62 protein-coding genes (2 of these 62 cut by a window edge) are annotated in these 54,972 nt (G+C 69.8%); 6 read left to right on the top strand and 56 right to left on the bottom strand.

The features are described 5' to 3' along the window. On the bottom strand, positions 1-174 hold the 5' end (the start) of the coding sequence (locus AB0N63_RS11460; protein WP_365527271.1) for a hypothetical protein. It extends 621 nt beyond the left edge of the window; 174 of the gene's 795 nt are visible here — the first part of the coding sequence; it begins with the start codon at positions 172-174; its stop codon lies beyond the left edge, outside the window. 242 nt (positions 175-416) lie between these two features. Between AB0N63_RS11460 and coaA the strand changes: the two genes are divergently transcribed. Then, positions 417-1,385, top strand: coding sequence for a type I pantothenate kinase (coaA, locus tag AB0N63_RS11455; RefSeq protein WP_365527594.1), 969 nt, complete (start codon positions 417-419; stop codon positions 1,383-1,385). A gap of 42 nt (positions 1,386-1,427) precedes the next feature. Then, complete coding sequence (locus tag AB0N63_RS11450; RefSeq protein ID WP_365527269.1) at positions 1,428-2,384, top strand: DUF389 domain-containing protein; 957 nt, start codon at positions 1,428-1,430, stop codon at positions 2,382-2,384. Positions 2,385-2,426: 42 nt separating this feature from the next. Here AB0N63_RS11450 and glmM read toward each other — a convergent pair whose 3' ends face one another. The 3 genes from glmM to rplM form a co-directional block, all read right to left on the bottom strand. Beyond that, complete coding sequence (gene glmM, locus AB0N63_RS11445; RefSeq protein WP_365527266.1) at positions 2,427-3,785, bottom strand: phosphoglucosamine mutase; 1,359 nt, start codon at positions 3,783-3,785, stop codon at positions 2,427-2,429. A 190-nt stretch (positions 3,786-3,975) separates the two neighbouring features. Next, positions 3,976-4,488, bottom strand: a complete 513-nt coding sequence (rpsI, locus tag AB0N63_RS11440) for a 30S ribosomal protein S9 (RefSeq protein ID WP_146463584.1) — start codon at positions 4,486-4,488, stop codon at positions 3,976-3,978. A gap of 42 nt (positions 4,489-4,530) precedes the next feature. Next, entirely contained in the window at positions 4,531-4,974 is a 444-nt protein-coding gene (gene rplM / locus AB0N63_RS11435; protein ID WP_365527263.1) for a 50S ribosomal protein L13, read from the bottom strand. 380 nt (positions 4,975-5,354) lie between these two features. Between rplM and AB0N63_RS11430 the strand changes: the two genes are divergently transcribed. After that, positions 5,355-6,221 carry a hypothetical protein gene (locus AB0N63_RS11430; protein ID WP_365527261.1) on the top strand — a complete coding sequence of 289 codons (867 nt, stop codon included), beginning with the start codon at positions 5,355-5,357 and terminating at the stop codon, positions 6,219-6,221. A 30-nt stretch (positions 6,222-6,251) separates the two neighbouring features. Here AB0N63_RS11430 and AB0N63_RS11425 read toward each other — a convergent pair whose 3' ends face one another. From AB0N63_RS11425 to AB0N63_RS11255, 35 genes are all read right to left on the bottom strand, one after another. Continuing rightward, positions 6,252-7,565: a UDP-glucose/GDP-mannose dehydrogenase family protein gene (locus AB0N63_RS11425; RefSeq protein WP_365527258.1), complete on the bottom strand. Its 1,314-nt coding sequence runs from the start codon at positions 7,563-7,565 to the stop codon at positions 6,252-6,254. A gap of 111 nt (positions 7,566-7,676) precedes the next feature. Next, positions 7,677-8,531, bottom strand: a complete 855-nt coding sequence (truA, locus tag AB0N63_RS11420) for a tRNA pseudouridine(38-40) synthase TruA (protein ID WP_365527255.1) — start codon at positions 8,529-8,531, stop codon at positions 7,677-7,679. A 141-nt stretch (positions 8,532-8,672) separates the two neighbouring features. Then, positions 8,673-9,167 carry a 50S ribosomal protein L17 gene (rplQ, locus tag AB0N63_RS11415; protein ID WP_365527253.1) on the bottom strand — a complete coding sequence of 165 codons (495 nt, stop codon included), beginning with the start codon at positions 9,165-9,167 and terminating at the stop codon, positions 8,673-8,675. Positions 9,168-9,358: 191 nt separating this feature from the next. Further along, on the bottom strand, positions 9,359-10,381 hold the full coding sequence (locus AB0N63_RS11410; protein WP_003966937.1) for a DNA-directed RNA polymerase subunit alpha: 1,023 nt from the start codon (positions 10,379-10,381) through the stop codon (positions 9,359-9,361). Between the two features lie 343 nt (positions 10,382-10,724). Then, complete coding sequence (gene rpsK, locus AB0N63_RS11405; protein WP_003956432.1) at positions 10,725-11,129, bottom strand: 30S ribosomal protein S11; 405 nt, start codon at positions 11,127-11,129, stop codon at positions 10,725-10,727. Positions 11,130-11,194: 65 nt separating this feature from the next. Further along, positions 11,195-11,575: a 30S ribosomal protein S13 gene (gene rpsM / locus AB0N63_RS11400; RefSeq protein WP_365527251.1), complete on the bottom strand. Its 381-nt coding sequence runs from the start codon at positions 11,573-11,575 to the stop codon at positions 11,195-11,197. Positions 11,576-11,776: 201 nt separating this feature from the next. Further along, positions 11,777-11,890 carry a 50S ribosomal protein L36 gene (rpmJ, locus tag AB0N63_RS11395; RefSeq protein ID WP_003998809.1) on the bottom strand — a complete coding sequence of 38 codons (114 nt, stop codon included), beginning with the start codon at positions 11,888-11,890 and terminating at the stop codon, positions 11,777-11,779. A gap of 64 nt (positions 11,891-11,954) precedes the next feature. Beyond that, positions 11,955-12,176, bottom strand: coding sequence for a translation initiation factor IF-1 (gene infA / locus AB0N63_RS11390; RefSeq protein ID WP_003948620.1), 222 nt, complete (start codon positions 12,174-12,176; stop codon positions 11,955-11,957). A 244-nt stretch (positions 12,177-12,420) separates the two neighbouring features. Then, a complete protein-coding gene (gene map, locus AB0N63_RS11385) occupies positions 12,421-13,257 on the bottom strand; it encodes a type I methionyl aminopeptidase (RefSeq protein ID WP_365527248.1) in 837 nt (278 codons plus the stop codon). A 148-nt stretch (positions 13,258-13,405) separates the two neighbouring features. Next, entirely contained in the window at positions 13,406-14,068 is a 663-nt protein-coding gene (locus AB0N63_RS11380) for an adenylate kinase (protein WP_365527246.1), read from the bottom strand. Beyond that, on the bottom strand, positions 14,068-15,381 hold the full coding sequence (gene secY / locus AB0N63_RS11375) for a preprotein translocase subunit SecY (RefSeq protein WP_009190147.1): 1,314 nt from the start codon (positions 15,379-15,381) through the stop codon (positions 14,068-14,070). The genes AB0N63_RS11380 and secY overlap by 1 nt, the downstream gene beginning before the upstream one ends. A gap of 181 nt (positions 15,382-15,562) precedes the next feature. Beyond that, complete coding sequence (rplO, locus tag AB0N63_RS11370) at positions 15,563-16,018, bottom strand: 50S ribosomal protein L15 (RefSeq protein WP_009190146.1); 456 nt, start codon at positions 16,016-16,018, stop codon at positions 15,563-15,565. A gap of 2 nt (positions 16,019-16,020) precedes the next feature. Beyond that, positions 16,021-16,203 carry a 50S ribosomal protein L30 gene (rpmD, locus tag AB0N63_RS11365; RefSeq protein WP_009190145.1) on the bottom strand — a complete coding sequence of 61 codons (183 nt, stop codon included), beginning with the start codon at positions 16,201-16,203 and terminating at the stop codon, positions 16,021-16,023. 2 nt (positions 16,204-16,205) lie between these two features. Beyond that, a complete protein-coding gene (gene rpsE, locus AB0N63_RS11360; RefSeq protein ID WP_003992370.1) occupies positions 16,206-16,811 on the bottom strand; it encodes a 30S ribosomal protein S5 in 606 nt (201 codons plus the stop codon). Between the two features lie 41 nt (positions 16,812-16,852). Continuing rightward, positions 16,853-17,236 carry a 50S ribosomal protein L18 gene (gene rplR / locus AB0N63_RS11355; RefSeq protein ID WP_019980869.1) on the bottom strand — a complete coding sequence of 128 codons (384 nt, stop codon included), beginning with the start codon at positions 17,234-17,236 and terminating at the stop codon, positions 16,853-16,855. Between the two features lie 3 nt (positions 17,237-17,239). Further along, positions 17,240-17,779: a 50S ribosomal protein L6 gene (gene rplF, locus AB0N63_RS11350; protein WP_009190142.1), complete on the bottom strand. Its 540-nt coding sequence runs from the start codon at positions 17,777-17,779 to the stop codon at positions 17,240-17,242. A 24-nt stretch (positions 17,780-17,803) separates the two neighbouring features. Beyond that, the gene (gene rpsH / locus AB0N63_RS11345; RefSeq protein WP_009190141.1) at positions 17,804-18,202 is read right to left on the bottom strand and encodes a 30S ribosomal protein S8; all 399 of its coding nucleotides are present in this window, start codon (positions 18,200-18,202) and stop codon (positions 17,804-17,806) included. 213 nt (positions 18,203-18,415) lie between these two features. Then, a complete protein-coding gene (locus AB0N63_RS11340; protein ID WP_003948630.1) occupies positions 18,416-18,601 on the bottom strand; it encodes a type Z 30S ribosomal protein S14 in 186 nt (61 codons plus the stop codon). 5 nt (positions 18,602-18,606) lie between these two features. Continuing rightward, a complete protein-coding gene (gene rplE / locus AB0N63_RS11335) occupies positions 18,607-19,164 on the bottom strand; it encodes a 50S ribosomal protein L5 (protein WP_009190140.1) in 558 nt (185 codons plus the stop codon). After that, complete coding sequence (gene rplX, locus AB0N63_RS11330; protein WP_009190139.1) at positions 19,164-19,487, bottom strand: 50S ribosomal protein L24; 324 nt, start codon at positions 19,485-19,487, stop codon at positions 19,164-19,166. Before rplX ends, rplE begins: the two co-directional genes overlap by 1 nt. A gap of 2 nt (positions 19,488-19,489) precedes the next feature. Next, positions 19,490-19,858 carry a 50S ribosomal protein L14 gene (gene rplN / locus AB0N63_RS11325; RefSeq protein ID WP_003998823.1) on the bottom strand — a complete coding sequence of 123 codons (369 nt, stop codon included), beginning with the start codon at positions 19,856-19,858 and terminating at the stop codon, positions 19,490-19,492. A gap of 188 nt (positions 19,859-20,046) precedes the next feature. Continuing rightward, entirely contained in the window at positions 20,047-20,331 is a 285-nt protein-coding gene (gene rpsQ / locus AB0N63_RS11320) for a 30S ribosomal protein S17 (RefSeq protein WP_365527239.1), read from the bottom strand. Further along, a complete protein-coding gene (gene rpmC, locus AB0N63_RS11315) occupies positions 20,328-20,552 on the bottom strand; it encodes a 50S ribosomal protein L29 (protein ID WP_018564811.1) in 225 nt (74 codons plus the stop codon). Before rpmC ends, rpsQ begins: the two co-directional genes overlap by 4 nt. After that, positions 20,552-20,971: a 50S ribosomal protein L16 gene (gene rplP, locus AB0N63_RS11310; RefSeq protein ID WP_009190136.1), complete on the bottom strand. Its 420-nt coding sequence runs from the start codon at positions 20,969-20,971 to the stop codon at positions 20,552-20,554. The genes rpmC and rplP overlap by 1 nt, the downstream gene beginning before the upstream one ends. A 5-nt stretch (positions 20,972-20,976) precedes the next feature. Continuing rightward, positions 20,977-21,807 (bottom strand): 30S ribosomal protein S3, encoded by an 831-nt coding sequence (gene rpsC, locus AB0N63_RS11305; protein WP_009190135.1) that lies wholly within the window; start codon positions 21,805-21,807, stop codon positions 20,977-20,979. Continuing rightward, positions 21,807-22,154, bottom strand: coding sequence for a 50S ribosomal protein L22 (gene rplV, locus AB0N63_RS11300; protein ID WP_027757868.1), 348 nt, complete (start codon positions 22,152-22,154; stop codon positions 21,807-21,809). The genes rpsC and rplV overlap by 1 nt, the downstream gene beginning before the upstream one ends. Before the next feature lie 44 nt (positions 22,155-22,198). Beyond that, a complete protein-coding gene (gene rpsS, locus AB0N63_RS11295; RefSeq protein ID WP_086726223.1) occupies positions 22,199-22,480 on the bottom strand; it encodes a 30S ribosomal protein S19 in 282 nt (93 codons plus the stop codon). A gap of 12 nt (positions 22,481-22,492) precedes the next feature. Continuing rightward, positions 22,493-23,329 (bottom strand): 50S ribosomal protein L2, encoded by an 837-nt coding sequence (rplB, locus tag AB0N63_RS11290; protein ID WP_009190132.1) that lies wholly within the window; start codon positions 23,327-23,329, stop codon positions 22,493-22,495. 40 nt (positions 23,330-23,369) lie between these two features. Next, complete coding sequence (rplW, locus tag AB0N63_RS11285; RefSeq protein WP_019980875.1) at positions 23,370-23,789, bottom strand: 50S ribosomal protein L23; 420 nt, start codon at positions 23,787-23,789, stop codon at positions 23,370-23,372. Continuing rightward, complete coding sequence (gene rplD / locus AB0N63_RS11280; protein WP_365527233.1) at positions 23,789-24,445, bottom strand: 50S ribosomal protein L4; 657 nt, start codon at positions 24,443-24,445, stop codon at positions 23,789-23,791. Before rplD ends, rplW begins: the two co-directional genes overlap by 1 nt. 8 nt (positions 24,446-24,453) lie before the next feature. Then, positions 24,454-25,098, bottom strand: a complete 645-nt coding sequence (gene rplC, locus AB0N63_RS11275) for a 50S ribosomal protein L3 (protein ID WP_009190129.1) — start codon at positions 25,096-25,098, stop codon at positions 24,454-24,456. A gap of 16 nt (positions 25,099-25,114) precedes the next feature. After that, positions 25,115-25,423, bottom strand: a complete 309-nt coding sequence (rpsJ, locus tag AB0N63_RS11270; protein WP_003948644.1) for a 30S ribosomal protein S10 — start codon at positions 25,421-25,423, stop codon at positions 25,115-25,117. Between the two features lie 491 nt (positions 25,424-25,914). Continuing rightward, positions 25,915-26,526 (bottom strand): hypothetical protein, encoded by a 612-nt coding sequence (locus tag AB0N63_RS11265; RefSeq protein WP_365527230.1) that lies wholly within the window; start codon positions 26,524-26,526, stop codon positions 25,915-25,917. Between the two features lie 105 nt (positions 26,527-26,631). Then, on the bottom strand, positions 26,632-27,345 hold the full coding sequence (locus AB0N63_RS11260; RefSeq protein ID WP_365527228.1) for a serine/arginine repetitive matrix protein 2: 714 nt from the start codon (positions 27,343-27,345) through the stop codon (positions 26,632-26,634). 123 nt (positions 27,346-27,468) lie between these two features. Then, positions 27,469-28,011 (bottom strand): MarR family winged helix-turn-helix transcriptional regulator, encoded by a 543-nt coding sequence (locus AB0N63_RS11255; protein WP_365527226.1) that lies wholly within the window; start codon positions 28,009-28,011, stop codon positions 27,469-27,471. Positions 28,012-28,276: 265 nt separating this feature from the next. Here AB0N63_RS11255 and AB0N63_RS11250 point away from each other — a divergent pair, with 265 nt between their 5' ends. Then, positions 28,277-29,803, top strand: coding sequence for an MFS transporter (locus tag AB0N63_RS11250; protein WP_365527223.1), 1,527 nt, complete (start codon positions 28,277-28,279; stop codon positions 29,801-29,803). A 235-nt stretch (positions 29,804-30,038) separates the two neighbouring features. Here the strand turns inward: AB0N63_RS11250 and gdhA are convergent, their stop codons facing one another. The 11 genes from gdhA to AB0N63_RS11195 all read right to left on the bottom strand — a co-directional run bounded on the left by gdhA (position 30,039) and on the right by AB0N63_RS11195 (position 42,627). Then, complete coding sequence (gene gdhA / locus AB0N63_RS11245) at positions 30,039-31,397, bottom strand: NADP-specific glutamate dehydrogenase (RefSeq protein ID WP_365527221.1); 1,359 nt, start codon at positions 31,395-31,397, stop codon at positions 30,039-30,041. 300 nt (positions 31,398-31,697) lie between these two features. Next, the gene (locus AB0N63_RS11240; protein WP_365527218.1) at positions 31,698-32,162 is read right to left on the bottom strand and encodes a hypothetical protein; all 465 of its coding nucleotides are present in this window, start codon (positions 32,160-32,162) and stop codon (positions 31,698-31,700) included. A 126-nt stretch (positions 32,163-32,288) separates the two neighbouring features. Continuing rightward, positions 32,289-34,094 carry an alpha/beta hydrolase gene (locus tag AB0N63_RS11235; protein WP_365527216.1) on the bottom strand — a complete coding sequence of 602 codons (1,806 nt, stop codon included), beginning with the start codon at positions 34,092-34,094 and terminating at the stop codon, positions 32,289-32,291. Positions 34,095-34,103: 9 nt separating this feature from the next. Continuing rightward, a complete protein-coding gene (locus tag AB0N63_RS11230; protein ID WP_365527214.1) occupies positions 34,104-34,544 on the bottom strand; it encodes a hypothetical protein in 441 nt (146 codons plus the stop codon). Positions 34,545-35,083: 539 nt separating this feature from the next. Further along, the gene (mycP, locus tag AB0N63_RS11225) at positions 35,084-36,481 is read right to left on the bottom strand and encodes a type VII secretion-associated serine protease mycosin (RefSeq protein ID WP_365527212.1); all 1,398 of its coding nucleotides are present in this window, start codon (positions 36,479-36,481) and stop codon (positions 35,084-35,086) included. 164 nt (positions 36,482-36,645) lie between these two features. Beyond that, positions 36,646-38,205 (bottom strand): translation initiation factor IF-2, encoded by a 1,560-nt coding sequence (locus AB0N63_RS11220; protein WP_365527209.1) that lies wholly within the window; start codon positions 38,203-38,205, stop codon positions 36,646-36,648. A 58-nt stretch (positions 38,206-38,263) separates the two neighbouring features. Continuing rightward, on the bottom strand, positions 38,264-38,752 hold the full coding sequence (locus tag AB0N63_RS11215) for a hypothetical protein (RefSeq protein ID WP_365527592.1): 489 nt from the start codon (positions 38,750-38,752) through the stop codon (positions 38,264-38,266). A gap of 257 nt (positions 38,753-39,009) precedes the next feature. Then, entirely contained in the window at positions 39,010-39,303 is a 294-nt protein-coding gene (locus tag AB0N63_RS11210; protein WP_365527206.1) for a hypothetical protein, read from the bottom strand. A gap of 284 nt (positions 39,304-39,587) precedes the next feature. Continuing rightward, positions 39,588-41,657, bottom strand: coding sequence for a hypothetical protein (locus AB0N63_RS11205; protein WP_365527203.1), 2,070 nt, complete (start codon positions 41,655-41,657; stop codon positions 39,588-39,590). A gap of 135 nt (positions 41,658-41,792) precedes the next feature. Continuing rightward, entirely contained in the window at positions 41,793-42,251 is a 459-nt protein-coding gene (locus AB0N63_RS11200) for a hypothetical protein (RefSeq protein ID WP_365527201.1), read from the bottom strand. 43 nt (positions 42,252-42,294) lie between these two features. After that, positions 42,295-42,627: a hypothetical protein gene (locus AB0N63_RS11195; RefSeq protein WP_365527198.1), complete on the bottom strand. Its 333-nt coding sequence runs from the start codon at positions 42,625-42,627 to the stop codon at positions 42,295-42,297. Positions 42,628-42,986: 359 nt separating this feature from the next. On the opposite strand from AB0N63_RS11195, the gene AB0N63_RS11190 reads away from it, so the two are divergent. Together AB0N63_RS11190 and AB0N63_RS11185 are read left to right on the top strand one after the other, a co-directional pair. Further along, positions 42,987-43,964 (top strand): LysR family transcriptional regulator, encoded by a 978-nt coding sequence (locus tag AB0N63_RS11190; RefSeq protein WP_365527196.1) that lies wholly within the window; start codon positions 42,987-42,989, stop codon positions 43,962-43,964. Positions 43,965-44,287: 323 nt separating this feature from the next. Next, positions 44,288-45,688: an alpha-lytic protease prodomain-containing protein gene (locus AB0N63_RS11185; RefSeq protein ID WP_365527193.1), complete on the top strand. Its 1,401-nt coding sequence runs from the start codon at positions 44,288-44,290 to the stop codon at positions 45,686-45,688. A 198-nt stretch (positions 45,689-45,886) separates the two neighbouring features. Here the strand turns inward: AB0N63_RS11185 and AB0N63_RS11180 are convergent, their stop codons facing one another. The 6 genes from AB0N63_RS11180 to AB0N63_RS11155 form a co-directional block, all read right to left on the bottom strand. Beyond that, positions 45,887-47,131: a hypothetical protein gene (locus tag AB0N63_RS11180; RefSeq protein ID WP_365527191.1), complete on the bottom strand. Its 1,245-nt coding sequence runs from the start codon at positions 47,129-47,131 to the stop codon at positions 45,887-45,889. Positions 47,132-47,493: 362 nt separating this feature from the next. After that, a complete protein-coding gene (gene tuf, locus AB0N63_RS11175) occupies positions 47,494-48,687 on the bottom strand; it encodes an elongation factor Tu (RefSeq protein WP_365527188.1) in 1,194 nt (397 codons plus the stop codon). Between the two features lie 157 nt (positions 48,688-48,844). Further along, positions 48,845-50,971, bottom strand: a complete 2,127-nt coding sequence (fusA, locus tag AB0N63_RS11170; RefSeq protein ID WP_365527185.1) for an elongation factor G — start codon at positions 50,969-50,971, stop codon at positions 48,845-48,847. A 39-nt stretch (positions 50,972-51,010) separates the two neighbouring features. After that, a complete protein-coding gene (gene rpsG / locus AB0N63_RS11165; RefSeq protein WP_003998848.1) occupies positions 51,011-51,481 on the bottom strand; it encodes a 30S ribosomal protein S7 in 471 nt (156 codons plus the stop codon). 2 nt (positions 51,482-51,483) lie between these two features. Continuing rightward, the gene (rpsL, locus tag AB0N63_RS11160) at positions 51,484-51,855 is read right to left on the bottom strand and encodes a 30S ribosomal protein S12 (protein WP_003948652.1); all 372 of its coding nucleotides are present in this window, start codon (positions 51,853-51,855) and stop codon (positions 51,484-51,486) included. Between the two features lie 822 nt (positions 51,856-52,677). Further along, positions 52,678-54,972, bottom strand: partial view of a DNA-directed RNA polymerase subunit beta' gene (locus AB0N63_RS11155; RefSeq protein WP_365527182.1) — the 3' portion only. Its footprint extends 1,605 nt past the window's final position; only the last 2,295 of its 3,900 coding nucleotides appear in the window; the start codon falls outside the window, past its right edge; it ends in the stop codon at positions 52,678-52,680.

Here is a 54,972-nt window from a genome sequence, read left to right as displayed (position 1 = left end):
CAGCGGCTCGGCGGCGGCCGGCGCGGCGGACGCGGACTTGTCGGCCTGCGCGGTCGTGGCGTCGCCGCCCTTCTTGCCGTCGTCGTCGGAGGACCCGCCGCAGGCGGTGGCGAACAGGGCGAGGGCGGCGGCGGACGCGACCAGACACGTACGGCGGACCAGCGGAGAACTCACTCGGAGGGCTCTTTCTCTTCAGAACACGCAGACCCGCGGAGCGACCCTCCGCGGCGCTTTACCCGCACTTTACGTGTCACCGTCAACTACATGATCACGCCTTCCACCACCCGGTATCCGACCGTGACACCCACGTGATCTCCACAGCCGCCGCACAGCCCGCGCGGCACGCGTGACGCACCCCACCCCCCGCCCCGTTCGAACTCCGTTAACAATGGACTGTGATCTCACCGGTCCCCTCGATGCCCCGGAGCGCCCACCGGTCCAAGCCGGAGGCGACTCCCTACGTCGACCTCACCCGAGCCGAGTGGAGCGCGCTGCGTGACAAGACGCCGCTCCCGCTGACCGCCGAGGAGGTGGAACGGCTGCGCGGCCTGGGCGACGTCATCGACCTCGACGAGGTCCGCGACATCTATCTGCCGCTGTCCCGCCTGCTCAACCTCTACGTCGGCGCCACCGACGAACTGCGCGGCGCACTGAACACCTTCCTCGGCGAGCAGGGCTCCCAGTCGGGCACCCCCTTCGTGATAGGGGTGGCCGGCTCGGTGGCCGTGGGCAAGTCCACCGTCGCCCGGCTGCTCCAGGCGCTGCTGTCCCGCTGGCCCGAGCACCCCCGCGTCGAACTGGTCACCACCGACGGGTTCCTGCTGCCCACCCGGGAGCTGGAGGAGCGCGGGCTGATGTCCCGCAAGGGCTTCCCGGAGTCGTACGACCGCCGGGCGCTGACCCGGTTCGTCGCCGACATCAAGGCCGGCAAGGCGGAGGTCACCGCCCCGGTCTACTCCCACCTCATCTACGACATCGTCCCCGGCGAGAAACTCACCGTGCGCCGCCCGGACATCCTGATCGTGGAGGGACTCAACGTCCTCCAGCCCGCCCTGCCCGGCAAGGACGGCCGCACCCGGGTCGGCCTCGCCGACTACTTCGACTTCAGCGTCTACGTCGACGCGCGCACCGAGGACATCGAGCGCTGGTACCTGAACCGGTTCCGCAAGCTGCGCGACACGGCCTTCCAGGACCCGTCCTCCTACTTCCGCAAGTACACGCAGGTGGCGGAGGAGGAGGCGCTCGACTACGCGCGCACCATGTGGCGCACCATCAACAAGCCCAACCTGGTGGAGAACATCGCGCCCACCCGCGGCCGCGCCACGCTCGTGGTGCGCAAGGGACCCGACCACAAGGTGCAGCGGCTGAGCCTGCGCAAACTCTGACCGGACCGGACCGGACGCCCGGCGGCGTCTACGCTGCCGGGCATGCTGCATCTGCGACTGATCACCCCCGCCGACCGGACCGACGACGTGGTCGCCGCGGTGCGCAAGACCGTCGGCACCGCCCATCTGGTGGTGCTGCCGGGCGCGGCCCGTGACCCGGTCGGGGATGTGGTGATGTGCGACATCGCCCGTGAGGCCGCGGACGAACTCCTCGGCGCACTACGGGCGCTGGGCGTCGACCGGGCCGGTTCGATCGCCGTGGAGAGCATCGGCCTGTCGCTGTCGAAGCGGGCCGACCGGGCCGAGCGGGAGGCCCCGGGCGAGGCCGCGGACGCGGTGCTGTGGGAGGAGCTGACGGAGGCCACCCACGAGGAGTCGACGCTGTCGGTCACCTATCTGGCGTTCATCACGCTGGCCACGATGATCGCCGCCTGCGGTGTGGTGCTGGACAACGCCGTGCTGGTCGTCGGGGCGATGGCGGTGGGCCCGGAGTTCGGTCCGCTGGCCGGCATCGCCACCGCCCTGGTGCGCAAGGCGCCGCGGCTGGCCCTGCGGTCGCTGGTCGCGCTGCTGGCGGGATTCGCGCTGGCGATGGCCGTGACCGCCGGCTTCAGCGTCCTGATGGACGCGCTCGGCCTGTTCAGCAAGGCCCGGCTGGAGGGACCGCGGCCCAACACCGACTTCGTCTACGCGCCCGACGCGTTCTCGTTCGTCGTGGCGGTCCTGGCCGGCACCGCGGGGACGCTCTCGCTGACCTCCGCCAAGTCGGGCGCCCTGGTCGGGGTGGCCATCTCCGTGACGACGGTACCGGCCGCCGCCAACGCGGCCGTCGCCCTCGCCTACGGCGACACCGCGCAGACCTGGGGCTCCACCGCCCAGCTCCTGCTGAACCTGTTCGGCATCGTCCTGGCCGGCACCCTCACCCTGCTGGTCCAGAAGTACCTCTGGTCCAGGCAACGCGACCGCGCCCCGGCGGAGGTCCGCCGGAGCGCGTCCTGAGGGCGCCCGGCCCCGGAGACCGGGCCGCGCCCGGTCAGCCGACTATCCCAGCGCCGACTTCACCGCGTCGGCCAGCCGCCCCGCCACCGAGCGGGCCTGCTCGATGTCCGCGGCCTCGACCATGACGCGCACCAGCGGCTCGGTGCCCGACGGACGCAGCAGCACCCGCCCGGTCCCCCCCAGCTCCCGCTCGGCCTCGGTCACGGCGGCGGCCAGGTCGGCGGAGGTCCTCACCCGCGACTTGTCCACGTCGGGGACGTTGACGAGGACCTGCGGCAGGCGCTCCATCACGGCCGCCAGGTCCCGCAGCGTACGGCCGGACTCGGCGACCCGGGCGGCCAGCAGCAGACCGGTCAGCGTGCCGTCGCCGGTGGTGGCGTGGTCGAGGATGATGACGTGCCCGGACTGCTCGCCGCCGAGGGCGTAGTCCTTGTCCTTCATCTCCTCCAGGACGTACCGGTCGCCCACGGCGGTCTGCACGAGGTGGATGCCCTCGCGCTCCATGGCCAGCTTGAAGCCCAGGTTCGACATCACGGTCGCGACGACGGTGTCGGAGCGCAGTGCGGAACGCTCCCGCATCGCCAGCGCGAGCACGGACAGGATCTGGTCGCCGTCCACCTCCTCGCCGGTGTGGTCCACGGCCAGGCAGCGGTCGGCGTCACCGTCGTGCGCGATGCCCAGGTGGGCGCCGTGCTCGACGACGGCGGCCTTCAGCTTGTCCAGGTGGGTGGAGCCGCAGCCGTCGTTGATGTTGAGGCCGTCCGGCTCGGCGCCGATGGTGACGACCTCCGCCCCGGCCCGCTCGAACGCCGCCGGGGAGACGCGGGCGGCGGCGCCGTGCGCCTCGTCCAGCACGATCTTCAGCCCGTCGAGGCGGTTGGGCAGCGCGTTCAGGAGATGGGCGACGTACGCGTCGAAGCCCTCCTCGTAGTCGCGGACGCGGCCGACGCCCGAACCGGTGGGACGGTCCCAGGGAGCGCCGGTGCGGTGCTCGTCGTAGACCTTCTCGATCCGGTCCTCCAGGTCGTCGGCGAGCTTGTGGCCGCCGCGGGCGAAGAACTTGATGCCGTTGTCGGGCATCGCGTTGTGGCTGGCCGACAGCATCACGCCGAGGTCGGCGCCGAGCGCGCCGGTCAGGTGCGCCACGGCGGGCGTCGGCAGCACGCCGACGCGCAGCACGTCCACGCCCGCGCTCGCCAGGCCCGCCACCACGGCGGCCTCCAGGAACTCACCGGAGGCACGCGGATCCCGGCCGACCACCGCCGTCGGACGGTGGCCCTCGAAGGTGCCCGCCTCGGCCAGTACGTGCGCCGCGGCGACGGAGAGGCCGAGCGCCATCTCGGCGGTCAGGTCCGCGTTGGCGACACCGCGCACGCCGTCCGTGCCGAAGAGTCGTCCCACTTGTCCTCCTGAGAAAGCGTCAGTTCGAGAAGCCGTGCCAGTGTGTCCGTCGTCCTGGCATCCGATCACATCAGCGTGTGAGCACCTTGTGCCGTTATACGCCCAAGTCCTGTGATATACGAACGCCCCGGAGGCACAGTGGCGTGCCGCCGGGGCGTTCGGAGTAGGCCTGTCCGCAGGCAGCTGCTGATTAGCGCTTGCTGTACTGCGGAGCCTTGCGGGCCTTCTTGAGACCGGCCTTCTTGCGCTCGACCGCACGGTCGTCGCGGCGGAGGAAGCCGGCCTTCTTGAGCGGGCCGCGGTTGTTGTCGACGTCGGCCTCGTTCAGGGCGCGGGCGACACCGAGGCGCAGGGCGCCGGCCTGACCCGAGACACCGCCACCGGCGATGCGGGCGACGACGTCGTAACGGCCCTCGAGCTCCAGCACCTTGAAGGGCTCGTTGACTTCCTGCTGGTGCACCTTGTTCGGGAAGTAGTCCTCGAGGGTGCGACCGTTGATCTTCCACTTGCCGGTGCCCGGGACGATCCGGACGCGGGCGATGGCGTTCTTGCGGCGGCCCAGGCCGGCGGCCGGCTGCGGCTCGCCGAAGCGGGAGGCCAGGGACTCCGAGGTGTACTCGCCCTCGACGGGGACCTCGGACTCGGTGGTGTAGCTGTCGATGTCAAGCTCTTCGAGCGGCTGCTCGGCAGTGGTCTCGGCCACGATTCTCCTCAGATTCTCTTCAGTCTTAGGGGGTGGCCGGACTTACTGCGCGACCTGGGTGATCTCGAACGGCACCGGCTGCTGGGCGCCGTGCGGGTGCTGGTCACCCTTGTAGACCTTCAGCTTCGAGAGCATCTGACGGCCCAGGGAGTTCTTGGGGAGCATGCCCTTGACGGCCTTCTCGATGGCCTTCTCGGGGTTGTTCGCGAGCAGGTCGTCGTAGCGGACGGACCGCAGACCGCCCGGGTAGCCGGAGTGGCGGTACGCCATCTTCTGGGTCCGCTTGTTGCCGGACAGGTGCACCTTGTCGGCGTTGATGATGATGACGAAGTCACCAGCGTCGACGTGCGGCGCGTAGATCGGCTTGTGCTTGCCCCGCAGAAGGGTGGCAGCGGTGGACGCCAGGCGGCCGAGGACGACGTCCTGGGCGTCGATGACGTGCCACTGGCGCGTGATGTCGCCGGGCTTGGGGCTGTACGTACGCACGGTTCGTAGCCTTCGCTTCTTCAGTGAATGGTCCTGACAAGGTCACCGAAGACGATCACGACAGCCCTGACCGCACAGCGGTGACGCAAACCGCGTGCTGGTCGCTGGTCATCGGCCCGGTGGACCGGTGTAAGGGCCGGGTCCGTGAGAAGAGCCAAGCCAATACACAACGAACATGCAGAGTACCTGCGCGGCCCTCCGGGGGTCAAAACGGGGTTGCCGGCGCGGTCCCCTGCGTGTTCCGCACCCAGTGTACGGGGCGCCGCGTCCCGAAGGCCCCACCCCATACCCGCCGCAATCGTCCTGAACGCCCCCGAGCCCTTGTCCCGCCTGCCTCGCGGGGCGGGGAGCCCACCCGGACGGCGTCTAAGATGCGCCCCATGAGTTTTGGGCAGGGGGGCTCGCAGTCCCAGTGGGATCCCTGGAAACCGCACTCCCAGCAGCCGTGGAACGGCGGCGGCGGTGACGGGACTCCGGACTGGGCCGCGCTGGCCGAAGCGTCGGAGAGCCGGAACAAGCGGCGCCGACTGCTGTTCGTCGGCGGCGGTGTGCTGGCCACGGTCGCCGTCGGCGCGGCCGTCGCCATGGCCGTGATGTCCGCCGGCGGGGACGACGACGCCCGCGGCGGCCCGGCCCAGCCGTCCGCGTCGGCGAGCGGCTCGGCCGCGCCCTCCTTCGCGCCCACCACCGCGCCGCCCCCGCTGGACCCGAAGGACTTCATAGCCAGCGCCAAGAAGGACACCGCCCCGCTCAGCGCGGACACCCTCTTCCCCGGCGCGCAGCTGACCATGACGGGCAACGTGTACAAGAAGGGCCCCACGGCCGACACGAAGAACTGCGCCTCGGCCGCGCAGGGCACCCTCGCCAAGATCCTCACCGACAACGGCTGCAGCCGTCTGCTCCGCGCCACCTACACCAAGGACGGCGTCGCGGCGACCGTCGGCGTCGCCGTCTTCGACACCGAGGCGCAGGCCACCAAGGCCAAGGGCCAGGCCGACAAGAAGAGCATCGTCCGGCCGCTGACCGGCGGCGGTGTCAAGGCGTTCTGCAACGGCGCGGTCTGCCGCTCCACCACCAACTCCTACGGCCGCTACGCCTACTTCACCATCAGCGGCTTCCCCGGCGGCAAGGACGTCACCACCAAGGACACCTCGGTCTTCCGCACCGGCGACGACCTCGCCGCCTTCGCCTTCGGCCAGATCCGCCGCCGCGGCGAGGCCCAGGCCTCGGCTGCGGCGAGCCAGTAGCCCCGGGCCCGCAGGTCACCCCGCGCGGTCCTACGACCGTGCGGGCGGACCCGGCGGCGCCGCCGGGCTCCCCAGCGCCCGGAACCACCAGCCCGCCGCGCGCCAGCGGTCCGCGTCCAGGGCGCCCCGGCCGTCCACCACGCGCGGGCACCGGACCAGGGCGGCCGCCCGGCGGGGGTCCAGGTCGCGGAACTGGGACCACTCGGTCAGGTGCAGCACCAGCTCGGCCCCACGCAGGGCCTCCTCCACCGAGAGGGCGTAGCCGAGCAGCGGGAACGCCTTGCGGGCGTTGTCCATCGCCTCGGGGTCGTAGACCGTCACGTCCGCGCCGTCCAGGTCCAGCCGGGCGGCCACGTTCAGCGCGGGCGAGTCGCGGATGTCGTCCGAGTCCGGTTTGAAGGCCGCGCCCAGGACCGCCACCCGCGCCCCGAGGACGCTCCCGCCGCACGCCTCCCGGGCCAGGGCGATCACCCGGTCCCGCCGCCGCATGTTGATCGCGTCCACCTCGCGCAGGAACCCCAGGTCCACGCCCAGTTCGGCGGCGCGGTGCGCGAAGGCGCGGATGTCCTTGGGCAGGCACCCGCCGCCGAACCCCACCCCGGCCCGCAGGAACGCCCGCCCGATCCGCTCGTCGTACCCCAGCGCCTCCGACAGCCGCCGCACGTCGCCGCCGGTCGCCTCGCACACCTCGGCCATCGCGTTGATGAAGGAGATCTTGGTGGCCAGGAAGGAGTTCGCGGCCGTCTTGACCAGCTCGGCGGTGGCGAAGTCGGTGACGACCAGCGGCGTCCCCGCGGCCAGCACGTCCCCGTACACCCGGCGCAGCAGCCGCTCGGCGCGCGCCGTGCGCACCCCGAACACCAGCCGGTCCGGCGCCAGCGTGTCCGCGACGGCGAAGCCCTCCCGCAGGAACTCGGGATTCCAGGCGATCTCCACCCGGTGCTCGCCGGCGAGCCGCGCCGCGGTGCCGACCGGCACGGTCGACTTGCCGACCAGCAGGGCCCCCTTGCGCGCGTGCCGGGCGATGGCCGCGAAGGCGCTCTCGACATACGTGAGGTCCGCGCCCTCGCCGTCCCGCCGCTGCGGGGTGCCCACGCACACGAAGTGCACCTGCCCGAAGGCCCCCGCCTCCTCGTAGGAGCCGGTGAACCGCAGCCGCCCGCTCGCCGTGTGCCGGGCGACCAGCTCCGCCAGCCGCGGCTCGTGGAACGGCGCCCGTCCCGCCCGCAGCGCGGCGACCTTGCCCGCGTCGCTGTCCACGCCGAGCACCTCGTGCCCCAGCTCCGCCATGCAGGCGGCGTGCGTGGCACCGAGGTACCCGGTGCCGATGACGGTGAGCCGCATGGTTCAGCCCCTCTCGCCGTACGTCCCTGCCGAGCCGTACGGCGCGCAGGTGCAGCGGCGAGTTCCCCGCCGGACCGCACCCGTACCGTCACCGACGGTGACCGGCGGGCCTCAGCAGCAGCCGGCCGTCGGCAGCGACCGCTTGTTGCGGGCCTCGCGGCTGCGCGCGGCCAGCAGCTCGTCGGCCGGGTAGCCGACCTCCTCCAGCGTCAGCCCGTGCGGCCGTACGACGTGCACGGCGGAGTCCCGCACGCCCGCCGCCAGCACCTTCCCAGGCCAGTCCGGTGTGCGGTGGCCGTCGCCCACGAACAGCAGCGCGCCGATCAGCGAGCGCACCATGTTGTGGCAGAAGGCGTCCGCGCGCACGGTGGCCGTGACGATGCCGTCGGCGCCGCGCCGAAGGCTCAGCTCCTGGAGGGTGCGGATGGTGGTCGCGCCCTCGCGCTTCTTGCAGTACGCGGCGAAGTCGTGCTCGCCGAGCAGGTGCCGGGCGGCCTCGTTCATGGCGTCCACGTCGAGCGGCCAGTCGTGCCACAGGACGTGCCCGCGCAGCAGCGGGTCCACGCCGCCCGGGTTGTCGGTGACCCGGTAGGCGTAGCGGCGCCAGACGGCGGAGAACCGGGCGTTGAAGCCGCTGGGGGCGGGCCGCAGCGCCCACACCCGCACATCGCGCGGCAGCCGGCCGGCGAGCCGCTTCAGCAGCTTCTCGTGGTGCTCGCGCCACACCTGCTCGGGCAGGTCCACATGGGCCACCTGCCCCCGCGCGTGCACCCCGGCGTCGGTCCGCCCGGCGACGGTCAGCTCGTACGTCTGCGGGGACCGCGTGACCGTGCGCAGCGCGTCCTCGATCTCCCCCTGTACGGTCCGCTTCCCGCCGGCCTGCTTGGCCCAGCCGTGGAAGCCGGAACCGTCGTAGGACAGATCGAGACGGACACGGACATGACCGGGCTGTACTTCGTCACTCACACACAGATCCTCTCAGGTACAGGAAAGCGGGCCCGCCCCCCGAAGGGAACGGGCCCGCCAACACCCTCAAGGGGCGCGGGGATCCGCGCGACCGGCCACGACGGAGCCGCAGCCGCCGGCCGGCGGTCCCCGGAAGAACGCTTACGCGTCCTTCGACTCCTCGGCGGGAGCCTCAGCGGCCTCGGTGGCCTCGGCCTGCTCGGCCTTGGCCTCGTCGGCCTCCTTGACCGCGCGCTTGGTGGCGGCCTCGGCCTCACCCACGGCGTTCTGCTGCACCGTCAGCGCCTCGACCAGCTCGATGACGGCCATGGGCGCGTTGTCGCCACGGCGGTTGCCGACCTTGGTGATGCGGGTGTAGCCACCGGGACGGTTCTCGTACCGCGGGCCGATCTCGGTGAAGAGCGTGTGGACGATGCCCTTGTCCGTGATGACCTGGAGCACCTGACGGCGGTTGTGAAGGTCGCCCTTCTTCGCCTTGGTGATCAGACGCTCGGCGTAGGGACGCAGACGGCGCGCCTTCGCCTCGGTGGTGGTGATGCGGCCGTGCTCGAAGAGCGACTTCGCGAGGTTCGCGAGGAGCAGCTTCTCGTGCGCGGCACTGCCGCCCAGACGGGCACCCTTGGTGGGCTTCGGCATGGTTCTTCTCCTGTGTGTCTGCCCCGGCCGTATCAGGTACCGAGGTCAGTATCCGAGCAGGCGGTCGCCTGTCGGAGATCCGGGGTTCTTCTCGACTCCGGAAGGTCCCGCGCCCCAGAGGGGCGCGGGGCGGTGCCGGTATGCGACTCCGTCGCGTGGGCGCGACCAGCCACAGCGGACCGGCGGCCGCGTCAGTACTGCTCGGTCTCCACGAAACCGGCGTCGGCGTCGTCGTCGGCGCCGAACGCGTCGGCCGCGGCGGTCGGGTCGAACCCGGGAGGCGAGTCCTTGAGCGCGAGGCCCATACCCGCCAGCTTCGCCTTGACCTCGTCGATCGACTTCGCACCGAAGTTGCGGATGTCGAGCAGGTCGGCCTCGGACCGGGCGACGAGCTCACCCACGGAGTGGATGCCCTCGCGCTTGAGGCAGTTGTACGACCGAACGGTGAGCTCCAGCTCCTCGATCGGCAGCGCCAGGTCGGCGGCCAGGGCGGCGTCCGTCGGGGACGGGCCCATGTCGATGCCCTCGGCGTCGATGTTCAGCTCGCGGGCGAGACCGAACAGCTCGACCAGCGTCTTGCCGGCGGAGGCCATGGCGTCACGCGGACGCATCGCCTGCTTGGTCTCGACGTCGACGATCAGCTTGTCGAAGTCGGTGCGCTGCTCGACACGCGTGGCCTCGACCTTGTACGTGACCTTGAGCACCGGCGAGTAGATGGAGTCGACCGGGATGCGGCCGATCTCCTGGCCCACCTGCTTGTTCTGCACGGCGGAGACGTAGCCGCGACCGCGCTCGACGGTCAGCTCCATCTCCAGCTTGCCCTTGCCGTTGAGCGTGGCGAGGACGAGGTCGGGGTTGTGCACCTCGACACCGGCCGGGGGCGCGATGTCGGCGGCGGTGACCAGACCCGGGCCCTGCTTGCGCAGGTACATCACGACCGGCTCGTCGTGCTCCGAGGAGACGACCAGCTGCTTGATGTTCAGGATCAGGTCGGTGACGTCCTCCTTGACGCCCGGCACGGTGGTGAACTCGTGCAGGACACCGTCGATGCGGATGGACGTGACCGCCGCACCCGGGATCGAGGAGAGGAGCGTACGGCGCAGGGAGTTGCCGAGGGTGTAGCCGAAGCCCGGCTCCAGCGGCTCGATGACGAACCGGGAGCGGAACTCGTCGACGACCTCTTCGGTCAACGAGGGTCGCTGAGCGATCAGCATCTGTGGATCAGATCCTTCTTTCGTGGACGCCCGCTATTTGACGTCCGACGGAACCGCGCCCGAGGGAGCGCGGGTACTGCAAGAGTACGGGCGGCACGCCCCGAAGGAGCCGTACCGCCCGACAGGCCTTGCGAAGCGACGTCAGACGCGACGACGCTTCGGCGGGCGGCAGCCGTGCTGCGAGATGGTGGGGGACGACCCCCACACCCCCAGCCGGAGACCGGACCGCCGAGACACCGACGTCAGACGCGACGACGCTTCGGCGGGCGGCAGCCGTGCTGCGAGATAGTGGGGGACGACCCCCACACCCCCAGCCGGAGACCGGACCGCCGAGACACCGACGTCAGACGCGACGACGCTTCGGCGGGCGGCAGCCGTTGTGCGGGGTCGGGGTGACGTCCTGGATGGAGCCGACCTCGAGACCGGTCGCCTGGAGCGAACGGATCGCGGTCTCACGACCGGAACCCGGACCCTTCACGAACACGTCGACCTTGCGCATGCCGTGCTCCTGGGCGCGGCGGGCGGCCGACTCGGCGGCCATCTGCGCGGCGAACGGCGTGGACTTCCGGGAGCCCTTGAAGCCGACGTGGCCGGCGGAGGCCCAGGAGATCACGTTGCCGCTCGGGTCGGTGATCGAAACGATGGTGTTGTTGAACGTGCTCTTGATGTGCGCGTGGCCGTGAGCGACGTTCTTCTTTTCCTTGCGGCGCACCTTCTTGGCAGCGCCCTGACGTCCCTTGGGGGGCATGTCTTCTCCTACGGGAGGTGGTCGGTCCTACAGCGAAGACCGCTGGACGGCGAGTCCGCTGCGGACTACTTCTTGCCCGGCTTCTTCTTGCCGGCGATGGCGCGACGCGGGCCCTTGCGGGTACGGGCGTTCGTGCTGGTGCGCTGACCGCGGACGGGCAGACCGCGGCGGTGCCGCAGACCCTGGTAGCAGCCGATCTCGACCTTGCGGCGGATGTCGGCCTGGATCTCGCGACGGAGGTCACCCTCGGTCTTGATGTTGTTGTCGACGTACTCGCGGATCGCGACGAGCTGCTCTTCGGTCAGGTCGCGGACGCGGGTGTTCGGGTCGATGCCCGTGGCGTCCAGCGTCTGCTGGGACAGGGTCCGGCCGATGCCGAACACGTAGGTGAGGGCGACTTCCACGCGCTTTTCGCGCGGGATGTCAACACCGGAAACGCGTGCCATTCAATGGCTCCAGTTGATCTTCGGAGGTCTTCCACAGGACCGGCTCCCGGCCGCCGTACGAGGTACGAACCGGGTCCCCGGCCTCCGAACCGGGGGTGTCGAACAGCAGTGCATGCCGCTCGGGACCTGCGTATGAACATGTTCAGCTCGCGTCGCGCGAAACTCTGCGATAGAGGTGCAGAGGGTGCGGTCGGTCGTGCGTCAGCCCTGGCGCTGCTTGTGGCGCGGGTTCTCGCAGATGACCATGACCCGGCCGTGACGGCGGATCACCCTGCACTTGTCGCAGATCTTCTTGACGCTCGGCTTGACCTTCATTGGGTGAGGTTCTCCGGGTCAGTTGCCGGCGACCCCGCGGTAGGACACGGGGCCTGGGCAAGATCTACTTGTACCGGTAGACGATCCGGCCACGCGTCAGGTCGTACGGAGACAGCTCCACCACGACCCGGTCGTCAGGGAGGATGCGGATGTAGTGCATACGCATCTTGCCGCTGATGTGTGCCAGGACCTGGTGGCCGTTCTGGAGCTCGACCTTGAACATGGCGTTCGGCAGAGACTCGACGACAGTGCCCTCGATCTCGATGGCACCTTGCTTCTTGGCCACGCTTCGCCCTTCGAATCGACTACCTTGATCGACTCTCCTGCTTCCCTTACGGGCGCATGCGGACATGCGGGTGCACGAGAGCCGACGAGTCAGTCTACGTCAGCGCACCCGGAAACACGAATCGGGAAAGCCTGCCCAGGCCGGAGATCGTTATGCCGGCGGGCCGGGAACGGCCGTGCCGCCGTGTTCGGCGAACTCGGCCCCGCCACCGGCTTCCGGCCGGCGGCTGCTAGCGGGCCGATCGTCAGGCGAGCGGGTCCGGCGCCGCGCTGATGCCGTGCTCCGCGAGCTTGGCCCTGCCGCCGTCCGGGGCGGTCAGGACCAGCGGGCCCTGCTCGGTCAGGGCGACTGAGTGCTCCCAGTGGGAGGACCAGGTGCCGTCGGTGGTGATGACCGTCCACTCGTCCTCCAGCACCCGCGTCTTCGGGGTGCCGAGGGAGACCATGGGCTCGATGGCCAGGCAGAAGCCGGGGACCAGCTTGGGGCCCTTGCCGCGCCGGCGGTCGACGTAGTTCAGCAGGTGCGGGTCCATGTGCATCTCGGTGCCGATGCCGTGGCCGCCGTAGTCCTCGATGATGCCGTAGCGGCCGCCGCCGGGCTTGGGCTGACGGCGGATGTACGTCTCGATCGCGCGGGAGATGTCCATCAGCCGGTTGCCCAGTCTCATGGCGGCGATGCCGGCCCACATCGACTCCTCGGTCACCCGGGACAGCTCGACCAGCTCCGGGGAGTGACCCGAACCGACGAAGGCGGTGTACGCCGCGTCGCCGTGCCAGCCGTCCACGATCGCGCCGCAGTCGATGGAGATCACGTCGCCGTCCTTGAGGACGACGTCGTCGGAGGGGATGCCGTGGACGACGACCTCGTTCACCGAGGTGCAGATGGTGGCCGGGAAGCCGCCGTAGCCGAGGAAGTTCGGCTTGGCGCCGTGCTCGGCGAGCACCTTGCGGGCCACCTGGTCCAGGTCCTTGGTGGTCGCCCCGGGCACGGCCGCCTCCCGGGTGGCCGCGTGGATCGCGGCGACGACCAGCCCCGCCGCACGCATCTTGGCGATCTGCTCGGGGGTCTTGATCTGCACCATGAGGACGGGGGCCTTTCTGGGACCGGAAGCGGGGTCGGCTACTACAACGATACGGGGACGCCCGGCGCCCCGTGGGCGGGTGCGCCCCGCCCACAGCTCAGCCGCGGCCCCTCGGGGGGAACCGCGGCTGCAGCCGGCGTACTACGGGTTACTGGGTGGCGTCCTCGCGCTTGAGCGCCTCCAGGGCGCGCCGGGTGATCTCGTCCACCGGGCCGAGCGCGGAGATCGTGACGACCAGGCCCTGGGCCTTGTAGTAGTCGATGATCGGCTCGGTCTGCGAGTGGTAGACCTCCAGCCGCTTGCGGACCGTGTCCTCGTGGTCGTCGTCGCGCTGGTACAGCTCGCCGCCGCAGACGTCGCAGACGCCCTCCTGCTTCGGCTTGCTGTACGTCACGTGGAAGACGTGACTGGAGTCGTTGCGGCAGATGCGCCGGCCGGCGATCCGCTTGACGACCTCGTCCTCGGGGACCTCCAGGTCCAGCACCGCGTCCAGCGTGATGCCCTCGCCGCTCAGCAGCTCGTCCAGCGCCTCGGCCTGCGAGACGTTGCGCGGGAAGCCGTCCAGCAGGAAGCCGCCCTCGGCGTCCGGCTGCTCCATGCGGTCCTTCGCCATGGCGATGGTGACCTCGTCGGGTACGAGCTCGCCGGCGTCCATGTAGGACTTCGCCAGCTTGCCCAGCTCCGTCTGCCCGCTGATGTTCGCGCGGAACAGGTCGCCCGTGGAGATGTGGGGGATCGACAGCTTCTCGGCAAGGCGTACGGCCTGCGTTCCCTTACCGGCGCCCGGCGGCCCGACGAGGACGATTCGCATCAGCGGAGGAACCCTTCGTAATTGCGCTGCTGGAGCTGGCTCTCGATCTGCTTCACCGTCTCCAGGCCGACACCCACGATGATCAGGATGCTCGTCCCGCCGAACGGGAAGTTCTGGCTTGCCCCGAAGCCAACCAACGCCATCGTCGGTACGAGAGCGATCAGACCCAGGTACAGCGAACCCGGCCAGGTGATCCGGTTGAGCACGTACGAGAGGTACTCAGCGGTCGGCCGGCCAGCCCGGATGCCCGGGATGAAGCCACCATACTTCTTCATGTTGTCCGCGACTTCCTCGGGGTTGAAGGAGATCGCCACGTAGAAGAACGCGAAGAACACGATGAGCAAGAAGTACAGAGTGATGTAAATCGGGTGATCACCCTTGGTCAGGTTCTGGGTGACCCACGTCTTCCAGCCGGCGTTGCCCCCCGCGAACTGCGCGACCAGGGCCGGGATGTAGAGCAGCGACGAGGCGAAGATGACGGGAATCACACCCGCCTGGTTCACCTTGAGCGGGATGTACGTGGACGTGCCGCCGTAGGACCGGCGGCCGATCATGCGCTTGGCGTACTGCACCGGGATGCGGCGCTGGGCCTGCTCCACGAAGACGACCAGACCGACCATGACCAGGCCGACCAGGATGACGGTGCCGAACTCGATCCAGCCGCCGGCCAGCTTGCCGGACTTCTTGATCGCCCACAGCGCGGACGGGAAGGTGGCGGCGATCGAGATGAACATCAGGATCGACATGCCGTTGCCGATGCCGCGGTCGGTGACCAGCTCGCCGAGCCACATGACGACGGCCGTGCCGGCGGTCATGCAGATGACCATCGTGATGGTCGTGAAGATCGCCCGGTCCGGGACGATGTTGCCGGCGACCGAGCAGCCGTTGAACAGGGCGCCGCTGCGGGCGGTGGCCACCAGGCCGGTGCCCTGGAGGATCGCTAGCGCCACCGTCAGGTACCGGGTGTACTGGGTGATCTTCGCGGTGCCGGCCTGGCCCTCCTTCTTGAGGGCTTCCAGGCGCGGGATCACGACGGTCAGCAGCTGGAGGATGATGCTCGCCGTGATGTACGGCATGATCCCCAGCGCGAAGACGGTGATCTGCAGAAGCGCGCCGCCGCTGAACATGTTGACGAGACCGAAGAGACCCTGGTTGCCGGAGGCCTCGGTCACGCACTGCTGGACGGCCTTGTAGTTGACGCCCGGGATCGGGATGTGGGTACCGACGCGGTACACCACGATGATGCCGAGCGTGAAGAGCAGCTTCTTGCGCAGGTCGGGCGTCCTGAACGCCCGGGCGAAGCCGGTGAGCACGGTGCCTCCTGCGACCCCCGCGCAAGTGCGTCAGGGTGACGGGTCTTGAGGTTCGACGAAAAAGAACAGTGCAGGCCACCTTACCGGCGACCATGCCCCCCATGGAACGACCAACCGGGGATACCTCATTGTGAGGCATCCCCGGTCGGGTTCGTCTACGTCATCGAGACGCCTGAGGGAATCAGACGAGCTCGGTGACGGTGCCGCCGGCGGCGGTGATCTTCTCCTTGGCGGAGCCGGAGACGGCGTCGACCGTCACCTGCAGCGCCACGGAGACCTCGCCCTGGCCCAGGACCTTGACCAGGCTGTTCTTGCGAACGGCGCCCTTGGCCACCAGGTCCTCGACGGTGACCTCGCCACCCTCGGGGTACAGCGCGGTCAGCTTGTCGAGGTTCACGACCTGGTACTCGGTCTTGAACGGGTTCTTGAAGCCCTTCAGCTTCGGGAGGCGCATGTGGAGCGGCATCTGGCCACCCTCGAAGCGCTCCGGAACCTGGTAACGGGCCTTCGTGCCCTTCGTACCACGACCGGCCGTCTTACCCTTCGACGCCTCACCACGACCCACACGGGTCTTGGCGGTCTTGGCGCCCGGGGCGGGACGGAGGTTGTGGATCTTGAGCGGGTTCTGCTCCGCCATGATCAGTCGACCTCCTCGACCGTCACGAGGTGGCGGACGGTGTGCACCATGCCGCGGAACTCGGGGCGGTCCTCCTTGACGACCACGTCACCCAGGCGCTTGAGGCCCAGGGAACGCAGGGTGTCGCGGTGGTTCTGCTTGCTGCCGATGTAGGACTTCGTCTGCGTGATCTTGAGCTGCGCCATGATTACGCACCCGCCCCGGCACGCGCACGCAGGAGAGCCGCGGGGGCGACGTCCTCGAGGGGCAGACCGCGGCGGGCCGCGATCTCCTCGGGACGCTGCAGGCCCTTGAGGGCCGCCACGGTGGCGTGCACGATGTTGATGGCGTTGTCGGAGCCGAGCGACTTCGACAGCACGTCGTGGATGCCGGCGCACTCGAGCACGGCGCGCACCGGACCACCGGCGATAACGCCGGTACCGGGGGACGCGGGCTTGAGCAGCACGACGCCGGCAGCCTTCTCACCCTGGATCGGGTGCGGGATGGTGCCCTGGATGCGGGGGACCTTGAAGAAGTGCTTCTTGGCCTCCTCAACGCCCTTGGCGATGGCGGCCGGCACCTCCTTGGCCTTGCCGTATCCGACACCCACGGTGCCGTCACCGTCGCCCACCACGACCAGCGCGGTGAAGCTGAAGCGACGACCACCCTTCACAACCTTGGCGACGCGGTTGATCGCGACGACGCGCTCAACGTACGCGGTCTTCTCGGCGGCAGCTGCGCCGCCGTCACGGCCCTTCCGGTCCCGCCGCTCGCCGCCACCGGCACCGCCACCGCGGCGCTGGGGTCCAGCCATTGGAATTACCTCTCTCTGTCTCCGCTAGCTACGGAACCGACTCAGAACTTGAGTCCGGCTTCGCGGGCGGCGTCCGCCAGGGCGGCGATGCGCCCGGCGTACTGGTTGCCACCACGGTCGAACACGACGGCCTCGACACCGGCGGCCTTGGCGCGCTCGGCGACCAGGGCGCCGACCTGCTTGGCCTGCGCGGACTTGTCGCCCTCGCCGCCGCGGATCGACGTGTCCAGGGTGGACGCCGACGCCAGGGTGTGGCCCTTCAGGTCGTCGATCACCTGCGCCACGATGTGGCGGTTCGAGCGGGTCACGACCAGACGGGGGCGCTCCGCCGTACCGGAGATCCGCTTGCGGATCCGGATGTGACGGCGCTTGATCGCGGCGCGCTTGTAGGCGTCGCCCTTGAGGATCTTCTGCCCGTATGCCATGGCTTACTTACCCGCCTTTCCGACCTTGCGGCGGATGACTTCGCCCTCGTACTTGACGCCCTTGGCCTTGTACGGGTCGGGCTTGCGCAGCTTGCGGATGTTGGCCGCAACCTCGCCGACCTTCTGCTTGTCGATGCCCTCGACCGAGAAGCGGGTGGGGGCCTCCACCTTGAAGGTGATGCCCTCGGGCGCCTCGACGGTGATCGGGTGGCTGTAGCCCAGCGCGAACTCGAGGTTCGAGCCCTTGGCCGTCACGCGGTAACCGACACCGCTGATCTCGAGCTTCTTCACGTAACCCTGGGTCACGCCGGTGATCATGTTCGCCACCAGCGTGCGGGACAGGCCGTGCAGGGCCTTGTTCTGACGCTCGTCGTTCGGGCGGGTGACGTTCAGAACGCCGTCCTCACCCTTGACGATCTCGATCGGCGCGGCGACGGTGTGGGTCAGTTCGCCCTTGGGGCCCTTGACCTTGACCGTGCGGCCGTCGATGGTGACGTCCACGCCGGCGGGAACCGTGATGGGGAGCTTGCCAATACGCGACATAGCTGTTTCCTCCGTTCCCTTCCGTTACCAGACGTAGGCGAGGACTTCCCCACCCACGCCCTTCTTGCCGGCCTGCTTGTCGGTGAGGAGCCCGTGCGACGTGGAGATGATCGCCACGCCGAGGCCGCCGAGCACCTTCGGCAGGTTGGTGGACTTCGCGTAGACCCGGAGACCGGGCTTCGAGATCCGCTTGATGCCCGCGATGGAGCGCTCACGGTTCGGGCCGTACTTCAGCTCGAGGACGAGGTTCTTGCCGACCTCGGCGTCCTCGGTCTTCCAGCCGGTGATGAAGCCCTCCTGCTGGAGGATCTCCGCGATGTGCGACTTGATCTTCGAGTGCGGCATGGTCACGGTGTCGTGGTATGCCGAGTTCGCGTTCCGCAGACGCGTGAGCATGTCTGCGATCGGATCAGTCATGGTCATGAATTGGCCTTCGGCCTCTCTCGCCGGGGTTTCCTGGTGCGCCATCCCTCTCCCCGATCCGAGACGGGACGGGTGCGGCGCGGTGGACCTACGGCGTAGTAAGTCGTTTAGGGCGCGGCAGGCGCCCAACCCCACAAGCCTAAGGCATGGGGGATGGGCCGCCTGCCGACCCCGGTTGCTTACCGAGAGTCCTGATTCAACCCAAGTGGGTTGTTACCAGGAGCTCTTGGTCACGCCCGGCAGCTCGCCACGGTGAGCCATCTCACGAAGGCACACGCGGCACAGGCCGAACTTGCGGTACACGGAGTGCGGACGGCCGCAGCGCTGGCAGCGGGTGTAGCCGCGCACACCGAACTTGGGCTTGCGAGCAGCCTTCGCGATGAGAGCCTTCTTCGCCATCTCGCTCACGCCTCCTTGAACGGGAAGCCGAGGTGACGGAGAAGGGCACGGCCCTCTTCGTCGTTGGTCGCCGTGGTGACCACGGTGATGTCCATACCCCGGACACGGTCGATCTTGTCCTGGTCGATCTCGTGGAACATGACCTGCTCCGTGAGACCGAAGGTGTAGTTGCCACGGCCGTCGAACTGCTTGGGGGACAGGCCGCGGAAGTCGCGGATGCGCGGGAGCGCCAGCGACAGGGTGCGGTCCAGGAACTCCCACATGCGGTCGCCACGGAGCGTGACGTGGGCACCGATCGGCTGACCCTCACGCAGCTTGAACTGCGCGATGGACTTACGGGCCTTGGTGACCGCCGGCTTCTGGCCGGTGATCGTGGTGAGGTCGCGGATGGCGCCCTCGATCAGCTTGGAGTCGCGGGCGGCGTCGCCCACACCCATGTTGACCACGATCTTGACGAGGCCCGGGATCTGCATGACGTTCTCGTACTTGAACTCGTCACGCAGCTTGGGGGCGATCTCGTCGCGGTACTTCTGCTTCAGACGCGGGGCAGTGGTGGTAGCCATCAGATGTCCTCACCCGTCCGCTTGGCAACGCGGATCTTGTTGCCGTTCTCGTCGAAGCGGTAACCGACGCGCGTGACGACCTTGTTGCCGTCCTTCTCCACGACCAGCTGGACGTTGGAGACGTGGATCGGGGCCTCGGTGGTCACGATGCCGCCGGCCTGGGAACCGCTGGCGGTCGGGCCGGCCTTGGTGTGCTTCTTGACCCGGTTGACACCCTCGACCAGGACGCGGTCCTCGCGGGGGTAGGCCGCGATGACCTTGCCCTGCTTGCCCTTGTCCTTACCGGTGATGACCTGGACCAGGTCGCCCTTCTTGATCTTCATGCTCACAGCACCTCCGGCGCGAGGGAGATGATCTTCATGAACTTCTTCTCGCGCAGCTCACGGCCCACGGGGCCGAAGATACGGGTGCCGCGAGGGTCGCCGTCGTTCTTCAGAATGACGGCGGCGTTCTCGTCGAAGCGGATGTACGAGCCGTCCGGACGGCGGCGCTCCTTGACGGTGCGAACGATGACCGCCTTGACGACGTCACCCTTCTTCACGTTGCCACCGGGGATCGCGTCCTTGACGGTGGCGACGATGACGTCACCGATGCCCGCGTAGCGGCGACCGGAGCCACCGAGCACACGGATGCAAAGGATTTCCTTCGCACCAGTGTTGTCGGCGACACGCAGCCGCGACTCCTGCTGGATCACGTCTATCTCCTGGATGTCTGCCGGTTCCCGGCGGGCTCCGTGAACGACTCACGGAGCCCACCGAGCCTGGCGGAACTGTCCTGCGGTTGGTCCCCGCAGGAATTACAGGCCGGGGGCGGCGCCCACCGGCCCGAAGGTCCGGGGGCGAAGCCCCCAGCGGGGGTCAGCGGGGGCGAGGCCCCCGCTTGCTACTTCGCCTTCTCGAGGATCTCGACGACGCGCCAGTGCTTGCTGGAGGACAGCTTCCGGGTCTCCATCAGGAGGACGCGGTCGCCGATGCCGGCAGCGTTCTGCTCGTCGTGCGCCTTGAGCTTGCTGGTGCGGCGGATGACCTTGCCGTACAGCGCGTGCTTGACGCGGTCCTCGACGGCGACGACGACGGTCTTGTCCATCTTGTCGCTGACGACGTAACCCTCACGCGTCTTGCGGGCGTTCCGCTCAGTCTTCTGCTCAGTCACGTTGTTCTCGCTCATGCGTTCTCCACCGTCTCGATGCCCAGCTCACGCTCGCGCATCAGGGTGTAGATCCGCGCGATGTCCTTGCGGACCGCCTTCAGACGGCCGTGGTTCTCGAGCTGGCCCGTCGCCGCCTGGAAACGGAGGTTGAACAGCTCTTCCTTGGCCTCGCGGAGCTTGCCCAGAAGCTCCTCGTTGCCCAGCTCGCGCAGCTCGGACGCCTTGGTACCGGCCGACATCACGCTTCACCTGCCTCGCGCTTGACGATCCGGCACTTCATCGGCAGCTTGTGGGCCGCACGGGTCAGCGCCTCACGGGCGATCTTCTCGTTCGGGTAGGACAGCTCGAACATCACCCGACCGGGCTTGACGTTCGCGATCCACCACTCCGGCGAACCCTTACCGGAACCCATGCGGGTCTCGGCGGGCTTCTTGGTCAGCGGACGGTCCGGGTAGATGTTGATCCAGACCTTGCCGCCACGCTTGATGTGGCGGGTCATCGCGATACGAGCCGCCTCGATCTGGCGGTTCGTCACGTAGGCCGGGGTCAGCGCCTGGATGCCGTACTCGCCGAACGCAACCTGCGTTCCACCCTTGGACATACCGTTGCGCTTCGGGTGGTGCTGCTTGCGGTGCTTGACCCTACGGGGGATCAGCATTTCGGTCAGGCCTCCGTTCCGGTGCTCTCAGCCGGAGCGGCAGCGGCCGGAGCCTCGGCCTTGGGGGCCTCGGCGGCCGGAGCCGACTGCTGCTGCGGCTTGCGACCGCGCCGCTCGCCACCGCGGCCACCACGGGCCGGGCGGTCGGCGCCACCACGGGCCGGGCGGTTGCCCGCACGGGCGGCGGCGTTCTCGGCGCGGACCTCGGCGATGTTCTTCACGTCGCCCTTGTAGATCCAGACCTTCACGCCGATGCGGCCGAAGGTCGTCTTGGCCTCGAAGAAGCCGTAGTCCACGTTCGCGCGGAGCGTGTGCAGGGGCACGCGGCCCTCGCGGTAGAACTCCGAGCGGGACATCTCGGCGCCGCCGAGGCGGCCGCCGCACTGGATCTTGATGCCCTTGGCGCCGGCCTTCATCGCCGACTGCATGCTCTTGCGCATGGCACGGCGGAAGGAGACGCGGGAGGAGAGCTGCTCGGCCACGGCCTGGGCAACCAGCTGAGCGTCGGTCTCGGGGTTCTTGACCTCGAGGATGTTCAGCTGGACCTGCTTGCCCGTGAGCTTCTCGAGGTCGCCGCGGATGCGGTCGGCCTCGGCGCCACGGCGGCCGATGACGATGCCCGGACGCGCGGTGTGGATGTCCACGCGGACGCGGTCACGGGTGCGCTCGATCTCCACCTTGGAGATGCCGGCGCGCTCCATGCCGGACGTCATCATCCGACGGATGGCGACGTCTTCCTTGACGTAGTCCTTGTACAGCTTGTCGGCGTACCAACGCGACTTGAAGTCGGTCGTGACACCGAGCCGGAACCCGTGCGGGTTTACCTTCTGGCCCATTACCGGGTTCCTTCCTTGCTGCTGACGACCACGGTGATGTGGCTGGTCCGCTTGCGGATCCGGTAGGCACGGCCCTGGGCACGCGGACGGAACCGCTTCAGGGTCGGGCCTTCGTCGACGTAGGCCTCGGAGATGTAGAGGCTGTCGACATCGGTGTGGTCGTAGTTGTGCGCGGCGTTGGCAATGGCGCTGTCCAGCACCTTGCCCACCGGCACGCTCGCGGCCTGCGGGGCGAAACGCAGGACCGCCTGAGCCTCCGCGGCGTCCATGCCACGGATGAGGTCCACCACACGGCGGGCCTTCATGGGCGTGACGCGGATGTACCGCGCCTGGGCCCTGGCTTCCATGGTTGTCCCTTCAGTGTTTGTCATGATCTTTCACACCCCGCTGACTAGCGGCGCTTCGACTTCCGGTCTTCCTTGACGTGACCCCGGAAGGTGCGCGTCGGCGAGAACTCGCCGAGCTTGTGGCCGACCATGGACTCGGTGACAAACACCGGGATGTGGGTCTTGCCGTTGTGCACCGCGATCGTGTGGCCCAGCATCGCCGGGACGATCATCGAGCGGCGGGACCAGGTCTTGATGACGTTCTTGGTGCCGGCTTCGTTCTGGACGTCCACCTTCTTCATGAGGTGGTCGTCGACGAAAGGCCCCTTCTTCAAGCTACGAGGCATCTCAACCCGTCCTTAGCGCTTCTTGTTCGTCTTGCGGCGGCGGACGATGTACTTGTTGCTCGCCTTCTTGGGAGAACGAGTACGACCTTCCTTCTGACCCCAGGGGCTGACCGGGTGGCGACCACCGGAGGTCTTGCCCTCACCACCACCGTGGGGGTGGTCAACCGGGTTCATCGCCACACCGCGAACGGTCGGGCGGACGCCCAGCCAGCGCTTGCGGCCGGCCTTGCCCCAGTTGATGTTGCTCTGCTCGGCGTTGCCGACCTCGCCGACCGTGGCGCGGCAGCGCTGGTCGACCAGGCGGATCTCACCGGACGGCATGCGGAGGTGGGCCATCGTGCCCTCCTTCGCGAGCAGCTGCACGGAGGCACCGGCGGAACGGGCGAACTTGGCGCCGCCACCGGGACGGAGCTCGATCGCGTGGATCGTGGTACCGACCGGGATGTTGCGGATGGCCAGGTTGTTGCCCGGCTTGATGTCGGCCCCGGGACCGTTCTCCACGCGGTCGCCCTGCTGCAGGTTGCGCGGGGCGAGGATGTAGCGCTTCTCGCCGTCGGCGTAGTGCAGCAGCGCGATGCGCGCGGTGCGGTTGGGGTCGTACTCGATGTGCGCGACCTTCGCCGGCACGCCGTCCTTGTCGTGACGACGGAAGTCGATCACGCGGTAGGCGCGCTTGTGTCCGCCACCCTGGTGGCGAACGGTCACACGACCGGCGTTGTTACGGCCGCCCTTGCTGTGCAGCGGGCGGACCAGCGACTTCTCCGGCGTGGACCGCGTGACCTCGACGAAGTCGGCGACGCTGGAGCCACGACGGCCCGGAGTCGTCGGCTTGTACTTGCGGATACCCATTTCTCAGTCCTCGTCCGATATCGGACGATCCAGACCGCCGTCAGGCGGTCGGACCGCCGAAGATGTCGATACGGTCGCCCTCGGCGAGGGTCACGATCGCGCGCTTGGTCGCCGCGCGCTGGCCGAAGCCGGTGCGGGTCCGCTTGCGCTTGCCCTGGCGGTTGATCGTGTTGACCCCGGTGACCTTGACCTCGAAGACCGCCTGGACGGCCTGCTTGATCTGGGTCTTGTTGGCGTTCGGGTCGACGATGAACGTGTACTTGTTCTCGTCGAGGAGCGCGTAGCTCTTCTCCGAGACGACCGGCTTGAGCAGCACGTCACGGGGGTCCGTGTACGACTTGCTCAGCGGGGTCTCGACGGTGTTCTTGCCCTCGGCGGCGTGACGGCGCGCCTTGGCGACGCGCGCGGCCTTGGCGGCCTTGGCGGCCTTCGAGGCGATGGAGGGGTGACGCGTAGCCATCAGGCCTCGCTCCCTTCGGTGTCGTTGGCCTTGTTCGGGCCGGCGACGAAGGACTCGAAAGCGGCCTTGGTGAAGACCACGTCGTCCGAGACGAGAACGTCGTACGTGTTCAGCTGGCCCGGCTCCAGGATGTGGACCTGGGGCAGGTTGCGGGCGGACAGCCACGCGGCCTCGTCGGAGCGGTCGGCGACGAGCAGCAGGTTCTTGCGCTCGCTGATCTTGCCGAACAGCGTCTTGGCGGCCTTGGTGGAGATCTCGCCCTCGACCACGCCGGAGACGACGTGGATGCGGTTGTGGCGGGCCCGGTCGGTGAGGGCGTGGCGCAGGGCCGCGGCCTTCATCTTCTTCGGGGTCCGCTGCGAGTAGTCGCGCGGCACGGGACCGTGCACGACGCCACCACCGGCGAACTGCGGCGCGCGGGTCGAACCCTGACGGGCGCGACCGGTGCCCTTCTGGCGGTACGGCTTCTTGCCACCGCCGCGGACCTCGCCACGGGTCTTGGTCTTGTGGGTGCCCTGACGGGCAGCGGCCAGCTGCGCGACGACGACCTGGTGGATCAGCGGAACGCTGACCTTCTCAACGTCGAAGATCTCCGCGGGGAGCTCGACGGTACCGGCCTTCTCGCCCGCCGGCGAAAGGATGTCAACAGTGCTCATCGGTTACCTCAGGCCCCCTTGGCCGCGGTGCGGACCAGGACGAGGCCGCCGTTCGGACCGGGAACCGCGCCCTTGATGAGCAGCAGACCCTTCTCCGCGTCAACGGCGTGGACGGTCAGGTTCTGGGTGGTGACCCGCTCGTTGCCCATACGACCCGCCATGCGGAGGCCCTTGAACACACGGCCCGGGGTGGCGCAGCCACCGATGGAACCGGGCGAGCGGTGCTTGCGCTGGGTGCCGTGCCCGGCGCCGAGGCCACCGAAGTTGTGGCGCTTCATGACACCGGCGAAGCCCTTGCCCTTGCTCTTGCCGGTGACGTCGACCTTCACGCCGGCCTCGAACACCTCAGCGGTGATCTCCTGGCCGAGGGTGTACTCGGCGGCGTCCGCGGTGCGGATCTCGACGAGGTGACGGCGAGGGGTGACGTCGGCCTTGGCGAAGTGGCCCTTGAGGGGCTTGTTCACCTTGCGCGGGTCGATCTCGCCGAAGGCGATCTGGACCGACTCGTAGCCGTCGACATCGTTCGTACGGACCTGGGTGACGACGTTGGGGCCGGCCTTGACGACGGTGACCGGAACAACACGGTTGTTCTCGTCCCACACCTGCGTCATGCCGAGCTTCTCGCCCAGGATGCCCTTGATCTGCTTAGCCATTCTCAGCCCACCAGCCTCAGAGCTTGATCTCGATGTCGACACCGGCCGGGAGGTCGAGTCGCATCAGAGAGTCAACGGTCTTGGGGGTCGGGTCGAGGATGTCGATCAGGCGCTTGTGCGTGCGCATCTCGAAGTGCTCGCGCGAGTCCTTGTACTTGTGCGGCGACTTGATGACGCAGTACACGTTCTTCTCAGTGGGCAGCGGCACCGGGCCCGCGACCGACGCACCAGTGCGGGTCACCGTCTCGACGATCTTCTTCGCCGAGGAGTCGATGACCTCGTGGTCGTAGGCCTTGAGCCGGATGCGGATCTTCTGTCCCGCCATGGCTACTTCGTAGTCCTGTCTCTTCTCACGCTCTGGAACCCGGTGTGCTTCCGCGGTTTCCCTTGGTCCTTCGTGTCACTCTCCGACCCACGCGGTCGGGCGTGTCGCGCTCCCGCTGACACAGATGTCCCTTGTTCGAACATCCCTGCGGGATTGCACACGGCCCTACCGGAACCGCGAGCCGGGGATCGAAGACCCACCGGGCGCCTGGCCGGTGCCGCGCCCACGCTTCCCGGAAGATTCCCGTACGTCCGCCCCAGCGCTGCCTTTCGGCAGTTAGGGCGACGAGTACTGTGGGACTCGCTTCCGGTCCTCCCGGCGGGAGGCGCGCAGCATCAACACTCGACCGAGCAACTCGGACAGTCTGCCATACGCCACGGCGGCCTGGCCAATCGAGCCGAAGAGATTACCCCGGGAGTGACGTAGGTCAAACCGGTGGCCGGAGGCCGGGAGGGGACGGGTCCCGTCGGGAGGCGGCCGACGGGACGTGATCAGTACTGGGTGCCGAGGTCCGTGCCCTCGGGGGCACGCCAGCAGCCGGACACCACGTTCAGCGAGAGCAGCGGATCCTTCTCGTGCGGATCGGCGGGCGTGGACACCATGAGCACGGCGTGCACGGAGAAGCGCTCCTTCTGCGAGTCCGCCGTGAGGAACAACGACCCGGCCTCGCTCTTCTCATGGCCGTACTCGACGATCTTCCAGCCCCTCTTCGGCAGTTCCTCCCGCAACCGCTGGAAGCCCGCCCTCAGCTCGTCCTCGGTGGCTCCGTAGACCGACCAGGGATGAGCCGTCTTGTAGAGATGGTCCGGGTCCTCGTCGCAGGCCGCGATCCCGGGGCCCGGCTCCGTGACCTTGGCCGTGCGCATGTCGATCATCTCGTAGACCGAGCTGGACACGGCCTTCGCCCTGGCGCGGGCCTCGTCCACGCCCAGCGTGGGGTACCCGGCGGCGGTCTCGGAGCCGGAGGAGTGCTGCGTCGAAGGCGAGTGCCCGTTGTGGTCCACGGTCCTGGAACATCCTGCGGTGAGAAGGAGGACTACGGTCATGGCGGCGGCGAGGCCGCACGAGGCCTCGCGGTACCGCTTCCTCAGTGGGCTGCGCATCGAGATCACCCTTACGGGGCGGGCGGCGGCACCCCTAAACGATCAGACTTCTACGCCACCGGTCGACGCCTCCGGTCGAACCGCCGGCCCAGGTCGAGCCCCGGCTCAAAACCCGGGCGGGGGCGGGGCTCCCGGGGTGGGGCCGTACGGAGGTGGCGTCCCCGGGGCGGGGCCGTGCTGCGGCAAAGGGGCACCCCACTGCGGGGGCTGGGTCCATGCGGCGGCGAGGCGGCGGCGGTGGCCGCCTCGGCGGACGGCGGTGACGACGCAGATGGTGACCGTCGCGGCGAGTGCGGCGATGAAGCAGCCGATCCCCGCGGCGATGCCGCCGACCGTGGAGCCGACTTCGGGCCTGTCGCCGAGCGCGAACCGGGCCGGCAGCTCCGAGGTGCAGGTGAGCGTGTAGTCGCCGCTGCCGCCGGGCTTCACCTCGAAGACCCGCTCCCAGGTCCTGGCCCCCGAGGTGATACGGAAGGTGCTGTCCGGCCGGGTGATCGAACCGGAGGGCATCCCCGGGATCCGGCACTCGACGTGCCCCGGTCCGGACTGGGAGACGTAGACCGCCTTGGTCTCCCCCGCGACGAAGCGGAACGTCCGCGCCCCGCCGCCGGCGAAGCTGCGGGCCGTGTCGACCGAGTCCACCGTGTCCTTCACCGTCACCGCGAGGAGGACGGCGCCGGCGACGGCCAGGACGACGCCCAGCATCGCGCCCACCACGTACCAGAGGCGGCGCGGCCGCAGGTCCTTCGCCGGGATGCTCGGCGCGGAGGGCGGCGGGCCGCCGTAGTACCCCCACGGGGGCGGGTTCTGTATCGCCACGGTGACGCATCGTACGGGAGTTCCCTGCGGGGAGGGTGTCCCTGCGTCCTGCCCCGCTCCGCCGGGCGCGGGGTGGGGCAGCGTCGGCGTGGACGCCGGGCGCGGGCGCGGGGCGGGGAGCCGTCAGACGGGGTGTTCCGTAGTGCGCGGCGGCCGCGGCGCGGGGGTGTCGGCCGCGGGGCCCGTACAGGGGTCGGCGGCCGTGAGGCGGGCACGGTCGGTGCCCGTACGGGACAGGTGCAGGGTGAGCAGCGACTCGGTCAGCGCGGCCGCGGAGGCCTCGTCCAGGGGGGCGACGAAGTCGCGTTCCACGCGTTCGCGGGTCTCTTCCGCCTCGGTGAGGCACACCCGGCCGGCCGGGGTGAGCGTCACCACGTTGCGGCGCCGGTCGCGGTCGCTGCGGTGGCGCTCCACGTACCCCTTGCTCTCCAGCGAGTCGATGACCCCGACCATCGTCGTGCGGTCGACCTCGAGCCGGGCGGCGATCTCCAGCTGGGACGGCTGTTCCGGCGAGGCGGCGATCACCGCCATGACGCCCAGTTCACGCGGGAGCAGGCGGAAGGGCGCCAGCGCGGCCTCCATCTCGGCCGCCATCGCCAGGTAGGCGTGCTTCAGGAGATATCCCAGCCGACGGGAAAGTACATCAGGGGGACCCTCATCCTTCATGCGGGCAGCGTACACTTCACTGACCATCAGCCATACTGACGATCGGCTTCCATGACCGATCACTGGTCCGTTCGAGTCACCGCGGAACGGGACACCCGGTACCACCGAGGTCCGCGCAGTCCCCGTTCCCCGCGGGACCGGCCCTCAGGGGCGGGCGCCCCACCGCCGTGGCGCCCCGCAGCCGGCGCCCCACCGCCCCGCACCCCCACACCCACCCGCGGACCACGCACGCCACCATCACGAGCAAGGAAGTGACGTTCTCGTCATGAACGACTCTCCCCCGGCCGAGGCCATACGCACGGCTCCGGCCCCCACCGCGCACGGCACCGCCGACGCCCCCGACCCCCGCCGCTGGTGGGGTCTGGTGGTCATCGCGCTGGCGCAGTTGATGGTGGTCCTCGACGCGACCATCGTGAACATCGCGCTGCCCTCCGCGCAGAAGGCCCTCGGCATGTCCGACGGCAACCGCCAGTGGGTCATCACCGCCTACACCCTCGCCTTCGGCGGCCTGCTGCTGCTCGGCGGCCGCATCGCCGACCTGGTCGGCCGCAAACGCACCTTCATCATCGGCCTCATCGGCTTCGCGGTCGCCTCCGCGATCGGCGGCGCGTCCGGGACCCCGGGCATGCTGTTCGCCGCCCGCGCGCTCCAGGGCGTGTTCGGCGCCGTCCTCGCGCCCTCCGCGCTCTCCCTGATGACGACCACGTTCACCGACCCGCGCGAGCGCGGGAAGGCGTTCGGCATCTACGGCGCCATCGCCGGCGCGGGCGCCGCGATCGGCCTGCTCCTCGGCGGCATCCTGACCTCGTACGCGAACTGGCGCTGGTGCCTGTACGTGAACATCCCGATCGCCGTCGTCGCGGTCGTCGGCGCCCTCATGCTGCTGCACGACCGCCCGGGCCACCGCGAAGCCCGGCTGGACATCCCCGGCGTCATCCTCGGCTGCGGCGGCCTGGTCGCCGTGGTCTACGGCTTCTCGGAGGCCGAGCCGCGCGGCTGGAGCGACAGCCTGGTCGTCAGCCTGCTGATCGGCGGCGTGGTGCTGCTGGCCGCGTTCGTCGTCTGGCAGAACTACGCCAAGCACCCGCTGCTGCCGCTGCGCATCCTCGCCGACCGCAACCGCGCGGGCTGCTTCCTGACCATGGGCCTGGCCACGATCGGCATGTTCGGTCTGTTCCTGTTCATGACCTACTACTTCCAGGGCATCCTCGGCTACACCCCGGTCCGCAGCGGTCTGGCGTTCCTGCCGATGTCCGCGATGATCATCCTGGGCTCCACGCAGATCTCCGCCCGGCTGCTGCCCCGTACGCCCCCGCGCCTGCTGATGGTGCCCGGCATGCTGCTCGCCGCGGCGGGCCTCGCCGTCCTCACCCAGCTCGGCGTGGACTCCGCGTACGCCACCCACGTCCTGCCCGCCGAGCTGCTGCTCGGCCTCGGCATGGGCCTGACCTTCATGCCGGTCTTCTCCACCGCGACCCACGGGGTGCGGCCGCAGGACGCCGGTGTGACCTCCGCGATGGTCAACACCTCGCAGCAGGTGGGCGGTTCGCTCGGCACGGCGCTGCTGAACACGCTCGCCACCTCGGCGACGAGCACGTACGTCGGCCGGCACCTGACGAACCCCGCGCAGAAGGCGCAGGTGCTGCGCGAGGGCATCGTGCACGGCTACACGCACGCCATCTGGTGGGGCGTGGCCGCGATGCTGCTCGCGGCGGTGGCCTCCGGCGTGCTGGTCGTCGCCCGGCCGACCGGCCGCGGGGGCGCCCCGGCGGGGGCGGCCGCCGCGCACTGAGCCGGCGGCGCCGACTCGGCTCACAACTCCCGCGCCCCGCCCCGGTTCTGCCGGGGCGGGGCGCGGGGGCGCGGGGCGTACGTGTGCGCGGGGGCGCACGGGAGGCGTGGACTGTGCGGCCGCCGCGGCGGAGGTGCGTCCATCGTTTCGCACACGCGTGTGACGGCACGCAGGTGACCGCACCAGCCGGTGTCGCTCGCTCACACGTGTGTCAGACGCCGCGCCGGACGACTGCCTAGATGACGCCCTGGGCGAGCATCGCGTCGGCGACCCGTTCGAAGCCGGCGATGTTGGCGCCGGTGACGTAGTCGCCGGGGGCGCCGTAGCGCTCGGCGGTCTCGTGGCAGGTGGTGTGGATGGCGCTCATGATGTGCGCGAGTTCCTCCTCCACCTTGGCCGGCGACCACGCCGTACGGGCGTGGTTCTGGGCCATCTCCAGCGCGCTCACCGCGACGCCGCCCGCGTTGGCGGCCTTGCCCGGGCCGAAGGCGACGCCCGCGCGCTGGAACAGGTGCACGGCCTCGGGCGTGGTGGGCATGTTCGCGCCCTCCGCGACCGCCTTCACGCCGTTGCGGACGAGGGCGGCGGCGTCGTTCTCGTCCAGCTCGTTCTGGGTGGCGGACGGCAGCGCGACGTCGGCGGGCACCTCCCAGACGCGGCCGCCGGGCACGAACCGGGCCGAGGCCCCGCGCCGCTCGGCGTACTCGCTGATCCGCCCGCGCTCGACCTCCTTGACCTGCTTGAGCAGCCCGACGTCGATGCCCTTGTCGTCGACGACGTAACCGCTGGAGTCCGAGCAGGTCAGCGGGTTGGCGCCGAGGGCGAGCAGCTTCTCGACGGTGTAGATGGCGACGTTGCCGGAGCCGGAGACGACCGCCGTCTGCCCCTCCAGGTCCTCGCCGCGCTCGCGCAGCATCGCCGCGGCGAACAGCACGCTGCCGTAGCCGGTGGCCTCGGGCCGGATCGCCGAGCCGCCCCAGCCGGCGCCCTTGCCGGTGAGGACGCCGGCCTCCCAGCGGTTGGTGATGCGCCGGTACTGCCCGAACAGGTAGCCGATCTCGCGCCCGCCGACGCCGATGTCACCGGCCGGCACGTCGGTGTGCTCGCCGATGTGGCGGTACAGCTCGGTCATGAACGACTGGCAGAACCGCATGATCTCCGCGTCGCTGCGACCGTGCGGATCGAAGTCGCTGCCACCCTTGCCGCCGCCGATGCCGAGGCCGGTCAGCGCGTTCTTGAAGATCTGCTCGAAACCGAGGAACTTGATGATGCCGAGGTTGACGGAGGGGTGGAAGCGCAGCCCGCCCTTGTAGGGGCCGAGCGCGCTGTTGAACTCGACCCGGAAGCCCCGGTTGACGTGCACACGTCCCTTATCGTCCTGCCACGGCACCCGGAAGATGACCTGCCGCTCGGGCTCGCACAGCCGCTCGATGAGTCCCGGTTCGGCGTACTCGGGCCGCGCCGCCAGCACCGGCGCCAGCGTGTCCAGCACTTCGTGCACGGCCTGGTGGAACTCGGGCTGGGCGGGGTTGCGCCGCTCGATCTCGACGCGCAGGGCGTCGAGCCGGGTCTTGGTGTCGTCTCGGGTCGTCACTGGGTCCCTTTCTGGCACGGCTGCTACCGGTGCGAGACCGGTGATGGGCGCTCGGCGCCGTTGCCGCGCGCAGGACGGGGCCGCGCCCCGGGAACCACTCTCCGGCGCACCGCACCGCCCCCGGGAAACGACCGACCCTTCAGTGTTACCCCTGTGTAAACCCCGAGGCCAGCATGGACGCGGCGACTGTCCGGAATCTGAGATCGGGAGGCGCCCGCAGGCGGTCCGCGCCCGCCTCTCGCCCGCGGGTACGGTGAGGAGCCATCTCAGCGCCGTGGTGCGCCCCAGGCGGGGCGCACGTCAGAAGCGCTCCACCGTTTCGCCGTCCGGGACCTTGTAGCAGCCGGACACGACGGTGAAGCTCAGTTTCGGCGGGTCGTTCTTCGCCATCTGGACGATGTTCACGCCGACCTTCTTCTCGTCGTTGTCCGCGGTCAGGTTGATGTTCTTGTTCTTGCTGGTGTCGGGACCGTACTCGGTGATCTTCCAGCCGTGCTTCGGCAGTTCCGCCCTGAGACGCCCCATCGCCTCGTCGAGGTCACGGGCCACGGCCGGGTAGAAGCTCCACGGGTGGAAGATGCGGAAGTACTTCTTGGTGTCCTTGCCCGGGCAGTCCATGACCCCCGGACGGCTGTCGGACGCCTTGCCCTTGACCCCGATCAGGTCGTAGATACCGCTGGACACCTTCTCCATCGCATCGGAGGCGTCCTTCGAAGTGCTCGTGGCGACCGAGGAGGTGTCGTCGGAGCCCGAGTCGTCAGTCATGCTGCATCCCGAAAGTGTGATCAGTGCGAGGGGTACGGCGAGCGCGGAGGCGCTCAGCTTGGTCTTCACGTCGGCAAGCCTTACTTCTTCGGGCCGGTCATCACGGCAGTGCCCCGGACATCGCTCCTACTTCACGTGCGCCCACGGGTCGGGCGGTGGCTTCAGCGCCACGTCGTCACCCTTCCCGACCACGACCAGGGCCTGATTCCGCAGGCTCTTGGAGTGCTCGTCCCAGTAGCCGCTGTGGCCTTCCGTGTCCGTGGTCATCTGGTTGGCCCCGAACTCCGGATCGCTGGGAATGATGAAGCCGTCCCCTCCGTGGCCCCAGCGGCCGATGTCCGGAACCGGGTCTCCATCGGCCTCCTCGTTCCACACGTGCCCCTTCGGAACGTCCAGCTCGTCGGCACCGGACACCCTGACGCCGGGGCTGCCCGCGAAGACGATGTCGTCCGCGTTCAGGTGTCCCGTCTGGGCCGCGGCGCCGACGAGGGTTGATCCGTACGAGTGAGCGATCACCGTGCGGTGCGGTGGGGAACCATCCGAGTGCGACACCTCGAGACCGTCGAGGAACTGGTTGAACGCCGGCGCGCCGTCGTACGCGTAGTGCTTGAACGGCGCGTCCTTGACGACACTGTCCGGTGCGTCATAGCCGAGCCAGGTGATGGTGGAGACGGATTTCCCGTCGGCTTCGTCATGGGCCGTGTGCCAGACCCTGACCATCCGGTTGATGTTCCCGTCGATGTTCCCCAGCTCCGACGTCGTCCCGGGGACGTAGACGGCCTGGTGGTCCGCGGTGTCCGGATTCCCGTTGGCGATGATGGCACGGCCGTCCCCTTCGGTGCTGAAACCGAGCAGGTAAGCCTCGGGCAGGCCATTGGTACCGGTCTCGTCGAAGCGGTCCTGGATCGCGTTCATGCCGTCGAGTGACTTGTGCGCGTTCTTCCTCGCCTCCTCCCAGTCCTTCCACGCCTGGGTTTCGACGTTGACGCCCTTCATCACCGTTCCCGTGTAGGGGTCGATGTAGGTCTGGAATCGTTCGGGCTCCGGGTGTTTCCTGAGCCAGGCCTCGTACTGACCTTGAGCGACCCCGTGTGCCTCGGCGAGGACCGTCCGGTTCGCCTCGTCGCGGACTGTGGCGGGAAGCCCGTCGAGCGCGCCCACGGAGTCGGGTCGCATCGAGATCCAGGCTGCCTGCTCCTGCGCGCTGAGCCCCTTCCACCACTCGGCGTTGGCCTTCGGACCGCCGTCCTCGGGAGGCTGCGGCAGCGAGTCGAGGTACTTCTTCCCCGCCTCGCTGACGCCGCTCGAGTCCGTGGACGCGTCGGCCCAGTCCTTGTCGGAGACGGTGAGGTCGTCGTCAGCCGTCAACGCCCGCACCTTCGGAGCCCACTTCTCGTCAGCCTCGGTCGCCTCCTTGAGGGCTCCCGCGATCTGATCCGCGTAGTCCTGTGCGAGACGGTGGTTCGGATTGGGATCGACGTTGGCCGCCTGGCGGCCGACCGCGGAGGCCGTGGCATCCGTGAGACCGCTCACAGTGCCGCCCTCGGGGACCTTGCCGTCCTCGCCCTTCTCACCGCTCGGAGGGTACGTGATCGAACCGTCGGCGTTCACGGTCAGCCTCGCGGCCCGCGCGCCGTCGAGGGCCGCCTCGAGTTTCCGCTTCGCCGCTCCGACCTCGTACGAGAAGGCCTCCAGGGCTGCGCTGACGAGTCCGCACTCGACCTGGGTGTAATGGAAGTCCTTGCCCAGCTCCGTCAGCTGACTGATCGCCGCGGTCGCCGCTTCGCCCTGGAGGGAGTTCCTCATGGCCACGGCGATCTGGTTCTCGATGCGGTCCTTGGCCGCGCTCGCCATGTCGGCCATGCTGCGGTAGCCGTCGGCCGCCTCCATGAACTCGGTCGGCTTCAGGGCCTTGAGGGTCGCGAGGTCCATGGCTTTTGGTTACCGCCCCTTGTCCTGGCCACCGACGGCCGGCGTGTCCGAGTACTCCACTCTCAGGTTGCCGATCTCGGCCTTGACCGATTCATCGGTCTTCAACTGATCGTTGCCCGCCTTCTGCAGGAGACCTGACAGCTTGCCGCAGCGCTCACCCACGCTCTTGGCATAGCGCTCCCAGGAGTCGTGCACGTCTCGCTGCGCACCGGCGGTCAGGCAACCGGCCTGTTCCCCCAGCCCCTTCTGGCCTTCCGCCAGCTTTCCCAGCGCCTTGGTGACGTCCTCACGGAGCGAACCGACATCCTGTCCCGCCTTTGACCAGGCCGGCTTGTTCGACACGAGCGTGCCGCTGCCGCCCGGGTCGGACGGTACGTGGTTCAGCTGCATCCGAGCGGCGTGCCGATCCGCCGCCGCGCTTTTCAACTGCTCCCATTCATCCCAGGCCACGCCTGATCGCCTCCCCGTGTCGATGAGTCGTCGTCGACCGGACTCAGACTCGCGACGCTGGCGTGTGCACGGTCTGGTCAGCGCCGCTCGGCATGTACCGTAGCGGCCTCACCGCGGGCGCCCCCATCCGCCTCGGCGACCAGACGAGTTGAGTATCCGTACTCATGCGGTTTCCGGCGCGGTCCATCTCCTGCCGGAGGCGTCACGACACGGGGCGGACCGACGCGTACGGGGCGAAGCCCTCCCCCCGGGGCGAGCGCTGGCCTGCGGCGTTCCCGGAGTCACGCACGTGCACGGTGCCGGGGGTGAGAGCGGAGCCCCCGATGACCCACATCCAGCCCGCTTCCTCAGGAACCAGTCGGCGTCGGGGCTCGCCGAACGCTTGGCGGCGATCACTCATCTCATCGCCTCACCTCTCGTCCCGTTACCCTGCGGGCCACACCGGATCCGCGTGCAGTGCCGCGCCGCTCCTACCGGTTCACGGGGTCCGGGCCTGTGAAGCCTCCTCCGCTTTTCACCTCGGCCGACCGTCGTTCTGCCTAGGCCACGGGCCCCCGGTCGCCGGTGGCGCACTGTGCCATGTACTGGGCTGTGGGGAGGTGCGCCGGTGGGAAATGCGGAGTGGCGCCGGAGTGCGGGACGACGATGACATAGGCGGATGGGTCGTTCGGCTGGAGGCCGGTCTGACCGTGTTGGCCGAAGGCGAAGGGGAACGTCCAGCCGTAGGCGTACCGGGTTCCCGTCCCCGGGAGGACGGTGACGGTGCCGGCACGGTCCGGGTAGGCGATCGTGTTCAGGTACTGGGTCGCCGCCGCTACGGCGTGCTCCCTGCTCATTCCTGCCACCGAGCGTCGGCGCCTGACGCGTGCGAGGACTGCGGCACCGCCGCCCAGGATGACGACCGCTCCGACGCCCAGGACGATCCAGAGCGCACTGTTACCGCTTTCCTCCCTGGTGGCGGAGGCGGTTGCCGCAGGTGTGTTCCTGTCCGGCACGGAGCCGCTCTCGCCCTTGGGGTCCGGGCTCTTCTCACTGGGCGACAGGGACGCGGCGGCCGCCAGGTCGGGAAGCGGGTAGACATCGGCGGGGCCCGGGTCGCCCGGGGTCTTCAACGCGATACGCGGACGGACGATCCCGTACCCGATGGAGTCGTTGCGCTTGGCACCGTCGGTCGGGCCGCCGATCGTGTTCAGCATGACGCGCAGGACCTGGTTGTTGGTCCAGGCCGGGTGCTTGGACCAGATCAGGGCGGCACTGGCGGAGGCGATAGCTGAGGCGTCGCTGGTGCCGTGGCCCTTGCAAAGGCCCGTCTTACCGCCGCACGCATGGACCATCTCGTCCCCGGGTGCGGCCATGTCCACCTGAGGGCCGAATTCGGATTCGCTGGTCCTACGCAGATTCTTGCCGACCGCTGCCACCCCGACGACTCCCGGAGTCGCCGCCGGATACTCGACCGGGTTTCCCTTGGCACCGTCGTTCCCGACACCGGCGAAAATGAGCGAGCCATGAGACAGGGCGTACTGCACCACAGCAGTGAGTTCCGGTGAGTTGAGCTGCTGCGTCATGGAGACATTGATGACTTGCGCACCGGAATCCGTCGCATAGCGGATGGCCTTGCTGAAGTACGAGGGCCCCGCGAATCCATTGATGTCGCTCGGTCCAGGCATACGGACAGGGAGAATCTTCACACCTGGCGCGAGCCCGAACGCTCCCTTTCCTCCACCATAGGCACCCGTACCGGCGATCAGTCCGGCCATACCCGTGCCATGGCCGTCGTAGTCCGTGTGTTCGTCACCGGCGCGTTCCGCAGGAGCGAGGTCCTTTCCGTCGAGCACCCGCCCCTTCAGATCGGGGTTGGCCGGGTCGACTCCGGTGTCGATGACCGCTACCGTGATGCCCTCGCCCGTACTCGTCCGCCACATCTCCTCGGCGTGCATGGCGTCCAGATGCCACTGCTGCGAACGCGTCGAGTCAGCGTGAGCCTGCGGTGCCGTACCTCCCACCAGGAGCAGGCCGACGGCCGTCGAGGCCGCAGCGGCACGGATCCCTCGCTGCCACGAGTTGGCCGCAGGCTTGCGCATGACGTTGTGTCCCCTGATCGTCAGTCGTTGGTCGGTGGTTCGTCTCGGCGGCCGTTCCTCCGCTTGTCCTTCCGCTGCTGCGCACCACCGGTCGAACGACTCGACGCGCCGCGAACGCCGTCCCTTGTGCGGGCCTCATTCGGCACACCCCCCGAGATGCCTCCCCGCGTCGGGGCGGAGGGTACCGGTGCACCAGGCCGCGCCGGAACGCGCCCAGTCTTCTGGGGCGTACCACCCACGATCCCGGCGCGCGGAGTGGCCGCAGAACGACCACCACCGGACCCCGTGGCACGACTGACCGGCTGCCCTGTCGCTCCGGCGTTCGACGCACGTTCGACTGCTCCCCGACCGGCTGCCTGTTCGCCACCAAACGAGGTGCCGGGCACGCGCCCCATGGACTTGCCGGTACCAGAAGGCGACGACGGACGCCCACCGACGATCCCCGAGTTGGCGGTGCCTCCCCGCCCGGAAGCCGGTGCCTGCCCTCCTGACACGGCGCGACCGAGCGGTTCGCCGGAAGTGGGCAGATTCCTGCCAGGAGCAGGAGCGGGGCTGCCCCCCGTGACTGCGCGGCCCACAGGTCGCCCGAGGGGCCCTTCGCCGGCCTGGATCGGCAAGCGTCCCCGGCCGAGCGGTCCCTCGGATCCGCCGGAAGCCGAAGGCAGACGTACCCACCCATGTGGCATCGGCGGAACCGATGCGGTCGTCGGCGGTACGGGCCCCGTTTCCGGACGCGTGGTCGTCGGTGGCCCTGCCACAGGCCCCGTGGAACGCTGGTGCACCTCAGGCGGCGCGGAAACGGTGTCGATGCCGACGTGTGCGTCGGGCGTGATCGTCGGTGGCTTCGAGGGATGGGGCGTGGACCCACCCCTGGTAGCCACATCCGGGTGAACGTGCGACCCAGAGGTTACGACATCCTTGTGCTCAGTTCTCGTGCTTCCGGCCGTCCCGGCCAGGCCAGAGGTGGAGCTTCCGCCGCCCGTACCGTGGGACGCAGACGCCGCCCCCGGACGAGCCAGGTCCTCATTTTGCTCGACAGGCTTCGGGGGAGCGATCGCAGCCGGCGGTGGTGGGAACTTCGGGCGTTCCAGGGTGTTCATGTGGGTGGAGGACGCCTGGTAGGACTGGGCCAGTTTGCGCATCTGGTCCGCCGCCTCTTGGCGGACCTTCTCCTGGTTCGCCTTCAGCGCCGCCAGTTCACTGGCGGACTTCGCGCGGATCGCCGCGGAGTCCGGGTCGTTGTGCGCGGCCGTCGCCGCGTCCAGGTTCGCCTGCGCGCCCTTCGTGTCCCGTGGGATCGACGCCTGAGCCGTCGCGATCGCCGTCGAGACGTGCCCCAGCTGCTCACCCGCCGCCTTGCTGAAGTCGGCGAGGCGCAGTGCGGAGTTGGCCAGTTCGTTGGCCCAGGAACGGAACGCCTCCGCGCCCTCGCCCTTCCACTCCACCACCTGCGGACGGACCTTCAGCTGCTCGCCGATCTTCTGGATCTCCGTCGCAGCCGTCGCCAGACGGCTCGCGGCGGCCTGCACCTCGCCCGAGTTCGCCTGGTCGAGCCACGCCAGCATCTGCTCGTGGCTCATGTTCTCGAAAGACGTACCACCGCCGGCCATCACTCATCCCCCGTCGCCTGGAAAACCATCAGATCGCGCCGCCCGTGTCGCCCGTCGACGGCTGCGCGGGCTGCTCCGGCTTCGTCCCGCCGCCGTGGCCGTGACCGCCGGCGCCGTCGTGCCGCGAGGGGTCGTAGCTGCCGCCGTAGTGCCTGGTCGTCTCCGTGCTGATCGCAGCCATCCGGTTGCGGACGTCCGCGTCGATGTTCTGGTAGCCCTTGTGCGAGGCCAGGACGGCGATGCCCATGCCCTCCATGGAGTCGGACAGCAGCTTCGACAGCGTCTCCAGTTCGGTGATCACCGTCTCGTACGCCGAGTACAGGCCGGCCGCCTCGGCCCACGCGCCGCCGCCACCGCCGAACTCGTGGCGGGTGAGCTGGTCCCGGCCCACCTTTCCCGGACCCGCCTGTGAGCCCTTCAGGTCGCGGACCAGGTCGTCCACCTTCTTGCGGAACTCCGTGAAGGACGACAGCTCCGTGTACAGATCGGCCGCGGCCCCACCGGCCAGGCCCGGCAGCCCGCCCAGGGCACCCAGGCCGGTCAGCACCGGCACCAGCGGTGACAGCGGCGCGTCGGTTCCAGCATCGCTCGACAACTCGGCACCCTCCCCCGTGTGTTCATTGGTGCAAGCTTGATGACAACTGTAGCTATGGGCGGTGACGGTGTGGACTCCAGCCGACCACGCACCGGTACCCATCGGTCACCGGTGCCCATTCAAACGGGCGTGCAGTGAGGTGCACATGAGTGCCGGTACTCATGTGCACCTCCGCCCCCTCACGGAGTCCGGCCGGGACCGGCGGCGGTGTCGGCCGTGGTCCGGCAGCCGAGGGTTTCCAGCGTGGCCGGGAAGTAGGCCCGCATGAACTTCTCGATGTCCTTGCGGTGGGTTCGGTCGGTGAGTTCGATGCGGGGCAGCTGGAGGGTGAGGGTGAAGTAGTTGCCGCCCTTGGTCCTGCAGGGCGCGGTGGAGATCGCTCCGTCGGTTCCTACGAGGGTGGGGTAGGGGGAGGAGAGGGGGCGGGGGTCTGTGACGCCTGAGACCGTTCCGGTGCCCTTGGCCAGGTACATGAGGTTTGTTGCGTTCTCGTCCCATGAAAATCGAAAGCGGATCACTGCACCCTGGTCTGACAGCACCAGGCAGGGAGCTGTGAAGGCTTCCTCACGGTCGGCGCGATTCCATTCGTGCCAGCCGGTGCTGGATCCGAAAAGCGGGCGCACCAGATCCGGGGCGACGCGTGTGCCGCACACGGCGTCCGGGACCTGCGGACGGGCAGCACCGCCACAGGCGACGCAGAAGAGCAACAAGAACCATCCGATCAAACTTGCAGTTCGCAAGCGGCGTAGTAATACCGTCATTTCGGCTGTTCTCCGGATACTCCGGCTGCATGGGCCATCCCGTCCTGCGCTGAACGACCGATTTCGGTTTTGGCATCAAATGCCGACACTCCACGCTCGCGACGCGTTTTTGCCCACTCCTCGGCGAGACCCATCAACTGGCCGTTCCGCGCGTCGTAAGCCGCGACGTTCGCCTTCTCCCTCTTCTCGTCCAGCCTCTCCTGCTCGTCCTCCAGCCACTTCTCCGTGACGAAGTCGAAGCCGGACTGGACTTCGCCGCCGGCGACCGGGAGGAAGCCGATGGCGCGGTCGAAGTAGGGCTTCGTCGCGAAGGCAGCCGTTTCCGGGTCGCCCTGGGACTGCACGCGGGCCTCCTCCAGGAAGCCGACCGTGCGGCCCGCGCGGACCAGGGACTGTGCGGACCCCGCGTGGCCGTCGTGGAGGGAGGTCACCATCGCCTGGTTGAGGCCGCCGTTCAGGGTGCCGTAGGCGTCCTTGTCCTTGGAGATCTGCTTGGCCACCTCGAAGAGCTGGTCCTGGGGCAGCGGGGAGCGTGCGAGGTCCACCTCGCTCATGGCGGCGTGGACCGTCGCGCCGTGGTTCACCAGGACCGCGGCCATCGGTGCGCGCAGGGACGGCGGGAGGTCGTCGCCCCGTTCGGACAGGTGGTGCAGGGCCGACCGCAGGACCGCGTCGTTCTGCGGAGTGTGCGCGACGTGGTGCGCGTGCCGGTCGGCCGGGTCGATGCCCGTCGCCGCCGCCCGCAGGGCCGCGCCGAAGCCCGCGCGGTCGTCGGCGTCCGGTGCCGGCGTGTAGCCGGCCCACTTGTCGTCGCCCCGGTCCCGCAGCGTGACGTTCCAGTCCCGTTCCCCGGCCAGGTACTTCATCCGGACGTCGGAACCCAGGTAGTGCGCCGCTGTGGCCGGGTCGTGGCTCATCAGGCCGAGCATGCCGTCCACCGGGTCGTTGGCGAACCAGCCGTCGTCCCGGCCCGCGTACGGTCCCTTCTGGTGCCAGAGGCCGAGCCGCCGCCGCTCCGCTGCGATCATGTCGTCGGTGAGGTCCTCCAGCACACCGGGCGCGTATCCGTGCCCCCGCTGCATCAGGGTGACCAGCGACTGGTAGCCCACCGCCTTGTCCAGGCGGGCGCCCTGCGCATCCGTCGCGTACCGGACGACGCCCGCCTCCCGCATCCCGGCACGCCAGTTCCGGTACCAGGCCGACTCCGTGTCCCTGGTCGCCGTGGCGAGGGCGTTCGCCAGGCCCGTCTCGATCGCCGCGTACGGGCCCGTGCGCTGTCCGCCCTGGACGTGGATCAGGTCGTTCAGCTCGTTCGTCAGGCGGATCGTGCCCGCGGCGCCCAGGCAGTCCAGCAGGGTGCGGGTGAACGGCACGTCATCGCCGTTGTCCCGGAACGACCGCTCCAACTCGGCGAGTTCAGTACCGGACAGGTGGCCGCCCCGGCCCAGCTTCTCCAGGAGGCCGTCCGCCGCCTCCGCCTCGTACGTCTCGATGTCACCCCGCGCCGTGCCGTTGAAGCCCCGCCGGCCGAACCCGGCGTCCGGGGCGAGCACCACCGCCGCAAGGGCCGTACGCACCCCGGTGTCCGCGTCGGTCACGGCCCGGACCGCCTGGTCGATACGGTCCTGCCAGGCCCGCACCGACGCCTCCGCGGCGGGCCTCCGCCCTGAGCCGTGTGTCTCGTGCACGTCGTGTGCGCCGCCGCCGGCCGACTCCGGGCACGCGTGGGGGTCGACGCTCACCTCGCCGCGGTCCGACACCCGCATCCCCGCCGCCGTCGCCTCGCGGCGCGCGGCCGTCAGCCGGCCCCGCAACTCGGTGAACTGCGCGTGCGCGTCCCGCAGCAGCGACGCGACCGCCTTCGCCTCCGTCTGCGCGTGCCGGAACTCCCGCAACGTCGCGCTGAAACGGGCGTCCGCCGCCTCCGCGCTCAGGCCCCGCCACGAGTCGCCCGTCACGATGCCGTGCACTCGGCTCCGGTAGAGCGTCTCCTGCTTCCCGAACTCCCCCGCCATGCCGTCCCACCGCTCGGCCGCCGCGGTCAGCGCGGCGAGGTCTGCGGTCATGATCTCGTGGTACGTCGGCATCGCCCCTCGCTCACCTGTCCCGTGTCCCCCGTCCCCTGTCCCCTGTCCCCAAGCCCGCTGCCTACTGCCCGCTGTCGGCTGTCGGCCTCCGCCACGTCGGTACGCGCGGACCCCTCAGTACCCGTCCAGTGCGGACGCGGGCCGCGGCACCGTAGGCCCGGACGGCTCCGTCGCACCCCCCGCCCCCGCACCCACACCCGCGCCCGGCACACCCGCTCCCACCACCGGCGTCCGCAGCGCCGCCGATTCCCGCAGCGCCGAGCCGACCGCCAGGTCCGCGCTCGTCAGCACCCGGCGGTCCGAGCCCAGCGCCTCCTTCTCCGCGCCGAGGCGGTCCATGAGGTTGCGGACCTGGTCGGTCCAGGTGCGGTGGGCGCGGTGCAGGGCGGCCGAGGTGAGCCAGCCGTCCCCGTCGCGCGCGCCGAAGGACCGGACGGCGGCCCCGGTCTCCTCGTCCGCCCACCGGCCCGCCCCGCGGGTGCCGGGCTCGATGTCCTTCGCGATCGCGTGGGCCGCGGCCCGCTTCTCCGCGGGCGTGGAGACCAGGTCCGCCGGTTTGGATCCGACTGCCACCGTCCACCGTCCTTCACCGCGCCGGGTGCCGCGTCGGCACTCTTCAGCACCTCAACCGACCGACGGCGCACTTCGTCACGGTCACGGCCCCTTCACCCCCCCTCGCCCAAAGGGGGAGCCTCCTCGCTCCGAGAGCGGATCCGTCACACCCGCCGGCTCCCCCCGGCCCCGGACACGTCCGCGGCAGACCCCCCGTGTCGATCAGCAGCCGCCGCACCACCGCCGTCGGGTCCACGGCCCAGAGCTTCAGCCGGTGCACACCCGCCCGCGCGAGCGTGTGTGTCGTGGCCGTGCGGTTGACGTCGTCGGAGGTGTTCCGTGCCCACGCGGTGTTCGTGGTTCCGTCGTCCGAACCGGTGCCCGCGATGGCGTCCACCGTCCGAGGTGCGCCGTCGTCGAAGGAGAGCGCGTAGCGCAGGGCGCAGCTGTTCGCCGGTACGGCCGCGTTGCGGGGGTCCGCCCACAGACCGTGCCGTGCCCCCGTCCGGCGCGCTCAGCAGCGTGACCTCGTACTCCAGGCGGACCGCGTCGGCGCCGCCCGGGGTGCGGGGCGCGGCCGTGACCGGCCCCGGGGTCATGCCCGAGGTCGTGCGGCCGATGCCGTCCCGGCGGCGCCACCGCCCCACGGCCCGGTCATGGCGCTCGGCGTCGACCCCATCACGCGAGCACCACCGTGCCTCCAATGGTCCGGACCAACCTCTTGCCCCGGTGCCGCGGGCGTCGCAAGCTCCCTGCATGGAGCTTGAGTTGCGGCATCTCAAGACGGTCCGGACGATCGCCGAAGCCGGGAGTCTCACCCGCGCGGCGACGGTCCTGGGGCTCGCGCAGCCCGCGCTGAGCGCCCAGCTCAGACGCATCGAACGCACCCTCGGCGGCGAGCTGTTCGAGCGGGGACGGCATGGAGTGCGCGCCACCGCGCTCGGCGAACTGGTGCTGGAACGCGCCCGTATCGTGCTGCCCGCGGTGAGCGAACTCCAGCAGGAGGCCGTCCGGTTCGCCCGCGACCGCGCCGGGCGGAAGGGACGGCGGCTGCGCCTCGGCGGCACCCACGGGCCGTTGCTGGGCGCGCTGGTGGACCTGCTGGCCGCCGCCGCGCCCGACGCCGAGGTGACCACCCACGCCTCCTGGTCCGAGCGGGAACTCGCCGCGCTGCTCGCCGACGGGCGCCTCGACTTCGCCGTCGCCGGGGTCTGCGGCACCGCCGCTCCGCCGGACGCCGAACACCTCGTATGGCAGGAGTTCGCCGTCGACCCGGTCTTCGTCATGCTCCCGGAGGCACACCCGCTCGCCCGCGCGCCCGAGGTGGAGCTGGCCGAACTGGCGGACGAGGAGTGGGCGTGCGTGCCCGGCGACGGCTGCTTCGGCGACTGCTTCACCGCCGCCTGCGCCCGCGCGGGCTTCGCACCCGGCCGGATGTACGAGACGGACGTCGTCTCCTGCGCGCACCTGGTCCAGGTGGGGCGGGCGGCCGGGCTGTGCCGGGCCACTTTCCCGACCACACCCGGCATCGCCACCCGGCCGCTCGCCGGCACCCCGCTGCGCTGGCGGCACCTGCTGGGCTGGCACCCGGCGACCCAGCGCGCCGAGACCGCGGCGACCGTCCTCGCGCAGGCGCGCACCGCGCACACCGACGCGGCGGCACGCAGCAAGAGCTACGCCGACTGGCTCGCGGGCGGCGGCAGCGGGGTGCCGGGGCTCGGCGGGATCGACTAGGGCCTGCCCGGCCGCACCCGCTCCCCCGGTCCCGGCCCGCTCTCCGCGCCGAGCCGACCGAAGCACCTCCAGCCGCACCCCGCCCACCGACCGCCAGAACACCCCCAGCCGCACCCCGCCCACCGACCGCCGGAACACCCCCAGCCGCACCCCGCGTGCCCGGCGGCCGAAGCGCCCCAGCCACCCAGCTCCCCCACCGTTCCCTTCCATAACACCGCCCCAGGGGGTCAACCGGAGGCTTATGCAGTCCGGTTGGGCCTCCCTACGGTTTCGGCACCTCCCACACCGCCCCACCCCTCCCCACCGAGACCGAGGAGACCCCCATGCTCCAGCGACACTCCAGAGCCGCCCTGGCCGCCGCCGTGGCGACCGGCGCCCTGGTCCTGACGGGGCTGAGCGGCACGGCGAACGCCGGTACGGCCCCCGGCGCCGCGGCCGCGACCGGCGCCGCGCGGTCGCGGGCGGCAGCGTCGACGGCCGCCGAGACGCTGCACACCGCCGACACCTCCGCCGCCGTCCTGCGGGCCATGCAGCGCGACCTGGGCATCGACCGGCGCCAGGCCCAGCGGCGGCTGGCGAACGAGGCGGCGGCCGGCGCCACCGCGGGCCGGCTGCGGGCCGCCCTGGGCGGCGACTTCGCGGGCGCCTGGGTCCACGGCGCCGACTCGGGCACGCTGACCGTGGCGACGACGGACCCCGCCGAGGCGGCGGCGATCCGGGCGCGGGGCGCCGAACCGGCCGTCGTACCGCACTCCCTGGCCGCGCTGGACACGGCGAAGGCCCGCCTGGACCGGGCCGCCGCGCACCGGAACACCACCGACACCCCGGTCTGGTACGTCGACGTCCGCACCAACAGGCTGGTGGTCGAGGCGGTACGGCCCGCCGCGGCGCGTACCCTGCTGGCGGCGGCCGGAGTCGACGCCTCTCTCGCCAAGGTCGTGAAGTCGGCCGAGCGTCCCCGCCCGCTCTACGACCTGCGGGGCGGCGACGCGTACTACATCAACGGCAACACCCGCTGCTCGATCGGTTTCCCGATCACCCGCGGCGCCCAGCAGGGCTTCGCCACGGCCGGTCACTGCGGCCGGGCCGGCTACCCGACCACCGGTGCCAACCAGGTCTCCCAGGGCACCTTCCAGGCATCCGTCTTCCCGGGCAACGACATGGCCTGGGTGGCAGCCAACTCCAGCTGGACCGCGACCCCCTACGTCAGCCAGAACGGCCAGAACCTCCAGGTGACCGGGTCCACGGTGGCGACCGTGGGCGCGTCGGTGTGCCGTTCCGGCTCGACGACCGGGTGGCACTGCGGCACCGTCCAGCAGCTCGACACCAGCGTCACCTACCAGGAGGGCACCGTCTCCGGGGTGACCCGTACCTCGGTGTGCGCGGAGCCGGGCGACTCGGGCGGCTCCTTCCTCTCCGGCAGCCAGGCGCAGGGCGTCACCTCGGGCGGCTCCGGCGACTGCACGAGCGGCGGGACCACCTTCTTCCAGCCGATCAACCCGATCCTGTCCGCCTACGGGCTGACCCTGAAGACCACCACGGACGGCCCCGGCCCCGGCGACCCGGGCCCCGGGAACCCCGGCGGCACCTGGGCGGCCGGCACCGTCTACCAGGCGGGCGACACGGTCACCTACGGCGGCGTCACCTACCGCTGTCTCCAGGGCCACCAGGCGCAGCCTGGCTGGGAGCCGCCGAACGTGCCCGCGCTGTGGCAGCGGAGCTGAGCCACCGGCCGGACCGCTGAACCGCCGACCACCACGGGGTGGGCCGGGCCCGGGTGTACCGAGGGGGGCGCCCGGGCCCGGCGTTCGCCCGCCCGCGCCGACTCCGGTACGCCTCCCCGCACCGCGACCGCCCCGGGGCGTGGGGCTCAGGTGCGGCCGGACCTAGGTGCCGCCCGGACCGAGGTGCCGTCCCCGGGCTCAGGTGCGGGTGACCACGCCGCACCCGTCCGGCTTCCGCCCCTCCAGCGAGCGACTGCGGTCGTACGGGTCGACGGCGGCGCCGGTGGCCGGGGCGCCGGTCGGGCCGGTGCCGGGGAAGACGGGGTGCGCGTAGCCGTCGTGGACGTCGCACTCGTTGTTGTAGGTGTCCGAGCTGTACCGGGCGATCGCCAGCTTGCCGGGAGTGGCCTTCCACCGGGCCGGATCGACCAGGTTCATGGTCAGTTCGCGGCGGACGACGGTGCGGGCCACCGGGGCGTCGCCGTCCGCGCCCGCGCCCGCCCGCACCAGCGGGTAGACGAAGGTGTAGTCGGCGTGCACCTGCACCTGGCCGGGCTGCCCGGCGGCGAAGGTCATATGGCCGCGCACCTTCACGGTGTCGCCGGCGGGGCGCACCTCGGCCGGGTCGAAGCGGGTGACGAGGTTCAGCGGGTCGTGGTCGCGGTCGGGGTCGCTCAGCGAGCGCCGCAGCTGCGGCAGGGTCCCGGGCTGCTTCGGGTCGAGCAGCGCCATCGCCGCGGTCGGCCGTGCGCCCTGGAGCACGGCCGGGTCCAGGTTCGTGGCGACCAGGAACTCCTTGGTGCGGCGCAGCGCGAGCGCCACGTCGTCCGCGCCGAGTCCGCCGACGGCCTCGGCGCGCGGCAGTTCGATGGCGTCCGCGCCGTCGCCCCAGGCCAGCGCGGGCGAACCGCGGAAGGGGTGGGCGAGGGTCGGCGTCCCGCTCCCGGCCGCGCCGGGCGCGCTGCTCGGCAGCGCCGTCTCGGCGGGCAGCGGCGAGGGCGCGGCATCGGCCGGCGCCTCGTGTCCGGGCAGCCGGTCGGTCAGCAGGGAGGGCCGAACGGCGACGAGGGCGACCGCGACAGCGAGGAGCAGTCCGAGCGCGGACCACAGACGGCGGTTGCGCCGGGCGCGGCCGTTCTGCTCCCGCCAGGCGGGACCGGTGTGCCAGCCGGCCGGGGTCCATGGCTGCGGGCCGTGCGTCGACGCCGTCGGAGTACGGCGGCGCCACCGGCCCCGGCGTGCGCCGCCCGCGCGCTGCGCGGCCTCGGCCTCCTCCCGGAGCCGGCGGGCCACCATCCGGGCCCGTGCGGACGGCTCCTTGGGCGGTGGTGCGCCGCCGCCCTCCACCGACTCGCGCAGGAACTCCTCCCACTGCTCGTCGGATATGGCCGGCTCCTCGCCGGACCGCTCGTCGGGCTGCTCAGGCGGCGGAACGGTACCCACGAACCCACTCTCTTCACATGAGACGACAACCGGCTCAGCCTTCCGGACGCCTCCGCCACCGGACAGACACAGCGGCCGACCGTGACCGAACCGGTACAACGATGATCAACGGCGCACCGCCCGCCGCCGACGGCCGGGCTGCCCGAGGCCGCCGAGGGGGCCGCGCCGAGTGGCGCCCGACCCGGAGCCCCCGGAGCCCCGAGCCCTCTGAGCCCCCCGAGCCCCCCGAGCCCCCGGAGCCCCCGGAGCCCCGGGGCCGGAGTTCCGGGGCCGGAGTTCCGGGCATGCGAAAGGGCCCGTACGACCGAAGTCGTACGGGCCCTCCCCGGTGCTCAGCTCGCGCTGCGGCTACCGGGCCGAGATCACTTGTTGATCTTGGTGACCTGGCCGGCGCCCACGGTGCGACCACCCTCACGGATGGCGAACTTCAGGCCCTCTTCCATGGCGACGGGCTGGATGAGCTCCACCTTCATCTCGGTGTTGTCACCCGGCATGACCATCTCGGTGCCCTCGGGGAGGGTCACCACGCCGGTCACGTCCGTCGTGCGGAAGTAGAACTGCGGGCGGTAGTTGTTGAAGAACGGCGTGTGGCGGCCACCCTCGTCCTTGGACAGGATGTAGGCCTGCGCCTCGAACTCGGTGTGCGGGGTGACCGAGCCCGGCTTGATGATGACCTGGCCGCGCTCGACGTCCTCGCGCTTGATGCCGCGGAGCAGCAGACCGACGTTCTCACCGGCCTGGCCCTCGTCGAGCAGCTTGCGGAACATCTCGATGCCGGTGACCGTGGTGGTGGTCTTCTCCGGCTTGATGCCGATGATGTCGACGGTCTCGTTGACCTTGAGGACACCACGCTCGATGCGGCCGGTGACGACCGTACCGCGACCGGTGATGGTGAAGACGTCCTCGATCGGCATCAGGAACGGCTTGTCGACGTCGCGCTCCGGCTCCGGGATCGCGGTGTCGACGGCGTTCATGAGCTCCAGGACCGACTGGGTCCACTTCTCGTCGCCCTCGAGGGCCTTGAGAGCGGAGACACGGACGACCGGCAGGTCGTCGCCCGGGAACTCGTACTCGGAGAGGAGCTCACGGACCTCGAGCTCGACGAGCTCCATGATCTCCTCGTCGTCCACCATGTCGGCCTTGTTCAGGGCGACGACGATGTACGGAACGCCGACCTGGCGGGCCAGGAGCACGTGCTCCTTGGTCTGCGGCATCGGGCCGTCGGTGGCGGCGACCACCAGGATCGCGCCGTCCATCTGCGCGGCACCGGTGATCATGTTCTTGATGTAGTCCGCGTGACCCGGGCAGTCGACGTGGGCGTAGTGACGCGCCTCGGTCTGGTACTCGACGTGCGCGATGGAGATGGTGATACCGCGCTGACGCTCCTCGGGCGCCTTGTCGATGTTGTCGAACGGGGTGGCCTCGTTCAGCTCCGGGTACGCGTCGTGCAGCACCTTGGTAATGGCGGCCGTGAGGGTCGTCTTACCGTGGTCGATGTGACCGATGGTGCCGATGTTGACGTGCGGCTTAGTCCGCTCGAACTTCGCCTTCGCCACTGGGGTCCTCCTGTGGAGTGGTTCTGTACGCCTTACTCATCGGCGCCAGGTGATCTTTGCTGGATGGCCCGGAGCTCCCGGGGCATTCCGGCCGCGTTCGCGGTGGAATGCCCCTTGAGGCTCCGGAGTCAAGCCTAAGGGCTGGAACTCGGCTGAGTTACTCGCCCTTGGCCTTCGCGATGATCTCCTCGGCGACGTTCCGCGGAACCTCGGCGTAGGAGTCGAACTGCATCGAGTAGCTGGCGCGACCCGACGTCTTGCTGCGGAGGTCTCCGACGTAGCCGAACATCTCCGAGAGGGGCACGAGGCCCTTCACGACGCGGGCACCCGCCCGCTCCTCCATGGCCTGGATCTGGCCACGGCGGGAGTTGATGTCGCCGATGACCTCGCCCATGTAGTCCTCGGGCGTGGTGACCTCGACGGCCATCATCGGCTCGAGAAGCACGGGACCGGCCTTGCGCGCGGCCTCCTTGAAGGCCTGCGAACCGGCGATCTTGAACGCGAGCTCGGAGGAGTCGACCTCGTGGTAGCCACCGTCGAGAAGCGTGACGCGGACGCCCGTCATCTCGTAGCCGGCGAGGATGCCGAACTGCATGGCCTCCTGGCAGCCGGCGTCCACCGAAGGGATGTACTCCTTCGGGATACGGCCACCGGTGACCTTGTTCACGAACTCGTACGAGGTGTCGCCACCGTCGAGCGGCTCGATCGCGATCTGCACCTTGGCGAACTGGCCGGTACCACCGGTCTGCTTCTTGTGCGTGTAGTCGACCCGCTCGACCGCCTTGCGGATGGTCTCGCGGTACGCGACCTGCGGCTTGCCGACGTTGGCCTCGACCTTGAACTCACGGCGCATACGGTCGACCAGCACCTCGAGGTGCAGCTCGCCCATGCCGCCGATGACGGTCTGGCCGGTCTCCTCGTTGGTGCTGACCTGGAAGGAGGGGTCCTCCTCCGCGAGCCGCTGGATGGCGACACCCAGCTTCTCCTGGTCGCCCTTGGACTTGGGCTCGATCGCGACCTCGATGACCGGCGCCGGGAAGTCCATGGACTCCAGGATCACCGGGTTCTTGTCGTCGCACAGCGTCTCACCGGTGGTGGTCTGCTTCAGGCCCATGACGGCGACGATGTCACCGGCGCCCGCCGACTCGATCTCCTCACGCTTGTTGGCGTGCATGCGGTAGATCTTGCCGATGCGCTCCTTCTTGCCCTTGACGGAGTTCAGCACGGCGGTGCCGGACTCCAGGCGGCCCGAGTAGACCCGGACGAAGGTGAGCTTGCCCAGGTGCGGGTCGCTCATGATCTTGAACGCGAGGGCGGAGAGGGGCTCCTCCTCCGACGGCTTGCGGCGAACGACCTCTTCGGGGTTGTTGACCGCGTGGCCCTCGATGGCCTCGACGTCGAGCGGGGTCGGCAGGTAGCGCACGACCGCGTCGAGCAGGGGCTGGACGCCCTTGTTCTTGAACGCGGTACCGCAGAACACCGGGGTGACCGTGGTGTCGCTGGACTTGCCGGACGCGATGGTGATGCGACGGATCGCGGCGTACAGCTGCTCCTCGGTGGGCTCCTCGCCCTCCAGGTACAGCTCCATGATCTCTTCGTCGTTCTCCGCGACGGCCTCGATCAGCTTGCCGTGCCACTCCTCGGCGGCCTCGGTGTGCGTGTCGGGGATGTCGACGACGTCGTACATCTCGCCCTTGGCCGCCTCGGCGGACCACACGAGCGCCTTCATGCGGACCAGGTCCACGACGCCCTTGAAGTCGGCCTCGGCACCGATCGGCAGCTGCATGACGAGCGGCTGCGCGCCCAGGCGGTCCGAGATCATGTCCACGCAGCGGTGGAACTCGGCGCCCGTACGGTCGAGCTTGTTGACGAAGCAGATGCGCGGAACGCCGTAGCGGTCCGCCTGACGCCACACCGTCTCGGACTGGGGCTCGACGCCGGCGACGCCGTCGAACACCGTCACGGCACCGTCGAGCACGCGCAGCGAACGCTCCACCTCGACGGTGAAGTCGACGTGGCCCGGCGTGTCGATGATGTTGATGGTGTGGTCGACGTCGTTCAGCGACCAGTGACAGGTGGTGGCAGCAGAGGTGATCGTGATGCCACGCTCCTGCTCCTGCTCCATCCAGTCCATGGTGGCAGCGCCGTCGTGGACCTCACCGATCTTGTACGAGACACCGGTGTAGAACAGGATCCGCTCGGTGGTGGTCGTCTTGCCCGCGTCGATGTGGGCCATGATCCCGATGTTGCGGACCCTGGCCAGGTCAAGTGAAGTGGTAGCCATAAGGCTTCAGTCTTCTCTCGGTCTCGATGTGGGTAGCGACTACCAGCGGTAGTGCGCGAAGGCCTTGTTGGACTCGGCCATCTTGTGCGTGTCCTCGCGCTTCTTCACAGCGGCACCGAGGCCGTTGGACGCGTCGAGGAGCTCGTTGAGCAGACGCTCGGTCATGGTCTTCTCGCGACGGGCGCGGGAGTAACCGACCAGCCAGCGCAGCGCCAGGGTGTTGGCGCGGCCGGGCTTGACCTCGACCGGCACCTGGTAGGTGGCGCCACCGACACGGCGGGACTTGACCTCGAGGGTCGGCTTGATGTTCTCGAGAGCGCGCTTGAGCGTGATGACCGGGTCGTTGCCGGTCTTCTCGCGCAGGCCCTCCATGGCGCCGTAGACGATGCGCTCGGCGGTGGAGCGCTTACCGTTCAGCAGCACCTTGTTGATCAGGGAGGTCACCAGAGGAGAGCCGTAGACCGGGTCGATGATGACCGGGCGCTTCGGGGCGGGGCCCTTACGAGGCATTCTTACTTCTCCTTCTTGGCGCCGTAACGGCTGCGAGCCTGCTTGCGGTTCTTGACACCCTGGGTGTCGAGCGAGCCGCGGATGATCTTGTAGCGAACACCCGGCAGGTCCTTCACACGGCCGCCGCGCACGAGCACGATGGAGTGCTCCTGCAGGTTGTGTCCCTCACCCGGAATGTAAGCGGTGACCTCGATGCCGCTGGTCAGACGCACACGCGCGACCTTGCGGAGGGCCGAGTTCGGCTTCTTCGGGGTAGTCGTGAACACACGCGTGCAGACGCCACGACGCTGGGGCGAACCCTCGAGTGCGGGCGTCTTGTTCTTCTCGACCTTGTCCTGCCGGCCCTTGCGGACCAGCTGCTGGATCGTAGGCACTACTTCTCCGGTTTCTGTGTGCCGATGGGTACAGCTAACCTGGAACATCTCCGACCCACGCGGTCGGGTGTGTCGAATCCCGCGGACTCCCGCCGCACGTGCAGAAAGAGGCGCAGATTTGCGGTGGCCGATAGCGGCTCCCGTTGCGGTCTGAAGGCACGCACGAGGGCCAGGGCACACCCCAGGCACAAGGTCTGAGCGTACCTATCGCATTCGCTGCGGTCAAAACAAATGCCCGCGCAGGGGACACGCCGGTCATCCGTCCGGCCCGCCCCGCCGGCCCGCCCGGTTCCCCGATGCCTCGGCACACCGCGGCCCCGCCTTCCCGACCGCCCCGCCTCGACGCTCCGCGCCGCTCGTCAGCCGGCCACCGTCCGCAGCCCATCGGGTCGCCCACCCGCATCGCCCCGGCTGTCCGCCCGACGCGTCCAGGTGTGCGTCGGCGGCCGCCCAGGGTGTCCATGCGGCTCGCGTACGGCTGACCGGCGGCAGCCCGCCCGGATGTCCGCGCGGCTCGCCCCTGGCCGCCCTGTGGGCCTGTCCGGGGCCCCGCCGCCCCTCCCCCTCCCCCCGCCGCGGGGAGCTGCCGCCGCGCACCCCCGCCGGCCGGCCTGAACGGCCTTCTCCCCAAACGCCGGACGGGCCGGCCCTCAGCCCCTCCGGCGTGTGAGAAGCGGGGGGCAGGGGCAGCGCCAGCGCCCCCTGGGAAGGGGCGGACAGGGGCGGCGGGAGCGAGAAAGACACCGCAGGCGCCTGCGGGCCGGGCAGCCCGAAGGGCGGGCACCCCCACAGGGGTGCCCGCCCTTCGGTCGAACCGCTCGCTTACTGGTTGTACGGACCGTAGTCGTAGTCCTCCAGCGGGACGGCCTGGCCGGAGCCCGTGCCGAAGGGCGAGTAGTCGATGTCGTCGTAGCCGACGGCCGAGTACATCGCGGCCTTGGCCTCCTCGGTCGGCTCCACCCGGATGTTGCGGTAGCGGGACAGACCCGTACCGGCCGGGATGAGCTTACCGATGATGACGTTCTCCTTGAGGCCGATGAGGCTGTCGGACTTGGCGTTGATCGCCGCGTCCGTCAGGACTCGGGTCGTCTCCTGGAAGGAGGCGGCCGACAGCCAGGATTCCGTCGCCAGCGAGGCCTTGGTGATACCCATCAGCTGCGGACGACCGGAGGCCGGGTGACCGCCCTCCTGGACCACACGACGGTTCTCCTGCTCGAACTTCGAGCGCTCGACCAGCTCGCCGGGCAGCAGCTCGGCGTCGCCGGACTCGATGATCGTCACGCGGCGCAGCATCTGCCGGATGATGATCTCGATGTGCTTGTCGTGGATCGACACACCCTGCGAGTTGTACACCCGCTGGACCTCGCCGACCAGGTGGACCTGGACGGCGCGCTGGCCGAGGATGCGCAGCACGTCGTGGGGGTTGGTGGCACCCACGGTGAGCTTCTGGCCCACCTCGACGTGGTCGCCCTCGCCGACCAGCAGACGGGCGCGCTTCGAGATCGGGTACGCCGTCTCGTCGCTGCCGTCGTCCGGCGTGATGACGATCTTCTTGGTCTTCTCGGTCTCCTCGATCCGGACGCGGCCGGCCGCCTCGGAGATCGGGGCGACACCCTTCGGGGTACGGGCCTCGAAGAGCTCGACGACACGCGGCAGACCCTGGGTGATGTCGTCACCGGCCACACCACCGGTGTGGAAGGTACGCATCGTCAGCTGGGTGCCGGGCTCACCGATGGACTGGGCGGCGATGATGCCGACCGCCTCACCGATGTCGACCAGCTTGCCGGTGGCCAGCGAACGGCCGTAGCACATGGCGCAGGTGCCCACGGCGGACTCGCAGGTCAGGACCGAGCGGGTCTTGACCTCCTCGACGCCGCGGCCGACCAGCTCCTCGATGAGCACGTCACCGAGGTCGGTGCCGGCCGGGGCCAGCACCTGGCCGTCGACGACGATGTCCTCGGCGAGGCAGCGCGCGTACACGGACGTCTCGACGTCGTCCGCCTTGCGCAGCACGCCGTCCGCGCCCCGCTCCGCGATCTTGAGCTTGAGGCCGCGGTCGGTGCCGCAGTCCTCCTCGCGGATGATGACGTCCTGGGAGACGTCGACCAGACGACGGGTGAGGTAACCCGAGTCGGCGGTACGCAGAGCGGTGTCCGCCAGACCCTTACGGGCGCCGTGCGTGGAGATGAAGTACTCCAGCACGGACAGGCCCTCACGGAACGACGCCTTGATCGGACGCGGGATCGTCTCGTTCTTCGCGTTCGACACCAGACCACGCATACCGGCGATCTGACGCATCTGCATCATGTTGCCTCGTGCACCCGAGTTCACCATCATGAAGATCGGGTTGGTCTTCGGGAAGTTGTCGTTCATCGCCTCGGCGACCTCGTTGGTCGCCTTGGTCCAGATCGCGATGAGCTCCTGCGTGCGCTCGTCCTTGGTGATCAGACCGCGCTCGTACTGCTTCTGGACCTTCTCGTCCTGCGCCTCGTAGCCGCGGACGATCTCCTTCTTCGCCTCCGGGACGACGACGTCCGAGATGGCGACGGTGACGCCGGAGCGGGTGGCCCAGTAGAAGCCGGCCGCCTTCAGGTTGTCGAGCGTCGCCGCCACGATGACCTTGGGGTAGCGCTCGGCGAGGTCGTTGACGATCTCGGAGAGCTGCTTCTTGCCGACCTCGTAGTCGACGAACGGGTAGTCCTCGGGCAGCAGCTCGTTGAAGAGCGCGCGGCCCAGCGTCGTCTGGAGGCGGAAGGTGTCACCCTGCTGCCACTCCGGCTCGCCCTCTTCGCGGGCCGGCGGGGTCCAGCCGCGCGGCGGGATGGTGCCCACCGGGAAGCGGATGTCGACCTTCGACTGAAGCGACAGCTCGCCGGCGTCGAACGCCATGATCGCCTCGGCGACCGAAGCGAACGAACGGCCCTCGCCCTTGACGTCCCGCATCTCGCCGTCGGTGGTGAGGAAGAACAGACCGAGGACCATGTCCTGGGTCGGCATCGTCACCGGACGGCCGTCGGCGGGCTTGAGGATGTTGTTCGAGGACAGCATCAGGATGCGGGCCTCGGCCTGCGCCTCCGCGGACAGCGGCAGGTGCACGGCCATCTGGTCACCGTCGAA

The sequence above is a fragment of the Streptomyces sp. NPDC093260 genome, assembly GCF_040683715.1.
Classification (GTDB): domain Bacteria; phylum Actinomycetota; class Actinomycetes; order Streptomycetales; family Streptomycetaceae; genus Streptomyces; species Streptomyces sennicomposti.
Note: the sequence above shows the minus strand (reverse complement) of the source record. Positions and strands in the feature narration are given on the sequence as shown.

Excerpts from the sequence above, each read along its gene's own strand:
- coaA (WP_365527594.1), top strand. The coding sequence starts at position 417 with ATGCCCCGGAGCGCCCACCGGTCCAAGCCGGAGGCGACTCCCTACGTC.
- AB0N63_RS11450 (WP_365527269.1), top strand. The coding sequence starts at position 1,428 with ATGCTGCATCTGCGACTGATCACCCCCGCCGACCGGACCGACGACGTG.
- AB0N63_RS11430 (WP_365527261.1), top strand. The coding sequence starts at position 5,355 with ATGAGTTTTGGGCAGGGGGGCTCGCAGTCCCAGTGGGATCCCTGGAAA.
- AB0N63_RS11425 (WP_365527258.1), bottom strand. The coding sequence starts at position 7,565 with ATGCGGCTCACCGTCATCGGCACCGGGTACCTCGGTGCCACGCACGCC.
- rplQ (WP_365527253.1), bottom strand. The coding sequence starts at position 9,167 with ATGCCGAAGCCCACCAAGGGTGCCCGTCTGGGCGGCAGTGCCGCGCAC.
- AB0N63_RS11410 (WP_003966937.1), bottom strand. The coding sequence starts at position 10,381 with ATGCTGATCGCTCAGCGACCCTCGTTGACCGAAGAGGTCGTCGACGAG.
- rpsK (WP_003956432.1), bottom strand. The coding sequence starts at position 11,129 with ATGCCCCCCAAGGGACGTCAGGGCGCTGCCAAGAAGGTGCGCCGCAAG.
- rpsM (WP_365527251.1), bottom strand. The coding sequence starts at position 11,575 with ATGGCACGCGTTTCCGGTGTTGACATCCCGCGCGAAAAGCGCGTGGAA.
- rpmJ (WP_003998809.1), bottom strand. The coding sequence starts at position 11,890 with ATGAAGGTCAAGCCGAGCGTCAAGAAGATCTGCGACAAGTGCAGGGTG.
- map (WP_365527248.1), bottom strand. The coding sequence starts at position 13,257 with ATGGTGCAGATCAAGACCCCCGAGCAGATCGCCAAGATGCGTGCGGCG.
- AB0N63_RS11380 (WP_365527246.1), bottom strand. The coding sequence starts at position 14,068 with ATGCGAATCGTCCTCGTCGGGCCGCCGGGCGCCGGTAAGGGAACGCAG.
- rplO (WP_009190146.1), bottom strand. The coding sequence starts at position 16,018 with ATGGCGGAGCAGAACCCGCTCAAGATCCACAACCTCCGTCCCGCCCCG.
- rpmD (WP_009190145.1), bottom strand. The coding sequence starts at position 16,203 with ATGGCGCAGCTCAAGATCACGCAGACGAAGTCCTACATCGGCAGCAAG.
- rpsE (WP_003992370.1), bottom strand. The coding sequence starts at position 16,811 with ATGGCTGGACCCCAGCGCCGCGGTGGCGGTGCCGGTGGCGGCGAGCGG.
- rplR (WP_019980869.1), bottom strand. The coding sequence starts at position 17,236 with ATGGCATACGGGCAGAAGATCCTCAAGGGCGACGCCTACAAGCGCGCC.
- rplF (WP_009190142.1), bottom strand. The coding sequence starts at position 17,779 with ATGTCGCGTATTGGCAAGCTCCCCATCACGGTTCCCGCCGGCGTGGAC.
- rpsH (WP_009190141.1), bottom strand. The coding sequence starts at position 18,202 with ATGACCATGACTGATCCGATCGCAGACATGCTCACGCGTCTGCGGAAC.
- AB0N63_RS11340 (WP_003948630.1), bottom strand. The coding sequence starts at position 18,601 with ATGGCGAAGAAGGCTCTCATCGCGAAGGCTGCTCGCAAGCCCAAGTTC.
- rplE (WP_009190140.1), bottom strand. The coding sequence starts at position 19,164 with ATGGCTACCACCACTGCCCCGCGTCTGAAGCAGAAGTACCGCGACGAG.
- rplX (WP_009190139.1), bottom strand. The coding sequence starts at position 19,487 with ATGAAGATCAAGAAGGGCGACCTGGTCCAGGTCATCACCGGTAAGGAC.
- rpsQ (WP_365527239.1), bottom strand. The coding sequence starts at position 20,331 with ATGAGCGAGAACAACGTGACTGAGCAGAAGACTGAGCGGAACGCCCGC.
- rpmC (WP_018564811.1), bottom strand. The coding sequence starts at position 20,552 with ATGTCGGCCGGTACCAAGGCGTCCGAGCTGCGCGAGCTGGGCAACGAG.
- rplP (WP_009190136.1), bottom strand. The coding sequence starts at position 20,971 with ATGCTGATCCCCCGTAGGGTCAAGCACCGCAAGCAGCACCACCCGAAG.
- rpsC (WP_009190135.1), bottom strand. The coding sequence starts at position 21,807 with ATGGGCCAGAAGGTAAACCCGCACGGGTTCCGGCTCGGTGTCACGACC.
- rplV (WP_027757868.1), bottom strand. The coding sequence starts at position 22,154 with ATGGAAGCCAGGGCCCAGGCGCGGTACATCCGCGTCACGCCCATGAAG.
- rpsS (WP_086726223.1), bottom strand. The coding sequence starts at position 22,480 with ATGCCTCGTAGCTTGAAGAAGGGGCCTTTCGTCGACGACCACCTCATG.
- rplB (WP_009190132.1), bottom strand. The coding sequence starts at position 23,329 with ATGGGTATCCGCAAGTACAAGCCGACGACTCCGGGCCGTCGTGGCTCC.
- rplW (WP_019980875.1), bottom strand. The coding sequence starts at position 23,789 with ATGGCTACGCGTCACCCCTCCATCGCCTCGAAGGCCGCCAAGGCCGCC.
- rplD (WP_365527233.1), bottom strand. The coding sequence starts at position 24,445 with ATGAGCACTGTTGACATCCTTTCGCCGGCGGGCGAGAAGGCCGGTACC.
- rplC (WP_009190129.1), bottom strand. The coding sequence starts at position 25,098 with ATGGCTAAGCAGATCAAGGGCATCCTGGGCGAGAAGCTCGGCATGACG.
- rpsJ (WP_003948644.1), bottom strand. The coding sequence starts at position 25,423 with ATGGCGGGACAGAAGATCCGCATCCGGCTCAAGGCCTACGACCACGAG.
- AB0N63_RS11265 (WP_365527230.1), bottom strand. The coding sequence starts at position 26,526 with ATGCGCAGCCCACTGAGGAAGCGGTACCGCGAGGCCTCGTGCGGCCTC.
- AB0N63_RS11255 (WP_365527226.1), bottom strand. The coding sequence starts at position 28,011 with ATGAAGGATGAGGGTCCCCCTGATGTACTTTCCCGTCGGCTGGGATAT.
- AB0N63_RS11250 (WP_365527223.1), top strand. The coding sequence starts at position 28,277 with ATGAACGACTCTCCCCCGGCCGAGGCCATACGCACGGCTCCGGCCCCC.
- AB0N63_RS11240 (WP_365527218.1), bottom strand. The coding sequence starts at position 32,162 with ATGACTGACGACTCGGGCTCCGACGACACCTCCTCGGTCGCCACGAGC.
- AB0N63_RS11235 (WP_365527216.1), bottom strand. The coding sequence starts at position 34,094 with ATGGACCTCGCGACCCTCAAGGCCCTGAAGCCGACCGAGTTCATGGAG.
- mycP (WP_365527212.1), bottom strand. The coding sequence starts at position 36,481 with ATGCACGCCGAGGAGATGTGGCGGACGAGTACGGGCGAGGGCATCACG.
- AB0N63_RS11220 (WP_365527209.1), bottom strand. The coding sequence starts at position 38,205 with ATGAGCCACGAGCAGATGCTGGCGTGGCTCGACCAGGCGAACTCGGGC.
- AB0N63_RS11210 (WP_365527206.1), bottom strand. The coding sequence starts at position 39,303 with ATGTACCTGGCCAAGGGCACCGGAACGGTCTCAGGCGTCACAGACCCC.
- AB0N63_RS11205 (WP_365527203.1), bottom strand. The coding sequence starts at position 41,657 with ATGACCGCAGACCTCGCCGCGCTGACCGCGGCGGCCGAGCGGTGGGAC.
- AB0N63_RS11190 (WP_365527196.1), top strand. The coding sequence starts at position 42,987 with ATGGAGCTTGAGTTGCGGCATCTCAAGACGGTCCGGACGATCGCCGAA.
- AB0N63_RS11185 (WP_365527193.1), top strand. The coding sequence starts at position 44,288 with ATGCTCCAGCGACACTCCAGAGCCGCCCTGGCCGCCGCCGTGGCGACC.
- fusA (WP_365527185.1), bottom strand. The coding sequence starts at position 50,971 with ATGGCTACCACTTCACTTGACCTGGCCAGGGTCCGCAACATCGGGATC.
- rpsG (WP_003998848.1), bottom strand. The coding sequence starts at position 51,481 with ATGCCTCGTAAGGGCCCCGCCCCGAAGCGCCCGGTCATCATCGACCCG.